This window comes from Stenotrophomonas sp. P5_A9 (assembly GCF_056400525.1).
Genome location: NZ_JBFULC010000027.1, coordinates 1 through 49,977, shown reverse-complemented (window position 1 = coordinate 49,977; position 49,977 = coordinate 1). Strand labels below are relative to the sequence as shown.

Annotated in this window: 54 protein-coding genes, 1 tRNA gene and 1 pseudogene; 39 read left to right on the top strand and 17 right to left on the bottom strand. The window is 67.3% G+C overall.

Translation table 11 applies throughout. The features are described from left to right. The 4 genes from AC1DR7_RS10695 to AC1DR7_RS10680 form a co-directional block, all read left to right on the top strand. On the top strand, positions 1-712 hold a 712-nt coding region (locus AC1DR7_RS10695), incomplete at its 5' end, for a DNA polymerase III subunit gamma/tau C-terminal domain-containing protein (RefSeq protein WP_478076478.1). Between the two features lie 6 nt (positions 713-718). Further along, positions 719-1,039 carry a YbaB/EbfC family nucleoid-associated protein gene (locus AC1DR7_RS10690; protein ID WP_256775659.1) on the top strand — a complete coding sequence of 107 codons (321 nt, stop codon included), beginning with the start codon at positions 719-721 and terminating at the stop codon, positions 1,037-1,039. 99 nt (positions 1,040-1,138) lie between these two features. Next, complete coding sequence (recR, locus tag AC1DR7_RS10685) at positions 1,139-1,738, top strand: recombination mediator RecR (RefSeq protein ID WP_256775660.1); 600 nt, start codon at positions 1,139-1,141, stop codon at positions 1,736-1,738. Positions 1,739-2,053: 315 nt separating this feature from the next. Further along, positions 2,054-2,413 (top strand): histidine triad nucleotide-binding protein, encoded by a 360-nt coding sequence (locus AC1DR7_RS10680; protein WP_457318077.1) that lies wholly within the window; start codon positions 2,054-2,056, stop codon positions 2,411-2,413. A gap of 167 nt (positions 2,414-2,580) precedes the next feature. On the opposite strand, the gene AC1DR7_RS10675 is transcribed toward AC1DR7_RS10680, so the two are convergent. The 4 genes from AC1DR7_RS10675 to AC1DR7_RS10660 are packed head-to-tail and all read right to left on the bottom strand — an operon-like array spanning position 2,581 to position 6,953. Next, complete coding sequence (locus AC1DR7_RS10675) at positions 2,581-3,108, bottom strand: Slp family lipoprotein (RefSeq protein WP_256775662.1); 528 nt, start codon at positions 3,106-3,108, stop codon at positions 2,581-2,583. After that, positions 3,105-5,057, bottom strand: coding sequence for a transglutaminase TgpA family protein (locus AC1DR7_RS10670; protein WP_457318076.1), 1,953 nt, complete (start codon positions 5,055-5,057; stop codon positions 3,105-3,107). Before AC1DR7_RS10670 ends, AC1DR7_RS10675 begins: the two co-directional genes overlap by 4 nt. Beyond that, the gene (locus AC1DR7_RS10665; RefSeq protein ID WP_457318087.1) at positions 5,050-5,988 is read right to left on the bottom strand and encodes a DUF58 domain-containing protein; all 939 of its coding nucleotides are present in this window, start codon (positions 5,986-5,988) and stop codon (positions 5,050-5,052) included. Before AC1DR7_RS10665 ends, AC1DR7_RS10670 begins: the two co-directional genes overlap by 8 nt. Before the next feature lie 38 nt (positions 5,989-6,026). Beyond that, a complete protein-coding gene (locus AC1DR7_RS10660; protein ID WP_457318075.1) occupies positions 6,027-6,953 on the bottom strand; it encodes an AAA family ATPase in 927 nt (308 codons plus the stop codon). A gap of 67 nt (positions 6,954-7,020) precedes the next feature. Between AC1DR7_RS10660 and AC1DR7_RS10655 the strand changes: the two genes are divergently transcribed. Then, complete coding sequence (locus AC1DR7_RS10655; protein ID WP_478051627.1) at positions 7,021-8,862, top strand: glycosyltransferase family 39 protein; 1,842 nt, start codon at positions 7,021-7,023, stop codon at positions 8,860-8,862. Between the two features lie 21 nt (positions 8,863-8,883). Here AC1DR7_RS10655 and AC1DR7_RS10650 read toward each other — a convergent pair whose 3' ends face one another. Beyond that, entirely contained in the window at positions 8,884-9,456 is a 573-nt protein-coding gene (locus AC1DR7_RS10650; protein WP_457318073.1) for a Maf family protein, read from the bottom strand. Positions 9,457-9,570: 114 nt separating this feature from the next. Here AC1DR7_RS10650 and AC1DR7_RS10645 point away from each other — a divergent pair, with 114 nt between their 5' ends. The 21 genes from AC1DR7_RS10645 to AC1DR7_RS10545 all read left to right on the top strand — a co-directional run bounded on the left by AC1DR7_RS10645 (position 9,571) and on the right by AC1DR7_RS10545 (position 27,478). Next, complete coding sequence (locus AC1DR7_RS10645) at positions 9,571-10,080, top strand: YceD family protein (protein WP_256775667.1); 510 nt, start codon at positions 9,571-9,573, stop codon at positions 10,078-10,080. A gap of 108 nt (positions 10,081-10,188) precedes the next feature. Continuing rightward, complete coding sequence (rpmF, locus tag AC1DR7_RS10640; RefSeq protein ID WP_017357626.1) at positions 10,189-10,386, top strand: 50S ribosomal protein L32; 198 nt, start codon at positions 10,189-10,191, stop codon at positions 10,384-10,386. A 90-nt stretch (positions 10,387-10,476) separates the two neighbouring features. Beyond that, the gene (locus AC1DR7_RS10635; RefSeq protein ID WP_256775668.1) at positions 10,477-11,454 is read left to right on the top strand and encodes a beta-ketoacyl-ACP synthase III; all 978 of its coding nucleotides are present in this window, start codon (positions 10,477-10,479) and stop codon (positions 11,452-11,454) included. 74 nt (positions 11,455-11,528) lie between these two features. Beyond that, complete coding sequence (locus AC1DR7_RS10630; protein ID WP_256775669.1) at positions 11,529-12,311, top strand: BUD32 family EKC/KEOPS complex subunit; 783 nt, start codon at positions 11,529-11,531, stop codon at positions 12,309-12,311. A 1,229-nt stretch (positions 12,312-13,540) separates the two neighbouring features. Beyond that, on the top strand, positions 13,541-14,485 hold the full coding sequence (gene fabD, locus AC1DR7_RS10625) for an ACP S-malonyltransferase (RefSeq protein WP_457319465.1): 945 nt from the start codon (positions 13,541-13,543) through the stop codon (positions 14,483-14,485). A gap of 72 nt (positions 14,486-14,557) precedes the next feature. Next, positions 14,558-15,301 (top strand): 3-oxoacyl-ACP reductase FabG, encoded by a 744-nt coding sequence (gene fabG / locus AC1DR7_RS10620; protein WP_256775671.1) that lies wholly within the window; start codon positions 14,558-14,560, stop codon positions 15,299-15,301. A 153-nt stretch (positions 15,302-15,454) separates the two neighbouring features. Next, positions 15,455-15,694 carry an acyl carrier protein gene (gene acpP / locus AC1DR7_RS10615; protein WP_017357544.1) on the top strand — a complete coding sequence of 80 codons (240 nt, stop codon included), beginning with the start codon at positions 15,455-15,457 and terminating at the stop codon, positions 15,692-15,694. A gap of 136 nt (positions 15,695-15,830) precedes the next feature. Further along, positions 15,831-17,093, top strand: a complete 1,263-nt coding sequence (fabF, locus tag AC1DR7_RS10610) for a beta-ketoacyl-ACP synthase II (RefSeq protein WP_256775672.1) — start codon at positions 15,831-15,833, stop codon at positions 17,091-17,093. A gap of 81 nt (positions 17,094-17,174) precedes the next feature. Next, positions 17,175-18,530, top strand: coding sequence for an aminodeoxychorismate synthase component I (locus AC1DR7_RS10605; RefSeq protein WP_457319466.1), 1,356 nt, complete (start codon positions 17,175-17,177; stop codon positions 18,528-18,530). Positions 18,531-18,596: 66 nt separating this feature from the next. After that, the gene (gene mltG / locus AC1DR7_RS10600) at positions 18,597-19,655 is read left to right on the top strand and encodes an endolytic transglycosylase MltG (RefSeq protein ID WP_457319467.1); all 1,059 of its coding nucleotides are present in this window, start codon (positions 18,597-18,599) and stop codon (positions 19,653-19,655) included. Then, positions 19,652-20,317 carry a dTMP kinase gene (gene tmk, locus AC1DR7_RS10595; protein ID WP_457319468.1) on the top strand — a complete coding sequence of 222 codons (666 nt, stop codon included), beginning with the start codon at positions 19,652-19,654 and terminating at the stop codon, positions 20,315-20,317. Before mltG ends, tmk begins: the two co-directional genes overlap by 4 nt. A gap of 1 nt (position 20,318) precedes the next feature. Further along, positions 20,319-21,278, top strand: coding sequence for a DNA polymerase III subunit delta' (locus AC1DR7_RS10590; protein ID WP_478052915.1), 960 nt, complete (start codon positions 20,319-20,321; stop codon positions 21,276-21,278). Beyond that, on the top strand, positions 21,275-21,628 hold the full coding sequence (locus AC1DR7_RS10585) for a PilZ domain-containing protein (protein ID WP_256775677.1): 354 nt from the start codon (positions 21,275-21,277) through the stop codon (positions 21,626-21,628). Before AC1DR7_RS10590 ends, AC1DR7_RS10585 begins: the two co-directional genes overlap by 4 nt. A 65-nt stretch (positions 21,629-21,693) precedes the next feature. Next, positions 21,694-21,768 (top strand) — tRNA-Val (locus tag AC1DR7_RS10580). Between the two features lie 445 nt (positions 21,769-22,213). Continuing rightward, positions 22,214-22,507: a DUF6393 family protein gene (locus tag AC1DR7_RS10575; RefSeq protein WP_457319507.1), complete on the top strand. Its 294-nt coding sequence runs from the start codon at positions 22,214-22,216 to the stop codon at positions 22,505-22,507. A gap of 16 nt (positions 22,508-22,523) precedes the next feature. Continuing rightward, positions 22,524-23,528 carry an XVIPCD domain-containing protein gene (locus tag AC1DR7_RS10570; RefSeq protein WP_457319506.1) on the top strand — a complete coding sequence of 335 codons (1,005 nt, stop codon included), beginning with the start codon at positions 22,524-22,526 and terminating at the stop codon, positions 23,526-23,528. Between the two features lie 301 nt (positions 23,529-23,829). Then, positions 23,830-24,126: a hypothetical protein gene (locus AC1DR7_RS10565; protein WP_256775680.1), complete on the top strand. Its 297-nt coding sequence runs from the start codon at positions 23,830-23,832 to the stop codon at positions 24,124-24,126. 67 nt (positions 24,127-24,193) lie between these two features. After that, on the top strand, positions 24,194-24,619 hold the full coding sequence (locus AC1DR7_RS10560; RefSeq protein ID WP_457319505.1) for a hypothetical protein: 426 nt from the start codon (positions 24,194-24,196) through the stop codon (positions 24,617-24,619). A 57-nt stretch (positions 24,620-24,676) separates the two neighbouring features. Further along, positions 24,677-25,060 carry a YbjQ family protein gene (locus AC1DR7_RS10555; protein ID WP_457319504.1) on the top strand — a complete coding sequence of 128 codons (384 nt, stop codon included), beginning with the start codon at positions 24,677-24,679 and terminating at the stop codon, positions 25,058-25,060. A gap of 71 nt (positions 25,061-25,131) precedes the next feature. Then, positions 25,132-26,520, top strand: coding sequence for a serine hydrolase domain-containing protein (locus tag AC1DR7_RS10550; protein WP_457319503.1), 1,389 nt, complete (start codon positions 25,132-25,134; stop codon positions 26,518-26,520). An 88-nt stretch (positions 26,521-26,608) separates the two neighbouring features. Continuing rightward, on the top strand, positions 26,609-27,478 hold the full coding sequence (locus AC1DR7_RS10545; protein WP_478052913.1) for an SDR family NAD(P)-dependent oxidoreductase: 870 nt from the start codon (positions 26,609-26,611) through the stop codon (positions 27,476-27,478). A gap of 148 nt (positions 27,479-27,626) precedes the next feature. Here the strand turns inward: AC1DR7_RS10545 and AC1DR7_RS10540 are convergent, their stop codons facing one another. The 4 genes from AC1DR7_RS10540 to AC1DR7_RS10525 all read right to left on the bottom strand — a co-directional run bounded on the left by AC1DR7_RS10540 (position 27,627) and on the right by AC1DR7_RS10525 (position 30,820). Next, positions 27,627-28,445 carry a sugar phosphate isomerase/epimerase family protein gene (locus tag AC1DR7_RS10540; protein ID WP_457319501.1) on the bottom strand — a complete coding sequence of 273 codons (819 nt, stop codon included), beginning with the start codon at positions 28,443-28,445 and terminating at the stop codon, positions 27,627-27,629. A 74-nt stretch (positions 28,446-28,519) separates the two neighbouring features. Then, positions 28,520-28,702, bottom strand: coding sequence for a hypothetical protein (locus AC1DR7_RS10535; protein WP_457319500.1), 183 nt, complete (start codon positions 28,700-28,702; stop codon positions 28,520-28,522). Then, on the bottom strand, positions 28,699-29,835 hold the full coding sequence (locus AC1DR7_RS10530; protein ID WP_478051950.1) for a PepSY-associated TM helix domain-containing protein: 1,137 nt from the start codon (positions 29,833-29,835) through the stop codon (positions 28,699-28,701). The genes AC1DR7_RS10535 and AC1DR7_RS10530 overlap by 4 nt, the downstream gene beginning before the upstream one ends. Positions 29,836-29,893: 58 nt before the next feature. After that, complete coding sequence (locus tag AC1DR7_RS10525) at positions 29,894-30,820, bottom strand: LysR family transcriptional regulator (RefSeq protein WP_457320271.1); 927 nt, start codon at positions 30,818-30,820, stop codon at positions 29,894-29,896. Positions 30,821-30,926: 106 nt separating this feature from the next. On the opposite strand from AC1DR7_RS10525, the gene AC1DR7_RS10520 reads away from it, so the two are divergent. Continuing rightward, a complete protein-coding gene (locus tag AC1DR7_RS10520; RefSeq protein WP_457320269.1) occupies positions 30,927-32,450 on the top strand; it encodes an MFS transporter in 1,524 nt (507 codons plus the stop codon). Between the two features lie 3 nt (positions 32,451-32,453). Here the strand turns inward: AC1DR7_RS10520 and AC1DR7_RS10515 are convergent, their stop codons facing one another. Next, complete coding sequence (locus AC1DR7_RS10515) at positions 32,454-32,981, bottom strand: sensor histidine kinase (protein WP_457320275.1); 528 nt, start codon at positions 32,979-32,981, stop codon at positions 32,454-32,456. Positions 32,982-33,215: 234 nt separating this feature from the next. Here AC1DR7_RS10515 and AC1DR7_RS10510 point away from each other — a divergent pair. After that, positions 33,216-33,417, top strand: a pseudogene (locus tag AC1DR7_RS10510) (efflux RND transporter permease subunit); the annotation flags it as partial. 275 nt (positions 33,418-33,692) lie between these two features. Here AC1DR7_RS10510 and AC1DR7_RS10505 read toward each other — a convergent pair. Then, complete coding sequence (locus AC1DR7_RS10505) at positions 33,693-34,103, bottom strand: GFA family protein (protein WP_256775690.1); 411 nt, start codon at positions 34,101-34,103, stop codon at positions 33,693-33,695. 162 nt (positions 34,104-34,265) lie between these two features. On the opposite strand from AC1DR7_RS10505, the gene AC1DR7_RS10500 reads away from it, so the two are divergent. Together AC1DR7_RS10500 and AC1DR7_RS10495 are read left to right on the top strand one after the other, a co-directional pair. Then, complete coding sequence (locus AC1DR7_RS10500; RefSeq protein ID WP_478052068.1) at positions 34,266-35,243, top strand: Lnb N-terminal periplasmic domain-containing protein; 978 nt, start codon at positions 34,266-34,268, stop codon at positions 35,241-35,243. Continuing rightward, positions 35,240-37,183, top strand: a complete 1,944-nt coding sequence (locus AC1DR7_RS10495; protein ID WP_478076477.1) for an esterase/lipase family protein — start codon at positions 35,240-35,242, stop codon at positions 37,181-37,183. Before AC1DR7_RS10500 ends, AC1DR7_RS10495 begins: the two co-directional genes overlap by 4 nt. A 22-nt stretch (positions 37,184-37,205) precedes the next feature. Here the strand turns inward: AC1DR7_RS10495 and AC1DR7_RS10490 are convergent, their stop codons facing one another. Then, on the bottom strand, positions 37,206-38,579 hold the full coding sequence (locus AC1DR7_RS10490; protein ID WP_478052356.1) for an MFS transporter: 1,374 nt from the start codon (positions 38,577-38,579) through the stop codon (positions 37,206-37,208). 90 nt (positions 38,580-38,669) lie between these two features. Here AC1DR7_RS10490 and soxR point away from each other — a divergent pair, with 90 nt between their 5' ends. Continuing rightward, on the top strand, positions 38,670-39,104 hold the full coding sequence (soxR, locus tag AC1DR7_RS10485; protein ID WP_457320245.1) for a redox-sensitive transcriptional activator SoxR: 435 nt from the start codon (positions 38,670-38,672) through the stop codon (positions 39,102-39,104). Positions 39,105-39,243: 139 nt separating this feature from the next. Here soxR and AC1DR7_RS10480 read toward each other — a convergent pair whose 3' ends face one another. After that, positions 39,244-39,846, bottom strand: coding sequence for a short chain dehydrogenase (locus AC1DR7_RS10480; RefSeq protein WP_457320243.1), 603 nt, complete (start codon positions 39,844-39,846; stop codon positions 39,244-39,246). A gap of 96 nt (positions 39,847-39,942) precedes the next feature. Between AC1DR7_RS10480 and AC1DR7_RS10475 the strand changes: the two genes are divergently transcribed. Beyond that, the gene (locus tag AC1DR7_RS10475; protein ID WP_478052911.1) at positions 39,943-40,827 is read left to right on the top strand and encodes a LysR family transcriptional regulator; all 885 of its coding nucleotides are present in this window, start codon (positions 39,943-39,945) and stop codon (positions 40,825-40,827) included. A 340-nt stretch (positions 40,828-41,167) separates the two neighbouring features. Here the strand turns inward: AC1DR7_RS10475 and proC are convergent, their stop codons facing one another. Both proC and AC1DR7_RS10465 read right to left on the bottom strand, forming a co-directional pair. Further along, positions 41,168-41,989, bottom strand: coding sequence for a pyrroline-5-carboxylate reductase (gene proC, locus AC1DR7_RS10470; protein ID WP_457320239.1), 822 nt, complete (start codon positions 41,987-41,989; stop codon positions 41,168-41,170). 32 nt (positions 41,990-42,021) lie between these two features. After that, positions 42,022-42,702, bottom strand: coding sequence for a YggS family pyridoxal phosphate-dependent enzyme (locus tag AC1DR7_RS10465; RefSeq protein ID WP_478076476.1), 681 nt, complete (start codon positions 42,700-42,702; stop codon positions 42,022-42,024). A gap of 86 nt (positions 42,703-42,788) precedes the next feature. Between AC1DR7_RS10465 and AC1DR7_RS10460 the strand changes: the two genes are divergently transcribed. From AC1DR7_RS10460 to AC1DR7_RS10445, 4 genes are all read left to right on the top strand, one after another. Further along, positions 42,789-43,826 (top strand): type IV pilus twitching motility protein PilT, encoded by a 1,038-nt coding sequence (locus AC1DR7_RS10460; protein WP_256775698.1) that lies wholly within the window; start codon positions 42,789-42,791, stop codon positions 43,824-43,826. A gap of 51 nt (positions 43,827-43,877) precedes the next feature. Next, positions 43,878-45,014: a PilT/PilU family type 4a pilus ATPase gene (locus AC1DR7_RS10455; RefSeq protein ID WP_256775699.1), complete on the top strand. Its 1,137-nt coding sequence runs from the start codon at positions 43,878-43,880 to the stop codon at positions 45,012-45,014. A gap of 230 nt (positions 45,015-45,244) precedes the next feature. After that, a complete protein-coding gene (locus AC1DR7_RS10450) occupies positions 45,245-45,805 on the top strand; it encodes a hypothetical protein (RefSeq protein ID WP_478051580.1) in 561 nt (186 codons plus the stop codon). A gap of 119 nt (positions 45,806-45,924) precedes the next feature. Next, positions 45,925-46,908 carry an aldo/keto reductase gene (locus AC1DR7_RS10445; RefSeq protein ID WP_457319178.1) on the top strand — a complete coding sequence of 328 codons (984 nt, stop codon included), beginning with the start codon at positions 45,925-45,927 and terminating at the stop codon, positions 46,906-46,908. Between the two features lie 128 nt (positions 46,909-47,036). Here AC1DR7_RS10445 and AC1DR7_RS10440 read toward each other — a convergent pair whose 3' ends face one another. Continuing rightward, on the bottom strand, positions 47,037-47,858 hold the full coding sequence (locus tag AC1DR7_RS10440) for an alpha/beta fold hydrolase (RefSeq protein ID WP_457319179.1): 822 nt from the start codon (positions 47,856-47,858) through the stop codon (positions 47,037-47,039). 170 nt (positions 47,859-48,028) lie between these two features. On the opposite strand from AC1DR7_RS10440, the gene AC1DR7_RS10435 reads away from it, so the two are divergent. Further along, positions 48,029-48,238 (top strand): DUF4287 domain-containing protein, encoded by a 210-nt coding sequence (locus tag AC1DR7_RS10435; protein WP_457319180.1) that lies wholly within the window; start codon positions 48,029-48,031, stop codon positions 48,236-48,238. 89 nt (positions 48,239-48,327) lie between these two features. Next, positions 48,328-49,035, top strand: a complete 708-nt coding sequence (locus AC1DR7_RS10430; protein ID WP_256775704.1) for a YitT family protein — start codon at positions 48,328-48,330, stop codon at positions 49,033-49,035. A 63-nt stretch (positions 49,036-49,098) separates the two neighbouring features. Here the strand turns inward: AC1DR7_RS10430 and AC1DR7_RS10425 are convergent, their stop codons facing one another. After that, positions 49,099-49,647, bottom strand: coding sequence for a DNA-3-methyladenine glycosylase I (locus AC1DR7_RS10425; RefSeq protein WP_457319186.1), 549 nt, complete (start codon positions 49,645-49,647; stop codon positions 49,099-49,101). A gap of 108 nt (positions 49,648-49,755) precedes the next feature. On the opposite strand from AC1DR7_RS10425, the gene AC1DR7_RS10420 reads away from it, so the two are divergent. Further along, a partial coding sequence (locus tag AC1DR7_RS10420) for a YqgE/AlgH family protein (protein WP_478076475.1) occupies positions 49,756-49,977 on the top strand: 222 nt, incomplete at its 3' end.

The following is a 49,977-nucleotide window of genomic DNA, read 5'->3' as shown; positions in this document are numbered from 1 at the left end:
GGTGGTGGCCGYGCCGCCCGTCGCCCCGCCGGTGGTCGTTTCCGAGGTCGCCCCGTCCAAGGCGGCTCCGCCGGCCGGACCGGCGCCCGAAGACGACCCGCCGCCGTGGCACCACGGCGGCGCGGAAGATCGCGATGAGGCGCTGGCGGCGGAAATGGCCAGCCCCGACGCGGCCATGGTCGCGCCCTGGGAAGCACCGGCGGCACGTCAGGCGGCGCCTGCGCCTGTGGCCGCCCCGTCGCCGACACCCCGCCCGCAGGGCATCGCCATCGCTCCGTCGGCCGCCCCGTCCCAGGCTGCTGCGGCAGGTGAACCTATCGCGCTGGCCTCGCCGGAAGCCTGGCTGGAACTGGTCGCCCAGAGCCAGCTCAACGGTCCGTCGCGGCAGCTGGCCGCGCACGCAGCGTTCATCAGTTTTCAGCAGGGTGTCTTGAAACTGGCGGTATCGCCCGGATTTGAGTACCTGTGTTCGGACCGTTCGCTGGCGGCGCTCACCGACGCGCTGTCCGGGCCGCTGGGCCAGACCCCGCGGATCGTGATCGAACATGGCAACGCCGAGGCCGAAACGCTGCACCAGCGTTCCGACCGCCAGCGTGGCGAGCGGCAACAGGCGGCCGAAGCCGCCTTCATGGCCGACCCGCAGGTGCAGCTGCTGATCCAGCAGCACGGCGCCCGGGTCGTGGCCGATTCCATCCGTCCTTTTGATGAGTAAAGAACCATGCGCGGCAACATCGCCCAATTGATGCAGCAGGCCCAGAAGATGCAGGAAAACCTGCAGAAGGCCCAGGAAGAACTCGCCAAGCTGGAAGTCACCGGCAGCGCCGGCGGCGGCATGGTCAGCGTGACCCTGACCGGTGCCAAGGAGTGCCGCAAGGTGCGTATCGATCCGTCGATCCTGGGCGATGCGGAAATGACTGAAGACCTGGTGGCGGCCGCGTTCAACGATGCCTCCAACAAGATCGATGCCGAGTCGAAGAACCGCATGGGTTCGGCCACGGCCGGCATGCAGTTGCCGCCGGGCATGAAGCTGCCGTTCTGAGCCAGTACCCGCGCCGGGCACTGCCCGGTGCCATGCTGGCGACCGCGACGCGAAGCCTTGTCGGCTTCGCGCGCTTGTTTCTGAGATGAGCACACCGCCATGAGCCTGCCCCTGCTCGAACAATTGATCGAGGCCTTCCGGGTGTTGCCGGGCGTGGGCCAGAAGACTGCCCAACGCATGGCCTACCACGTGCTCGAGCGCGAACGGGTGGGCGGCCAGAAGCTGGCCGAGGTGCTGGCCAAGGCGATCGAACGCATCGGCCATTGCGCGCAGTGCCGCGATTTCAGCGAGACCGAGATCTGCGCGGTGTGCGCCAACGGCAGTCGTGAGCGGCAGCAGCTGTGCGCGGTGGAGTCCCCGGCCGATCGCCTGGCGATCGAACACGCCACCGGATTCCGGGGCGTGTACTTCGTACTGCAGGGGCGTCTGTCGCCGCTGGACGGCGTGGGCCCGCGCGAACTGGGTCTGGATCAGCTGGAAGCACGCCTGCAGCAGGGTGAGGTGCAGGAGCTGATCATTGCCACCAGCGCCACGGTCGAAGGCGAAGCCACCGCGCATTACCTGGCGCAGCTGGCGCGCACGCACAAGGTGCGCCCGAGCCGATTGGCCCAGGGCCTGCCGCTGGGCGGCGAGCTGGAATACGTGGACCGTGGCACGCTCTCGCACGCCTTCGGTACGCGCACCGAAGTGCAGGAATGACGCCAGGCGACCGGTCGACAATGTCGAGCATCCACGCGTAAAGCCGACCCATGGCCGGCTGGCCACGTGATGCATCCACACGGTAGAGCCGACCCGTGGTCGGCTGCCCACGCGATGCATCCACACGGTAGAGCCGAGCCATGGTCGGCTGGCCATGCGATGCATCCACATGGTAGAGCCGACCCATGGCCGGCTGGCCACGCGATGCATCCACACGGTAGAGCCGAGCCATGGTCGGCTGCCCGCGCAAGGCGCGGCAATGATCCCGGCGATCATCCGCGCTAAGCTCCAGCCCCCTGTTCAAAACGGTGCCCCATGAGCCAAGACACCCTGTTCGGCAAGATCATCTGCCGCGAAATCCCGGCCAGCATCGTCTATGAAGACGACGAAGTGCTCGGCTTCAAGGACATCGCCCCGCAGGCGCCGGTGCATGTGCTGTTCATTCCCAAGAACGAGGCGATTCCGACCCTGGACGACGTGCAGCCGTCGCAGGCGCACCTGATCGGCAAGCTGGCCCTGGCCGCGGCCGACTACGCGCGTCAGGAAGGATTCGCGCAGGACGGCTACCGGATCGTCATGAACTGCCGCGAGCATGCCGGGCAGACCGTGTTCCACATCCACCTGCACCTGCTGGCCGGCGCGCCGCTGGGCCACTTCGGAACGCCCAACGCCTGACGCGCCAAGGGCGAGGGTGCCAGGTAGAGCCACCCCGCGGGTGGCTGCGCGACGCCTGATCGGAAGGGAGCCACCCATGGGGTGGCTCTACCGGGGAGCAAAGAAAAAACCGCCCTTCGGCGGCTTTTTCTTCAAGGCATACCGACCAACGGTCGGTACCTAGCCAGTTACCACCAGCCCCAGCCGCGGTAGCCCCAACCCGGGCCCCAGCCCGGACCGCCCCAAGGGCCGTACGGGTAGGCCGGCACCACATCGACCTGGCGCACTTCCGGCCACAGGTAGATGACGTCGGCATCCAGCTTGGGCAGGCGGTAGTCGTACTCGCCGATGCGGGTGTTCTCGTAGCCGGCGATCTTGCCGATGAAGGTCACATCGCGGCCCGGCTCGAACACGGCCGGATCGTAGAAGCCGGCGCGGCAGGCGATGAATCGGCCGTCGCTGGCGTCGGCCGAGGTGGTGCTCGGGCGGCCGCTGCCGTTGAGCGGGCGCGAGATCAACTGGAAGCAGGTCTGACCCTGCCCCGGATTTGTCTCGATGATGCGTCCGCCCCAGCGCACCGGGGTGCCAACCTGCTGGGTGGGCACCGCATCGCGCGGGCTGACCATGCTGAACTGGCCTTGCAGCGGTTTGGGCGCGGTCGCGCAGGCGGCCAGCGCCAGCGAAGCAGCGAGGGGAAGCAGAATCTGGATCTTCATGGGGATGCTCCGGAGGACGGGCGATGCCTGCGCAGGTCGCGCAATAATGAAGTGAGGTCGACGTCCGCGCCAGCGTAACGCGCGCGAACGAAACGGCTGCTGAGCGACAGCAGCGCCGGATCGGGGCGTTGCCGGTGGATGCGCTCGGCCCACTGGCTGGCAGGTTCGGCAGGGTCGCGGGCCAGGCCGAGTCTGGCGTAGCGGCGTCCCAGCCGGTGCCAGGCGCGCAGCAGCGGATCGCGTTCGCGTTCGCCACGGCCCAGCAGCCATGCCATCCACCCTAGCGCGGCCAGTGCGAAGAGGGTGAAAACGACGATCAGCTGCCCCGGCTCGAGCTTGTCGATGCCCAGCGGGCGCAGCAGTTGCTGCTGGCGCGACGCGTCGAAGGACAGCACCAGGTCGTTCCAGCCGCGTCGCAGCCAGTCGCTGGCCTGGCGCAACTGCATCCAGCGGCCTTCCAGGGTGCTTACGTCACCGCCAGCCTGCAGACGGTCTTCCAGGGTGTCGTAGATGCGTTCGGGCGCAACTGCGGCGGTCGGGTCCACGCGCACCCAGCCGCGTCCGGGCAACCACACTTCCGCCCAGGCGTGGGCATCCATGCGCCGCACCACCCAGTAGTCGCCGTAGCGGTTGCGGGTGCCACCGGCAAAGCCGGTCACTACCCGCGCGGGAATGCCGGCGTTGCGCATCAGCACCACGAAGGAGGAGCTGAAGTGCTGGCAGTAGCCGGCCTGCTGGTCGAACAGGAATGCATCCACGCCATCACGTCCCGGCAGGGGCGTGTCCAGGGTGTAGGCAAAGCGCGCGCGGATCCATCCCAGCGCACGGTTCACGATCGCGGCGTCGTCATTGCCGGCCTCGGCGCGCCACTGGTGGGCCAGCGTGGCGGTGCGCGGATTGAAGCCCGCCGGCAACTGCAGCGCCTGTTGCCGCTGGTAGCGCGACAGGTCATTGGCATAGGCGGTGGCCGGTGCTGACTGCATCCGCCAGCGGGTCAGTGCAGTGAGGCTGCTGCGGCTGCGCAGGCTGTGGTCGGCATCCAGGTCGCTGCCAGGCGGTGCCAGCAGCGGCAGGTCCAGCGCCACCAGCTGCCGGCGGTCGGTGGGTTCGTAGTCGATCTGGTAGTCCCAGCGTGGACCGCCCTGGGTGACCGCCGGTGGCGGCCGGCTCTGGCTGCCACGGTCGCGCTCCCAGACCCGGCCATCGAAGTGGGTCATCACCGGGCCACGCCAGTAACGCTGCTGCGGTGCCGGCACGGTGCCGTAGAACTGCACACGTAGCGCCGGGCTGTCGTCGGCCATCAGGTCCAGCCATTGGCTCGGGTCCATCCGGTCGGACAGCCCCGGTTTGCCGACCGCGCGTTCGGGGATGCCCCACAACGGTTCGGCCAGCCGCGGGAACAGCCAGAACCCGGCCAGCGCCAGCGGCAAACCGAGCGCGATCAGCCGCCCGACACTGCGCATCTGGCCGCCCAGGCGTGGGCTCGGGGCCTGGCCTTCGGCATGCGCCAGGCGCTGCAGCGCCAGCAAGACGGTCAGCGCAGCCAGTACCGCCAGGCCCATGGTGAGCGGGCCCTGGTCCAGCAGGAACGCGGCGAACGGTGCGAACAACGCGAAACCAAGCAGGCTGCGGGCATCGCGCAAGCTGCGCAGCTCGCTGGATTTGAGGGCCAGCATCGCCGCCAGCAGCGCGCAGCCGGTATCGCGGCCGGGGCGGGCGCCCATCTGCCAGTAAATGGCCGCGAGCATGCCCATGACCAGCAGCAGCCGCACCGGCGCGGGCAGCACACGCTGGCGCGATATCAGCGCGGTTGCCAGCGCCACCACGCCGATGATGGCCGCAAGCAGATTGGGCAGCTGCAGCAGCAGCGGGACCAGACCGAGCGCGGCGCTGGCCAGGGTCCAGTGACGTGCGCTGGCGCTCAACGCGGGGGAGGTCGGCTCAGCCATGCGGCATCAGCGCCAGTGCGCGCTGGCAGAGGTGGTGGTGGGCACTGCCGTTGCCCGGCCCCAGCACCGGTTGCCCGGGCAACTGCAGGGTGTAGCGGCGGCCGTCGCGTTCGGCCACGTCGACCCAGCGCGCCAGTCGCGCGATGCGCGCTTCGACCGGCAGCGATGACAGCTGCCGCCAGTCCAGCAGCACATCCACGCCGACCGCCTGTTCGTACTCGCGCACCAGCAGGGTGTCGCGTCGCGCCGAATGCTTCCAGGCGATGCTGCGTTGTGGGTCGCCCGCGCGGTACGGGCGCAACTGGTGCAGCTCATCGCCGTTGGCACGCACGCGGGTATGCAGGGGATCGCCGCCGCTCTCGGGCAGCGGCGGTGCCTGTGTCGCCGGTGCCGCATACACCAGCAGCGGTGCATCCGGCCACACCCACGACCACGCCCGTACCAGTCCCAGCGGCTGGGTGGTGGAAATCCGGATCCGCTCCAGGTCGAGCCAGCCGCGGCGTTCGGTGGGCAGCATCAGGTCCACTTCGATCTGCTCACTGTCGATCAGATGGCCGAACACGACGGCCTGCGCATGCGCCACTTCCAGTCCGCGACGCGCGCGTGCATCGCGGCGCGACAGGCTGATGCGCAGGCGCATCGGCTGCCCGGCGTGGACCGGCTCGGCCGAGACCGCATCGATCTGCAGGTCCGACAGCTGCAGGTGCGCGCTGATGGTGCTGGCAATGGCCACGGTGGCCAGCAGCAGGGCCAACAGCATCGCCGGGTTGTTGTTGTAGTTCAGCGCGCCCAGCAGCATCGCCGCCAGCAGCGCGGCCACGAACAGGCCGAAACGGGTGGGCAGCACGTAGATGCGGCGCCGGTCCAGCCGGCGTGGCAACGCCTCCGGCTGGCGCGGTCGCGTGTAGGGCCGGCCGTTGGCCGGCAACATCGCATGCTTCAAGCGGTCTCCCCAGCCGCGGCGCATGCTCAATCCACCGGCACGGTCTGGAGGATCGCGCGGGCCAGCGCCGGCCCGGTGTTGGCCTCGGCCTCGGGCACCAGGCGGTGGCCGGCGACGGCCACGAACAAGGTCTGCACGTCCTCGGGCACCACATGCGTGCGCCCCAGCAGCAGGGCATGCGCCTTGGCCGCGCGCAGCAGCGCCAGCCCGGCGCGCGGCGACAGCCCCACGCGCACGCCCGCATGCTGCCGGCTGCGGGTCAGCAGCGCCTGCACGTAATGCACCAGTGCCTCGCTGGCATGCACCTGGATGGCCGCCTCGCGCAGCGTGCGCACCTGCGCATCGTCCAGCCGCGGGGTGGCCTGGGCGATCAGATGGCGGCGGTCGATGCCGCGCAGCAGTTCGCGTTCGGATTCGGCATTGGGGTAGCCCAGCGCCAGCCGCAGCAGGAACCGATCCAGCTGCGAATCCGGCAGCGGGAACGTACCCGACAGATCCACCGGATTCTGGGTGGCGATCACGAAGAACGGATCGGGCAGCGGGTGGGTCACCCCGTCCAGCGTCACCTGCTGCTCGGCCATCGCTTCGAGCAGGGCGCTCTGGGTGCGTGGCGGCGCGCGGTTGATTTCATCGGCCAGCAGCACGTGGGTGAAGACCGGGCCCGGATGGAACTGGAACTGACGACTGGCCGCCTCGTAAACCGAGACGCCGAGCACATCGGCAGGCAGCAGGTCGGAGGTGAACTGCACGCGCTGGAAGCCCAGTCCCAGGCTGGAAGCCATCGCATGGGCCAGCGTGGTCTTGCCCAGGCCGGGCAGGTCTTCGATCAGCAGGTGGCCGCCGGACAGCAGCGCGACGAACGCCAGCCGCACTTCGTGCGCCTTGCCCAGGACCAGGCCATTGACCTGGTCCTGGGCGCTGCGAAGAGCCTGTCGCAGTACATCGGTTAGCATGGCTGGCACGTGGGGCGAATTTTCCATGTCCGTCTCGTGTCGATGTTCCTTTCGATTCTATAGAGCAATGCAGGGCGAACAACGCGCACGCACAATTTTTCTGCTGTTGTGGACGCTGATCACCGCAGTGAAGCTGGTGGTCGCCGCGCGTCTGCCGTTGTTCGTGGACGAGGCTTTCTACTGGCAGGAAGGCCAGCACCTGGCCGCGGCCTACTCCGATCTTCCCGGGCTGACGGCCTGGTTGTCGCGGCTCGGCGTGGAACTGGGCGGCACGCATGTACTGGCCCTGCGCCTGCCGTTCCTGGCCATCGGTGCGGCATTGCCGTGGCTGGTGTCCCGCATCGCTGCGCGCTGGTTCGGTGCGGTGGCCGGTTGGCAGGCCGGCAGCCTGACCGTTTTGATGCCGCTGTCGGGCACGCTGGGCATGCTGGCGGTGCCGGATGTGCCGATGGCGCTGGCCGCAGTGCTGTGCCTGGATGCCGGCGCACGCCTGCTGCGTACCGTCGATGCCGCCTCTGCGGTGAAGCTGGGGCTGGGCCTGACCATTGGCGCGCTCAGCCATTACCGTTTCATCGGCGTGATCGTGGTTGGCTTCATCGCGCTGCTGCTGTTGCCACAGGGCCGGCGCATGCTGCGCGATCCGCGGGTGTGGGTGGCGCTGGCGGTGGGTGTGCTGGCGTGGTTGCCGCTGCTGTCGTGGAATGCGGACAACCATGATGCCGGGCTGAAATTCCAGGTGGTCGAACGCCATCCGTGGGCATTCGAGTGGAGCGGTCTGTGGTTCCTGGTGATCCAGCCGATGCTGGTCACCCCGATCCTGTGCATGGCGATGTGGAAGGTGGCACTGGCCGGTACCCGCTCCGGCGGTGGGGCGCGCGCGCAGTGGCGTTACTTCGGCCTGGTCGGTGCGGTGTCGACGCTGTCGATCTTCGGCCTGGGCTTCTTCACCGACGTGGAGCGCATCAGCTTCCACTGGCCGTTGCCGGGCTACCTGGCGCTGCTGGTGGCGGTGCCGGTGGTGCTCAACGGATGGCCGCGCTGGTTGCGCCGCACCGGTTGGTGGCTGGCCGGAGGCGGGTTGGCGCTGGCGTTCGGCTACTACCTGATGGCGTCCACGCCGAGCCTGCGCGAGCAGTTGGCGGGGGACAAATACTATCCGCGCAACTTCGCCGGTTGGGAGCCACTGGCGGCGGCGGTGCGCGACGAGCTGAAGACCATGCCGCCCGGTACCCGCGTGCTCGCCGGCAACTTCAAGGTGGGCGCCGAGCTGGGCTTCCAGCTGCGGGATCCGTCGATCGACGTGCTGCGCCATCCGCTCAACGACAAGCACGGCCGCACCGCGCAGCTCGGGCTGTGGGGGCTGCTGCACGAGGGCCCGCGCAAAACACCGATGCTGCTGGTGCTGTCGCCCAGCGACCAGCGTTACCGCGACCTGCTGCAGCGTTATCACGAGGTCTGCGCACAGGTAGGGCCATTGCCGCCGCCGCGCGTGGTCAGCAACGACCATGGCTTCCAGCGGTTCCTGCTGTTCAAGCTGCCGGCCGGGCAGGCCTCCGGGCCCTGCGTGACCCCGGCGATGGCCTGGATCGACACGCCGCAACCCAACGCGCACGTCAACGGACTGCTCGACGTGCGTGGCTGGGCATTCAAGGACGGGGTGGGGCTGTCGCGGGTGGACGTGCTGGTCGATGGCAAGCCGGCTGCCGAGGCCACCTATGGCCGCGCCTACGACATCACCAGTTTCTGGACGATCTCCAACGACCCGCAGCATCCCAACGTGGGCTTCGACGCGCGCATCGATACGCGCGCGCTGGCCCCGGGCAAGCACTGGCTGGGCCTGCGGCTGCATGGCCGCGATGGCAGCGTCGAGACGTGGCAGGAACAGGCGCTGCAGGTGCCCGAGCGCTGAGTGCGGCGGGTGGATGCGGGCTCAGGGCAGGGTGTAGCCCGCCTGGCGCAGCAGTTGGCTCAGTGCGATCAGGGGCAGCCCGACCAGCGCGGTCGGGTCGCGGTTCTCGATTGCCTCGAACAGGCTGATGCCCAGGCCTTCACATTTGAAGCTGCCGGCGCAGTCCAACGGCTGCTCGACGGCCACGTAGCGCGCGATTTCAGCCGCATCCAGGACACGGAAGTGCACCCGGGTCAGGTCGCAGGCCTGCAGGACCTCGCCGTCGCGCATCAGGCTGATGGCGGTATGGAACTGGACCACCTGCCCGGACATCGCGGCCAGCTGCGCCTGCGCACGCTCGGCCGTGCCCGGCTTGCCCAGCGGGGCGCCGTTCAGTTCCGCCACCTGGTCCGAGCCGATCACCCAGCGGCCGGGATGGGCCCGGGCGACCGCCTCGGCCTTGGCCCGCGCCAGGCGCACCGCCATGACCCGCGGGGCTTCGTCCGGGTACGGGGTCTCATCCACGTCGGGGCGGGCGGTCTCCAAGGGCAGGCCGAGGCGCTCCAGCAATTGGCGGCGGTAGCGGGAGGTAGAGGCAAGCAGCAGCGGTGTCATGCGACAATACCGGTCACGGGAGGCCGGCAGTCTGGGCCCTTCCGGCGGGGATCGGCAACCTGACTGCGCAGGTATTTGACAGCGGCCCGGACGATCCTTAACATTCAGCGGCTTATGTCCGCAAACGTGCCCGAAATGCTGGATGCTTGGCGGATGGTTGCAGCGCGAAGGCGCTTCGACGGCCAGGTGAATCTAGCGCAATTGACTCGCCTGCAAGGCCTTGTCGCCGATACCGAAGGAACGTGCACCTATGCACTGGAATTCGCGCACGACGACATCCTGCGGGTATCCTATGTGGAACTGTCCATCGACACCGCGTTGCCGCTGATCTGTCAGCGCAGCCTGCAGCGATTCCTGTTGCCGGTTTCGATGGTGCAGCGTCTCGGCCTGATCCGCAGCGAAGAGGAAGAGTCCTCGCTGCCGGAAGGGTGGGAGCCGTGGCTCGTGCCGGAAGACGGCATGCTGCGACCGCTGGAACTGGTCGAGGACGAACTCGTTCTGGCCGTGCCCGTCGTGCCGTTGTCTCCCGATGGTGAGGCCGTGGACCAGGACTGGGCACCGACCGAAGAAGAAATCAGCAAGGCCAATCCGTTCGCGGCGTTGGCGGCACTGAAAAAACAATAGCAGCCGGATTGTCGTCGGCGGCTGCGGCGAAAGCGAAAACTGTGCTGGGCGCTGGCGTCCTGCGCGACGATACGACGAAGCAAAACGAACCGAGTTTGGAGCAATCCCATGGCTGTGCAGAAATCCCGTGTCACCCCGTCCCGCCGCGGTATGCGCCGTGCGCATGACGCCCTGAGCGCCAAGCAGCTGTCCACCGATCCGACCACCGGTGAAGTGCATCTGCGTCACCACATCACCGCTGACGGTTTCTACCGTGGCAAGAAGGTGATCACGACCAAGTCGAACTCGGCCGTCGAAGAAGATTGATTCGTGAGGGCCGCTGCCCGGTCGGGCAGCGGCCTTTACTCCTTTCTTCCCGGCTGTCACTGTTGACGGCCGTGTACAGCAGGACATGCAATGAGCAAGCGGATCTACTCGAGGATCGCGGGCACTGGTAGTTATTTGCCCGAAAAAGTGTTGACCAACCAGGATCTGGAGAAAATGGTCGACACCAGCGATGAGTGGATTCAATCGCGCACCGGTATTCGTGAACGGCACATCGCGGCCGAGAATGAGACCACCAGCGACCTCGGCTACCACGCCGCGGTACGTGCGCTTGAAGCGGCCGGTATCGACGCTTCGCAGCTCGACATGATCGTGGTGGGTACCACCACGCCTGATCTGATTTTCCCGTCCACCGCGTGCCTGATCCAGGCCAAGCTCGGTGCGACCGGCTGCCCCGCTTTCGACGTCAACGCGGCCTGTTCGGGCTTCGTGTTCGCGTTGAGCGTGGCCGACAAATTCATTCGCTCCGGTGATGCACGGCATGTGCTGGTCATCGGTGCGGAAACCCTGACCCGGATCGTTGACTGGACCGAGCGCACCACCTGCGTGCTGTTCGGCGATGGTGCCGGCGCGGTCGTGCTCAAGGCCGACGAAGAGACCGGCATCCTCAGTACCCACCTGCATTCGGACGGCAGCAAGAAAGAGCTGCTGTGGAATCCGGTCGGTGTGTCGGCCGGTTTCGGCGAGGGCGAAAACGCCCGTGGCGCGATCCTGATGAAGGGCAACGACGTGTTCAAGTACGCCGTCAAGGCGCTGGACTCGGTCGTGGATGAAACCCTGGAAGCCAATGCGCTGACCAAGGACGACCTGGACTGGCTGATTCCGCACCAGGCCAACCTGCGCATCATCGAAGCCACGGCCAAGCGCCTGGAGATGTCGATGGACCAGGTGGTGGTGACGGTGGACAAGCACGGCAACACCTCCTCGGCGTCGGTGCCGATGGCGCTGGACGTGGCGGTTCGCTCCGGTCGCGTCGAGCGCGGCCAGTTGCTGTTGCTGGAAGCGTTCGGCGGTGGCTTCACGTGGGGTTCGGCGCTGCTGCGCTATTGATAGTGCTGGTTACGACAGCGTGACGTTGTCGTTACGGCCCCTTTTGGGGCCGTCTGCATTTCAGGAGATCCGTCATGGTTGAGCCCATCGTCATTGAAGGGCAACGCGCCTGGCTGAAGCAGTACGGCGAAGGAAGCCGCGCAGTCGCCTTGGGCCTGCTCAATTTCGTTGCACACCGTTTCCAGCTGGATGCCTTGCGTCCGCCGCCGCACCGTGGCGGTGACGCGGCCAGGAAGACCGAAGCGCGTCGCCTGGCGGAGCTGTCTGCGCAGGGGGTGAACGTGCCGCACGTGATCGGCAGCGGTCACGCGGCGCTGGTGCTGGAGGACAACGGCAGTTCGTTCAATACCTGCCTGCGGCAGGCCGACGAGACCGGCCGTGACCGGCTGGTGTCGGCGGCGATGCAGGCGATCGCTGCTGCGCATGGCAAGGGCGCGTATTTCGGCCAGCCGTTGCCGCGCAATCTGACTTGGGACGGCACGCGGGTGGGGTTCATCGATTTCGAGGAAGACCCGCTGGAAGTGATGGCGCTGGACCAGGCGCAGGCGCGCGATTGGCTGATGTTCGGCTATGGGGTGGCCAAGTATTACGAGGACCGTCCGCAGCGGCTGCAGCAGCTGATGTCCGAGGCGATGGACGGGGTGCAGGCGCCGGTGCTGGCGCACGCGCACGCGGTCTCCGGGCGGTTGCAGGGTCTGGCGCGGGCGAGCATGAAGCTCGGCCGGTCGGCGCGGTCGCTGGCACACGCGATCCTGATCGTGCACGGGGCCACGACGCTGGGCATGCTGATGCTGGCGGTGATCTGCTTCGACTTCTTCTCCGACGGCGACTTGGACATTCTGCAGTTGCTGGTGTGATCGGGGTTTTCTTTTTCAGGGGCAAGGCTGTGGAGCTGGAGCCGAAGCTCAAGCCGAAGCCGAAGCCGAAGCCGAAGCCGAAGCCGAAGCCGAAGCCGAAGCCGAAGCCGAAGCGTCATTGCTCGTGGTCCCGTGTTCGGGCCGGTGTGGGTGGGTTGGCGGGACACGCTGCAAGTACGTCCCTGTAAGCTCGCGTGCGCCATCCATGGCGCCCGACGGTCCCGCCAACCCACCCACACCGACCCCCGACAGTGGGTCGGTGCTGGTGGGTGATCAACGGCACTTCGCCTCGGCTTCGCCGAATCTCAGCACGGCAGGCCTGCCCGTCATTTGGGGAGAGGGTAGTGCCGAGCCATGCTCGGCACCTCCAACCCGAAACGAAGGACGCTGCTTCACTCTGGATCTCGCCTGCGCACCGGCCATGACTGCAAGGGCCGGCGTGGGTGGGCGATCAACGGCACTTCGCCTCGGCTTCGCCGAATCTCAGCACGGCAGGCCTGCCCGTCATTTGGGGAGAGGGTAGTGCCGAGCCATGCTCGGCACCTCCAACCCGAAACGAAGGACGCTGCTCCACTCTGGATCTCGCCTGCGCACCGGCCAGGACTGCAAGGGCCGGCGTGGGTGGGTGATCAACGGCGCTTCGCCTCAGCCCCGCCGAGTCTCAGCAAGGCATGCCTGCCCGTCATTCTGGGCAGAGGGTAGTGCCGAGCCATGCTCGGCACCTCCAGCCCCAAACGAAGGCCGCTGCTCCACTCTGGATCTCGCCTGCACACCGGGCATGGCTGCAAGGGTCGGTGCTGGTGGGCGATCAATGTCACTTCGCCTCAGCGTTGCCGGGTCTCAGCAAGGCAGGCCTGCCCGTCATTTAAGAAGAGGGTAGTGCCGAGCCATGCTCGGCACCTCCAACCCAAACGAAGGCCGCTGCCCGGCGTTGGTCTTTCCAGGCGTGCCGACCATCCTCGGCAGGACAGGGCAGGGCTGGGGTGGGGGCCGCGGTGCGGGACCGTCATGCGCCATGGATGGCGCATGCGAGCCCCCAGGGATGGATTCTCGGCGTGTCCCGCACCCCGGTCCGCCCCAGCCCTCTCCCCGATGGTGCGGGCGCGTTTTTGACCTTCGCGCCCGCTTCAGCGCGGCCAATAACCCCTCGCCACATACGCGCCAGTACAGACGCAGGGCGGTGTTCGGCCTTATCATTCGCCGTTCGATTTTTGCAGGCGGATGACCGCGTGACCGATTCCAATCTCGCATTCGTATTCCCCGGCCAGGGGTCGCAGTCGCTGGGCATGCTCGCCGAACTGGCCGAGCTGCACCCGCAGGTCCGCGATGCCTTCACCGAGGCCTCCGACGGCGCCGGTGTCGACCTGTGGGCGCTGTCGCAGGGCGGTCCCGAGGAAATGCTCAACCGCACCGAATACACCCAGCCGGCCCTGCTGGCCGCCAGCATTGGCGTGTGGCGCGTCTGGAATGCGGTGGGGGGTGCCAAGCCCGCCGTCCTTGCCGGTCACAGCCTGGGCGAGTACACCGCCCTGGTCGCCGCTGGCGCCCTCACCCTGCACGACGGCGCCCATCTGGTGCGCCTGCGCGGGCAGCTGATGCAGGACGCTGCCCCGGCCGGTGTCGGCGCGATGGCCGCCGTGCTCGGCGCCGAGGACGCCCTGGTCCAGGAGGTCTGCGTGCAGGCCGCCGGCAGCCAGGTGGTGGTCCCGGCCAACTTCAACTCCCCCGGTCAGATCGTCATCGGTGGCGACGCCGCTGCGGTGGACCGCGCGCTGGCGTTGCTGGCCGAGAAGGGCGTGCGCAAGGCGGTCAAGCTGGCCGTCAGCGTGCCCTCGCACACCCCGTTGATGCGCGAAGCCGCCAACCGCCTGGCCGAAACCATGGCCGGGCTGGACTGGCGCGCCCCGGCGCTGCCGGTGGTGCAGAACGTCGATGCCCGCGTGCATGACGGCATCGACGCCATCCGCCAGGCGCTGGTCCAGCAGCTGTACCTGCCGGTCCAGTGGACCGGCTGCGTACAGGCGCTGGCCGCCCGTGGCGTCACCCGCGTTGCCGAGTGCGGCCCGGGCAAGGTGCTGAGCGGATTGATCAAGCGCATCGACAAATCGCTGGACGCGCGCACACTGTCCACGCCCGCCGATTTCGAGGCTGCCCGCGAAACCTGGGCTGCCTGATCCTTCGACCGCGTTCGCGTCGCCCTGCCTTCGGGCCGGGCGCGTGGATCGGTCCCGTTCGAGGAACTACAGATGAGCAAGCCCCTTCAGGGTGAAATCGCACTGGTGACCGGCGCCAGCCGTGGCATCGGCGCCGCCATTGCCGACGCACTGGCCGCGCAGGGCGCGACCGTCATCGGCACTGCCACCACCGACGCCGGCGCTGCTGCGATCGGCGAGCGCCTGGCCGCTGCCGGCGGCCATGGCCGCGCGCTGAACGTGACCGACGCTGCTGCGCTGGACGCGGTGCTGGACGGCATCGCCAAGGAGTTCGGCGCCATCACCATCCTGGTCAACAATGCCGGCATCACCCGCGACAACCTGCTGCTGCGCATGAAGGAAGAGGACTGGCAGGCCATCCTGGACACCAACCTGACCAGCGTGTTCCGCACCTCCAAGGCGGTCATCCGCGGCATGATGAAGGCACGCCGTGGCCGCATCATCAACATCGCTTCGGTGATCGGCGTGACCGGCAATGCCGGCCAGGCCAACTATGCCGCCGCCAAGGCCGGCATCATTGCGTTCTCCAAGTCGCTGGCCAAGGAAATCGGCTCGCGTGGCATCACCGTCAATGTGGTCGCCCCCGGCTTCATCGACACCGACATGACCAAGGCGTTGCCCGAAGAACAGCGCACCGGCCTGGTCAAGTCCATCGCCCTGGAACGCCTGGGCGAAGCCTCCGACATCGCCAATGCGGTGGCGTTCCTGGCCGGTCCCTCGGCCAGCTACATCACCGGCGAAACCCTCCATGTGAACGGCGGCATGTACATGCCGTAAGCATGTGGCGCACGGACCGCGCCGCAAGTGGTTGATCTGAAAGGTGTTTTGCAGCGATGTAAGGCATCACCGGTTTCCACTACACTATCCCACGGTCATCCATTACCGGATGGCGTCATTTTTGAACCACTACTCCATCTGGAGCGATATCCAATGAGCACCATCGAAGAACGCGTCAAGAAAATCGTCGTCGAACAGCTTGGCGTCAAGGAAGAAGAAGTCACCAACAGCGCATCGTTCGTCGATGACCTGGGCGCTGACTCGCTGGACACCGTTGAACTGGTGATGGCGCTGGAAGAAGAGTTCGAGTGCGAAATCCCGGACGAAGAAGCCGAGAAGATCAGCACCGTCCAGGCTGCAATCGACTACATCAACGCCCACGTCAAGGCTTGATGTCAGGCGGCTTGCGCGCGGCGGTGGCACCTGCCCCAGCCGCGCGCGGCAATCCCATGGGGCCGCGCTTGCGGCCCTGTGCATTTAAGCGTTACACCGCGTCATACCCGCAACATCCGGGTCAGGAGAATCTGCAATGAAGCGTCGCGTCGTCGTTACCGGCATGGGCATGGTCTCGCCGTTGGGCAATGATATGGCCACCAGTTGGAAGGGCATTACCGAAGGCCGTTCCGGCATCGGTCCGCTGACCAACGTTTCGCAATCCTACCTGGACCGTTTCACCACCAAGATTGCAGGTGAGGTCAGGGACTTCGACATCACCGCCGACAACGAACAGTTCGGCACGTTCCGGGTCAGTGGCAAGGATGCCAAGAAGATGGACCCGTTCATTCATTACGGCCTCGGTGCCGCCTTCATGGCCTTGAACGATTCGGGCCTGGAAATCACCGACGGCAACGCAGAGCGCGTGGGTGCCATCGTTGGCGCCGGCATCGGCGGCCTGCTGGGTATCGAAGAACAAACCATCGATTTCCACGAGGGCAAGAAGATCTCGCCCTTCTACGTGCCCAAGACCATCATCAACATGCTCCCGGGGCAGTTGAGCATCATCACCGGCCTGAAGGGCCCGTCGTTCTCGGCGGTGTCGGCCTGCGCCACCTCCAACCATTCCATCGGCACCGCCATGCGCATGATCCAGTACGGCGATGCGGACGTGATGGTCGTGGGCGGCGCCGAGCGCGGCTCCTCGCCGACCGCACTGGGCGGCTTCTGCGCCATGAAGGCCATGTCCACCCGCAACGACGCGCCGGCGGAAGCCTCGCGCCCGTGGGACAAGGACCGCGACGGCTTCGTGCTGGGCGACGGTGCCGGCATCCTGATCCTGGAAGAATACGAACACGCCAAGGCGCGTGGCGCGCGCATCTATGCCGAGCTGGCCGGTTTCGGCGCCAGCTCCGATGCGTACCACATGACCGCCCCGAGCGAGAACGGCGAAGGCGCGGCGCGCTGCATGACCATGGCCCTCAAGGACGCCGGCGTGACCCCGGACCAGGTGGGTTACCTCAATGCGCATGGCACGTCCACGCCGCTGGGTGACCTGGGCGAAACCATGGCGATGAAGACCGCGTTCGGCGACCACGCCCACAAAATGATGGTCAGCTCCACCAAGTCGATGACCGGCCACCTGCTCGGCGCGGCCGGCGGTGTGGAAGCCATCTTCTCGGTGCTGGCGCTGCGCGACAACGTGATTCCGCCGACCATCAACCTGCACCAGCCCGGCGAAGGCTGCGACCTGGATTACGTGCCCAACACCGCACGCGATGCCAAGGTCGACGTGGTCATGTCCAACGGCTTCGGCTTCGGCGGCACCAACGGCACGCTGGTGTTCAAGCGGGTCTGATCCACTGCCGCCGCACACGCACCGGGCCGCCATCTTGGCGGCCTTGGTGTATCTGGCCTTCGCTCCTTCCGGTTTCCCGCCATGCTCCTGATCCAGCCGTTGCCCGCCACCACCGACCTGCTCGCGCTGCAGCGCGTGGCACCGCAGCGCTATCCGCTGCTGATGGAATCCACTGCCTCGGGTACCGCGCAGGGGCGCTGGGACCTGCTGCTGATGGGCAACGGCGAGGCGCAGGCACTGCATGCCGACGGCGTCGTCCGCGATGCCGAAGGGCAAGCGCACTCCGGCCGCTTCCTTGATGTGCTGGATGCGCACTGGGCCGCCCTGCGGCTGCCCCGCGAAGAGACGCTGTTGCCGTTCCGCGGCGGCTGGGCGCTGATGCTGGATTACGAGCTGGCCGGGCAGATCGAGACCGTGCTGCAGCTGCCGGCGCGCGCCGACGGGCTGCCCTCGGCACTGGCCCTGCGTTGCCCGGCTGCGGTGCTGCACGACCGCGTGCTCGGCCAGTACCACGCGGTGTGCGAGCCTGACCACGACGCGTTGCTGCAGACGCTGCTGGCCGACCTGCAGGCGAGCGCCGCGCTGCCGTCATTGCCGGCCTGGCAGCCACCGGCAGACATGCATGAAGACGCGCCGACGCGCTTCACCGACGGCGTCGGCAAGGTGATCGATTACCTGCGTGCCGGCGACGTGTTCCAGGTCAACCTGTCGCGGCGCTGGCAGGCGCAGTTCAGCGACACGCTGTCGCCGCAGGCGCTGTACGCCCAGTTGCGGGTCGCCAACCCGGCACCGTTCGCCGGGCTGTTCATGGCGCAGGGCAGGGCGGTGGTCAGTTCCTCGCCGGAGCGGTTGGTGTCGGTGCATGGCGATGACGTGCAGACCCGTCCCATCGCAGGGACCCGCCCGCGCTTCGCCGGGGACGACGATGCCGCGCGTATCCGTGAGCTGGTCGGCCATCCCAAGGAGCGCGCCGAGCACGTGATGCTGATCGACCTGGAGCGCAACGACCTGGGCCGCATCTGCACACCGGGCAGCGTGGAAGTGGATGAGCTGATGACCGTGGAAAGCTACGCGCATGTGCACCACATCGTCAGCAACGTGCGCGGCCGCCTGCGCGAGGGCGTCAGCCCCGGCCAGGTGATCGCCGCCACCTTCCCCGGCGGCACCATCACCGGCTGCCCCAAGGTGCGCTGCATGCAGATCATCGCCGAGCTGGAACAGACCGCGCGTGGCGCCTATACCGGTGCGTTCGGCTGGCTGAACCGCGACGGCGACCTGGACCTGAACATCCTGATCCGCACCGCCGAGGTGAGCGCGGGCAGCGCCGCGTTCCGTACCGGCGCCGGCATCGTGGTCGATTCGGACCCGGACAAGGAACTGGACGAAACCCGCGCCAAGGCGCGCGGCCTGATGCGGGCGCTGGGCCGGCATGATTGAGCCGTTTGGCGGTGTGCAGCACCCGCGCGGTATGCTGCGCGGCGGCGAAATCGATTCGAGGTGACCATGGCGGGTGCGAAACGGGGTTGTCTGGCCGTGCTGGCGATGCTGCTGTTGGCAGCAGTGCTGCTGGCCGGTGCGGGGGCGTGGTTCTGGCACAGCCAGAGCGGCTTCGCCGATGCGCCGCTGACGCCCGACCAGCCCAGCATGGTGATCGCCCCCGGCGACGGCCTGAACACCGTCCTGGGCAAGCTGCGCGCGGTCGGCGTGGACGAGGGCAGCGACACCCAGTGGCAGCTGCTGGCGCGCCAGCTGGATGCGGCCGGCAAGCTCAAGGTGGGCGAGTACGCGCTGGATGCCAGCCTGACCCCGCGCGCGCTGCTGCTGCGCATGCGCCAGGGCCGGGTGCTGCAGCACCGGGTAACCATTGTCGAGGGCTGGAACATTCGTCAGCTGCGCGCCGCGCTCAAGCGCGCCGATCCGCTCGTGCACACCACCGACGGCCTGGACGATGCGGCGCTGATGAAGGCGCTGGGCTTCCCCGGCGAACATCCGGAAGGCCGCTTCCTTCCCGAGACCTATGTGTATCAGCGCGGCGACAGCGACGTGGACGTGCTCAAGCGCGCGCACGCCGCCATGGAAAAGGAACTGACCGCCGCCTGGGACAGCCGCAGCGACGACCTGCCGCTGAACTCGCCTTACGAACTGCTGACCCTGGCCTCGATCATCGAGAAGGAAACCGCGCTGCCCAGCGAGCGTCCGCAGATTGCCGGCGTGTTCGTGCGCCGGTTGAAGATCGGCATGCGCCTGCAGACCGATCCCACCGTGATCTACGGCATCGGTAGCAGCTACGACGGCAACATCCGCAAGCGCGACCTGACCACCGACACGCCCTACAACACCTACACCCGCGCCGGTCTCACCCCGACGCCGATCGCCATGCCCGGCCGCGACGCACTGCATGCCACCGCCCAGCCGGCTGCCGGCAATGCGCTCTACTTCGTTGCAGTGGGCGATGGCAGTGGCGCGCACGTGTTCTCGGCCAACTACGCCGACCATAACGCCGCCGTTGCCCGCTACCTGCAGCAGCTGCGCCAGCAGCGCAGCCAGGCGGCCCCGCAGTGACCGCCGCGCTGCTGCGCCACCCGCGCTTTGTCAGCCTGGAAGGTGGCGAGGGGGCCGGCAAGACCACCGCGATCAACGCGCTGCGCGATGCACTGCGCGCGCGCGGGCATGAGGTGCTGCTGACCCGGGAGCCGGGTGGCACGCCGCTGGCCGAGCGCATCCGCGCGCTGGTCCTCAAGCCGGACATCGAGATCGCCGCCGAGCCGCTGTCGGCCGAGGCCGAGCTGCTGCTGGTGTTCGCCGCGCGCGCCCAGCACGTACGCCAGGTGATCCAGCCGACGTTGCGCCGGGGGGCCTACGTGATCAGCGACCGCTTCACCGATTCCAGCTACGCCTACCAGGGCGGTGGACGTGGCCTGGATCCGGCCTGGATCGCCGACCTGGAGCGTCGCGCGGTCGGCCTGCTGCCCGGCCTGACCCTGCTGCTGGACGTGGACGTGGCAGTGGGGCGCGCCCGCGCCAACGGCCGCGACATGTGGCCGGACCGTATCGAGAGCGAACAGGACGACTTCTTCCAGCGGGTACGCGCGGTGTTCCGCCAGCGCGCTGGCGAGGATCCCGCCCGTTTCCGCCTGATCGACGCCAGCCAGGACCAGGCCGGCGTCGCCGCGGCGGTGGTGGCTGCCGTGGATGTGTGGCTGGCGCAGGCACCGGAGAGCTGAGATGAGCGAGACCTTTTCCCCCTGGCAGAAACGCGCGTATGACCAGACGGTGGCCGCGCTGGATGCCGACCGACTCGGCCATGGCCTGCTGATCTGCGGCCCGGCCGGGCTGGGCAAGCGCGCGGTGGCACTGCGCATGGCCCAGCACATCCTGTGCAGTGGCGAGCCCGCGGCGGCCAAGCGCAGCGCGCAGCTGATCGCCGCCGGTACCCACCCGGACCTGCAGCTGATCTCGTTCATTCCCAACAAGTCCGGCGACAAGCTGCGCACCGAGATCGTGATCGAGCAGGTCCGCGAGATCTCGCAGAAACTGGCGCTGACCCCGCAGTACGGCATCGCCCAGGTGGTGATCGTCGACCCGGCCGACGCGATCAATCGCGCCGCCTGCAACGCGCTGCTCAAGACGCTGGAAGAGCCGCAACCGGGCCGCTACCTGTGGCTGATCAGCAGCGACCCGGCGCGCCTGCCGGCGACCGTGCGCAGCCGCTGCCAGCGCCTGGAATTCAAGCTGCCGCCCCGCGAGGAAGCGCTGGCCTGGCTGCAGTCGCAGGGCCACACCGAGGCCACTGCCCGCGAGGCGTTGGACGCGGCGCGTGGCCACCCGGGGCTGGCCGATGAATGGCTGCGCGATGACGGCCTGGCGCTGCGCAAGCAGGTGGCCACCGATCTGGAGGCACTGGTGGCCGGCCGCACCGGGGCGGTCGAGCTGGCCCAGCGCTGGGCAGGGGACGACAACGCGGCCTTGCGCCTGCGCCACGCCGCCGACCTGGCGCTGGCCCAGGCCAGCGCGGGCGGCTTGACCGATCCGGATCGATTGCACAAGCTGGCGGCGTGGTTCGACGCCGCCAACCGTACCCGCGATCTGCTGCGCACCACCGTGCGCGCCGACCTTGCGGTGGTGGAATTGTTGTTGGCCTGGAACAAGGTCAACGAGCGGCAAGCAAAGGGGAATAGAGCATGAGTGCCACCAACGCCCGCCAGGGCATCCTGTCGCTGGCGGTCAAGGACAAGGCCGCGCTGTACAGCGCGTACATGCCGTTCGTGAAGAATGGCGGGGTCTTCGTGCCCACCCCCAAGCGCTACTTCCTGGGCGATGAGGTGTTTCTGCTGCTGACCCTGCCCGACTCCAGCGAGCGCCTGCCCGTGGCCGGCAAGGTGATCTGGGTGACCCCCGCCGGCGCCCAGGGCAACCGGGCGGCCGGCATCGGCGTGCAGCTGGCCGAAGGGGCGGAAGGGGAGAACGTGCGCCACCGGATCGAGACGCTGCTGGCCGGCATCCTCACCTCGGACAAGCCCACCCACACGATGTGAAGAAAATTCGGCAAAACCGTTGACGTCGAAATTTGCCGCCCTATAATGAGCGGCTCAGCAGCATCGGGCGGTTAGCTCAGCGGTAGAGCATTGCCTTCACACGGCAAGGGTCACAAGTTCGAACCTTGTACCGCCCACCACGCTGCAACATGAAGAAGCCGGCCCTTGGGTCGGCTTTTTTGTTGCCTGCGGGTTGGGGGGGGCGGCGCATCCTTGTACTCAGGCATCACCTTGCCCGCAGTCAGCAGGCGCTCGTCAGGGATGGCGCTGGCATGGATTCCGCATTGGATACAGTCGCGCGGGATGGACCCGACGTCCGGTGGTGAAGGATGGGGCCGCCACGCAACATGAACCGTTGGGGCGATATATTCTCTCCACCTCGGCCATTGAGGTTGGACCGAGGCTACGCGCATGCGACAAGCCAACGGACGACAGGAGACCATGATGCGATGCAGGTCGTTTCGCCGATGGGCGGCAATCATTACCCTCGCCGCTGTAGTACTTCCGCTGTCCGGTTGTGCCGCCGCAGGGGACGGAAAAGTCGTCCCGGCTCAGGGACAGACCACACTGACAGGAGTTCGACCCATGCTGGAATCCATCTATGCCTCGGCAACGCCGGTTCGCTTCGAGCAACTTGACGTCAGCGACCTTGTCGCCGAGCACTTTCCCGCCGGCACGGGCCGGGCCGTAGTCAAGGAGGCATTCCTTGCGTCGGCGTCGTCGAAGATCGTCGAGGAGACGCCGCAAAAGCTGGTGGTCCGGGACAACAAGGGTCAGGCGATGCTCGATCCGGATGCACGTTCGATCGTGATGACCTTTTCCTTCGACACCCAAGGGGCATTGATCGCCGTGAAGGCGATTCATCTCAAGTACCAGTAGTCATAAGGATCGGGCCATGGACGAGAAGATCGAGATCGGATATCGCAATATCGGATCGGTGCTGGGCAAGGAGTACCACCACAAGTTCATCCTCTACACCGACCGTAATGGCGAGCAACACACCATCAGCGGATGGACCGGCGATGCCCAGGTGGGATTGCCGTATGGACGGATACAGGTGGAGGCTAACCTCGTCTACGACGCCGCCAATCCAGACCATCCGAAAAATCCCAATGCCACTGGCCAGGCGCAATATCGCGAGCGGATTGCCAGCGGTGCCGACCTGTCCGGGACGTGGGCGCAGATGGTGGCCAACGCCCAGGGCAAGGACGACAAATACCCCTACGACCCGCAGCGGCAGAATTCCAACACCTTCGCCGACAGTGTGCTGCGCGATGCGCATCTCCGCGAGCCCACCCAAGATGGCGTCGGCGGACATTGGGCGCCCGCATCGGGTCGCCCGCTGGATCATTCTCTAAAGCCCGTGGTGCCGGGGCTGGGCACCTCGGGGAATACGTTCAGCGCCAACGATGCTGCCGCCGATCCGGGACGCGAGGTGCAATTGCGCGCCAACCCGCTCTATCGGCAGGCGCTCGCTGGGCTGGAGCAGCTCGGACCCGAGGTGCAATTGCGCGCCAACCCGCTCTATCGGCAGGCGCTCGCTGGGCTGGAGCAGCTCGGACCCGAGGTGGGTGTGTATGCAGATGTGCAGGACAAGGAACGTATCGCCGCTGCGCTCGCACTGCGGGCCCGTACGCATGTGCCTCCGATACCGGAGATCCATGAAGTCGTGCCCAGCGCGACCAACGGCAATGTGTTTGCGGTCTGGAAGAGCGCAGACAACGATCAGTTTGTGATGCGTGCTCACGTCGATCGGGGCGAAGCGACGCAGCAGCCTTTGATGCAGAATCTGCAGGCATTGGAAACAGCAGATGCGCAGCAGGTGCGCGCGCAGGCGCAGGCGCAGGAACAGAGCCAGAATCAGAACGAGGTCGGTCGAGCAACAATGCGAATGGGGTGAACGATGGCCGCTGAACGGGCACGAGCCGCGGCCTGCGCTGATTCACATGGCAATTCAACCGAACGTATTGTGCATGGCACAGCTCATGTCCACGAATCAGTTACTGACGCGGATGCAAAGTGCGACATGAAATGGCGTGAACCGAGGGACGTGTCGCTCAAGCAGCAGACCCGCTTCAATCCGCTCGGAAAACCGGTGCGGACAACGTTCACGTGGCTTTTCCTCGCCTTTGCGGCCGTGTTCGTCATGGGGAGCATAAGATGCCTCCGCCGCCTTCCCGCCACGTGACCTGGAGAGCCGCATGGAACCCGACGCAACCGATCCCGCCCTCGCCAGCCCGGCCGACTACAGTGATGTGTTGTACCCGGTGTATTTCGAGGTGGGCGAGTGGCAACACGTCGTGCGGGACGCGATGATCGCGTTCCTGGTTCAACGCAGCGATGGTCATCCAGCCTTCCACTTCGCGCCGGATGCGCTTCGCACCACTGCGCACGGCTATGAGGTGGACCTGCCGATGCAGTTGATCCCTGAAGTGGTGCGCGCGTTGGCCGAGCGGAACGTGGCGATCTATCAGGTGGTCAGGCGGCAGCCCCGATGAGCGTTCGTCTGTAGCAGGACGCATTCGGCCTGATGCATCATCGACACACTCGCAGGGAGCGCAGCAGATGAACAGTCGACGCAGTACCCGAACGCCGATGGCCTGCTGGCTGCTGCCCATCGCGCTGTGCGTTCCGCTACCGGCACTGGCCTCCGACCCGGTTGGCATGCTGACGGTGTTCTTCGGGCTGCCGGTCTTCATGACCGCCGTCGTGGTGTTGGGCACGCTGGTGATCTTCCGACGCCACCGCTGGGCGAGAGGGATCGGGTTGTTGCTTGGCATCCCCGTATCGTTGCTTGGCGCGTACCTCGCATATGTGGACACCTGGCGCTTCTGGCCCGACCGGAATGGCAGCGATGACGGCACGCAGATGCTGATTGTCGTTGGCTGGACGCTGCTGTGGTGGTGCGTGCTGTGGTTCACCTGGCTGTTCTGGCGCACGGGGAAGGTGTCCTCGTCGGCAACGGATGTCCTGCCCAAGCGGTATCCCTGATACTCCACCGGATGGCACGTCATATCGGCGCGCACGCAGCACAATCACGAGGCCGCAATGACCGATCCTTACAACAGCAGTCCGCGCGCCGGTTCGGCTACCCGGCTCGACGATTCGATGGTGACAACCGCCATGGAGCTGCCCGGCTATCGCATCGTGCGCAGCCTGGGCGTGGTGCGTGGCATCACCGTGCGTTCGCGTTCGATAGTGGGCAATTTCCTCGGCGGGTTGCAGACGATCTTCGGCGGCAACATCACCATCTATACCGAGCTGTGCGAGCAGGCCCGCGAGGAGACCTATCGGGACATGGCCAAGCATGCGCGCCTGCTGGGTGCCAACGCGATCATCGCCATGCGGTATGACGCCACCGATGTGATGACCGGACTGACGGAAGTGCTGTGCTATGGCACGGCGGTGGTGGTTGAACCCGCGCTTGGCTGACGCGCATTCGCTTTGCCCGGTAGTGGCCGGCGTTGAGGCCGCTTTCTCTTCCAAACGACAAGGTGAACTGCATGCGCCTGTTGAAATCACTGGTAGTTGCACTGCTGCTGTTCTCGATCACGGCCCACGCCGGAACGCCCTTGGTGACGGGTGAGGCCGAACACGCGCTGAGGGCGTGGCTGGCCGCATTCAACGACGGTGATCGCGATGCGCTGGCGGCCTTCCGGGAACAGTACAAGATGCGCGCTGACGCGAAGGGCGATCTTGAGTTCCGCGCAGAGACCGGGGAGCTGCGGGTGCTGGAGGTCGTCGCCAGCACGCCGGGGAAAGTGCAGATGCTGCTGCTGCCCAGCGCCAATGACCGTGTGATGCTGGTGACGGCGACGCTCGACCCGGACAAGCGGTCGGCCGCGTTCGCGTTCGAAGGCGCGCAGACCCCCGCGAAATACCAGCCCAGGCGCATGGCGATGGCTGACGTTCTGGACGCGGCCAAGACGCGTCTGGATGCGCTGCAGGCGACTGGCGACCTCGGGGGGGTGTTCCTGGTGGCCAGGCAGGGAGACGTCCAGATGGCGTGGCACGGCGGCCTTGCCGATCGTGAGCAGGGCCTGGCGGTGGCGCGCGCTACCCGATTCCGGTTGGCGTCGTTGAACAAGATGTTCACCGCTGTGTCCATTCTGCAGCTACAGGAAGCGGGCAAGCTGTCGCTGGACGATACRCTGGCCAAACACCTGCCGCGCTACCCGAACCCGTCGGTCGCAGGGTCGGTCACGCTGCGTCAGCTTCTGGACCACACCAGCGGACTGGGCGATATCTTTGGTGACAAGGCCACCAGCAACGCCGACAGTCTCAGGACGCTTCAGGACTACTGGGCGGTGTTTGGGGAGGAGCCAGTGGCGTTCACGCCGGGAAGCCGGGACCAGTATTCGAACTATGCATTCATTCTGCTGGGCAGCGTCATCGAGGCGGTCTCGGAACAGTCGTACTACGACTATGTCGACGAACACATCTATCGCGTAGCGGGCATGAGCGCGACCGGATCCGAGCCCGAGTCGATGCCGGTCGTCGGCAGGGCCAAGCCGTATACCAAGGTCGATGGCCGATGGACAGTGGAAACGGCATCGCTGCCGTGGCGCGCTACCTCGGCCGGTGGTGGCTACAGCACCGTCGACGACATGCTGAAGTTCGGTGAGGCGCTGCGTGCGGGCAAGCTGCTGTCGCCTACGTCATTGGCAGCGGCGACCTCCCCGCAGAATCATAAGGCCTGGTACGGCTATGGGTTCATGGTGCGTGGTGAGGGTCGTGATCGGCTGTACGGTCATGAAGGCGGCGCACCCGGCGCCAACGCCGTGTTCTATGCGATGCCCGCGCAGGGATATGTGCTGGTAGGACTGAGTAATGTCGATCCTGAAGCGATGGGCAATGTGGTCAATTTCGTGGCGAACCGGTTACCGCTCTAGCGGCATGCGCCCGTGATACTTCGCATGTATCGCAACAGCACGCCATCGGTATTGGTCACGGGTGCAGTGCAGGCCGCATGCTGCTTCGATGGATAACGAATCAATCTTCTCGTTTACCGGCCAGGTCGGCCTGGTCACCGGCGCGGCCGGTGGCCTTGGCCTGGCTTACAGCCGTTTGCTGGCACGGCGCGGTGCGCAGGTGGTGATGCACGATGTGGGGGCCGACCGTGACGGCACCGGGTTTGATCCGCAGCGGATTGAACGGGCGGTGGCCGAGCTGTGCGGGCAGGGCCTGGTGGTACATGCCGCGCACGGTGCGCTCGACAATCGCGCGGAGTGCCGGGCCCTGGTGGCCGATACCCTGCAGCGTTTCGGTCGCCTGGATTTCATCATCCACAACGCCGGGTGGGTCGAGTACCAGCCGATCGACACGCTGGAGGACGAGCGCTTCGACGCGATGATGGCGATTGCCGCGAAGGCGCCCCTGTGGCTGGCGCAGGCTGCATGGGCGTCGATGCAGGACGCGCGCTACGGACGCATCGTGCTGACTACTTCTGATCGCGCGCTGTATCCGCAGTACGTGCAGCACGGGCTGGCGGCCTACGCGGCGGCGAAGCTGGCTGCGGTGGGCATCGTCAACGTGCTGGCCGCGGAGGGCGCGCCGCACGGGATCGTGGTCAACGCGGTGTCGCCGGTGGCCAAGACGCGGATGTGGGGCGTGCAGGGTGAGCCGGATGAGTTGCATCCCGATGCGGTGGCACCGGGTGTTGCGTATCTGGCGTCGGCGGCGTGCGGCGAGGGTGGCTGGATCCTGCGCGCGAGCAATGGCCAGTTCCATGCCACGCGGAGCGTGGAGGCCGAGGATGTGGCGTATCCGCGCGACCTGCGTGCGGTGCGGGCGGAGAGCATCGAGGATGTCGCCGCGCAGTGGACGGCGATTGCGCGGCCGGCTGTTTGACGACCATGGTGCGGGACTCGCAGTGCCGTTGTGCGTGCATGCCGTCCCGCCGGCACCTGCGTTGCAGCAGTTCCTGCAGGCAGCGGATCTTGCATCGGTCTACACAGCAACGTGGTTGGGATAGATAGGCCCTCGTTCAACGACGGCTCTAGCGGGGCGCGCGCAATACCCGGTCCAGTGCCGCCATGGCGTCGCTGGCCACCGCGGCCGGGTCGCGCGCCTTCATCGCATCATTGAACACCTCCAGGCCAATCGGCCCGGTGTACCCCATGCGCGCAAGTCGCTGCACCAGCGCCGCCACTGGCCAGATGCCGCTGCCGGGCAGGCAGCGTGCGTGTCGGGCCTGCTGCTTCACGGCACCGGGCTGCGGTTGGGTGGTCACATCCGACAGTTGCACCAGCGCGATTCTGTCTGCCGGAATGCCTTGCAGGTCGTCGACGCCACGACCGGCGGCGAACAGATGGAAGGCATCGACCACCAGATCCCGATTGTCGGCATCCACTGCCTGGATCTGTTGCCATGCCGACGGCACGGTGGAATGCAGGTGGCTCCATGCCATGGCCTCGTAGGCGATGCGCAGACCGCGCGCGGAAGCTTGCCCGCAGAGCCAGCGGAGATCGGCAGTGACCTGGTGCGTCTGGCAGTCCGGCGTGGTGCAGGCGGGCACCAGCACCGTGCCGGCACCGACGGCGACGGCCATGTCCAGAAGCAACTGCGCTTCGTCGCGCTTGGCCTCGCGCGTGGCTGCCGGGGCACCGTCGAAATCGAGTAGCACCTGCAGGTCGGTCAGCTGCAGTCCGGTGCGTGCGAGTGCGTCACGTACGGCGTCCACCGAGGCGGCCTGCACGTCCTCGCGCCACAGTTCGACCTGCGCGAAGCCGGCCGCTGCGGCGGCCTGCAGTTTCTGATCGGTGCTGCCGCCGAGCAGTACGGTGTTGAGGAAGCGCGGGCCGGGCAGGAGCGACATGGGTGAGCCGGTGGGGGAGGTGACGCGCCCGATGCTAGCGATGCCACCATGCACTACACGTGCAGACACGCCGCTCAGCGCGTGCGCTTCACCCACGCACGCACCACCAGCGCGATGAGTACGGCGAACACCAGCCAGGAGACCACGTCGAACACGCCGTCGCCGATCAGGGCGCTGACCAGGCCGAGCACGCTAACCGCAGCGATCCAGGCCGGGGCGATGAACGGGCTGCGTGGTGCGGAACGGGGCCGGTTCACGCGGCGGCTCCGGTCCGTGCGGCGCGCTCGAGTTCGCTCACGCGCGCCTCGGTGCTGCCGCGCTTGAGCCACAGGTACAGGCCGGTGACCAGCACGGCGATGGTCAGCAGATCCAGCAGCGCCCACAGGATCTTCAGCGGCAGCTTGCCGTAATCGCCAAAGTGCAGCGGCTGGCTGAGCAGCAGCACGCTCATGTAGACCGGCAGCTGGGGCTGCGCAGTGAGCGTGCCGGTCTGTGCATCGACCAGGACCGGGCGATACAGGCGCTCGGTGAGTGCGCTGTTGCCCTGCATGAACACGCCATAGTGGTGATCGCCGCTATAGCCGGTGCCGGGAAAGCTGACGAAGGCCGGACGCATGCCTGGCTCGGCGGCGCGCGCGGTATCCACCGCAGCCTGCAGCGACGCCAGCGTGGCCGGGCGTGGCTGCCCTGCATAGCGCGCGGCGAATTCGCCCAACTGCTCGCCCTGCCATGCCTGTTCGAGTGGTTTGGCGACGGTGTTGATGGCGCCGGTGATACCCACCACCAGCGCCCAGCCGAGGGTGACGACGCCGAGTACGTTATGCAGGTCCAGCCACGCTAACCGGCGGCTGCGGCCGGTGCGCAGCGTGCCGAATGGCTGCTTGCGCATGAACGGGCCGTACAGCACCAGCCCGGAGACGATCGCCATGGCGAACAGCACCCCCATCGCGCCCATGAACAGCATGCCCGGCAGCCCAAGGAACAGGTCGGTGTGCAGGCGGTAGAGGAAGTACATCACCCCTTCGTTGAACTGCGCGGCCGGCAGTACCTCGCCGGTGATCGCATGCAGCAGCGCGGTGTGCATCTGCGGTGGCGGGGTATCCACGCGTGCACCGGTGTTGACGTAGACGGTGGGCGCATCCGGATCCCAGCCGACGAACAGCGGTACATCGCCGGGATAGCGTTGCAGCGCGGTGCGAACCTGCGCATCCAGATCGCGCGGCACCGCATCGGCTGCGGCGCTGGTGACCTCCGGCTCGCTGAGGTGGGCGATTTCCTCGCCGAAGACCAGCGGCAGCCCGGTGAGGCACAGCAGCAACAGGAACACGGTACAGACCAGGCTGGTCCACTTGTGCACGAGGAACCAGGCGTTGAGGGTGGATCGTTGCATTCGGCTGGCGCGGGGCTGGCGAGGTTGCCGGCGATGGTACGTGATGCGGCCGCGGCGGTCAGCGGTGGCCACGGCGCTGTGGCGGCGGGGGTGCAACGCCGGGAAACAGGTGTTCGGCCATGAAGTCGATGAACACACGCAGCCGCGCGTTGGGTTGGCGATTGCCAGGCCACAGCAGCGAGAACTGACCGGGCTGGCGCGGGTGGTCGGGCAGCAGTTCCTGCAGGCGGCCATCGGCCAGTGCCTCGGCGGCGAGAAAGTCGGGCATCCACGCCACGCCCATGCCGCCGATCGCCGCGGCCAGCAGCGCCTCCATGTTGTTGCAGGTCATCACCGTGACCAGCGCGTCGCCCGCGTCGTCGTCGTGGCCGGGCAGTGACCAGGCCTGCAGCTTGCCGGTGGTCGGGAACCGGAAGCGCACCGCAGGCTGGGTGGCCAGTTGCGTCAGCGTGGCCGGTTGACCGTGCGCATGCAGATGCGCAGGCGCTGCGCACAGGACGAAGTGGAACGGGCCGAGCCGGCGTGCCATCAGGCTGGAGTCGGCGAGCTCGCCGCTGCGGATCACCACGTCCAGCCCTTCGCTGACCACATCGACAAGGCGGTCGTTGAAATCCAGCTCCAGTTGCACGCCCGGGTAGCGCTGCCGGAACAGCGGCAGCAATGGCAACAGGAAACGGTAGCCGATCGTAGGCAGGCCCACCCGCAGCAAGCCGCTGGGCGACTGTTGGCGCTGGCTGAGGTCGGCGCGCGCTTCAGACAGCTCGTCCAGCGCGCGCTTGCAGCGCTGCAGCAGCACCTCGCCTTCTTCGGTGAGGCGCACGCGCCGGGTGGTGCGCTGGAACAGGCGCACGCCGAGGTCCTGTTCGAGCCGGGCCACGCGCTTGCCGACGGTGGAAGGCGACAAGCCAAGGCTGCGGGCGGCGCCCACGAAGCTGGAGGCCTCGGCAGTGCGGACGAAGGCTAGCAGGGCGGTGATCGAGTCCATGTCCGGATCATTACGGAAGAAGTGGCCGTAATCAAACGACTTTGGCGCCATTTATTGCAGATAGCCGCACCCTTATCGTCAATACCCGACTTCGCTGGAAGATCCCATGTCCCTGTTTTCCCTTGAGCCGTCCCGGCGCGATCCGCGCTGGGCCGTGCTGGCCGTATGCCTGGCGGCGCTGGCCTTGCCGCTCTCGTTTTCCGCCGGGGCGGTGGCGGTACCCGTGCTGGCCAGCCGCTTCCCGGGATCGCCCGCGGCGCTGGCCTGGGTCACCAATGCCTTCATGCTCAGCTTCGGCAGCCTGCTGCTGGCCGCCGGTGGTCTGGCCGACCGGCTCGGGCGCCGCCGCCTGTTCCTGTGCGGCACCGGCGGTTTCGTGTTGGCCACGCTGGCGGTGTGCCTGGCGCCGGATCTGCGCTGGTTGGATCTTGCGCGTGGCGCGCAGGGCGTGGCCGCCGCCGCCGCGCTGGCGTCGGGTGGGGCGGCGTTGGCGCAACGCTTCGATGGGCATGCGCGTACCCGGGTGTTTGCGCTGATGGGCACGATGTTTGGTGTCGGCCTGGCACTGGGACCGCTGCTGGCCGGGATGCTGCTGCAGGCGCTGGGCTGGCGCAGCGTGTTCGCCTCGGGCGGGGTGCTTGCGTTGGCGGCGTGGGCGCTGGCCCGGCGGCACCTGGACGAGAGCCGGGGCCAGCACGTGCGCCTGGATGTGGCCGGCATGATCAGCTTCAGCCTGATGCTGGCGGCGTTGACCGTCGCCTTGTTGTTGCTGGGCGAACACGGGCCGCGCTCGCCAGCCGTGGTGGGCGCGTTGCTGGCCACGGCGGTGTTGCTGGCCCTGTTCGTGCGGATCGAGCGCGGCCAGCGGCAACCGCTGCTGGACCTGTCGTTGTTCGCGCAACGCGGCTTCCTCGGCGTGCAGTTGCTGCCGGTGGCGACCTGCTTCGGTTACGTGGTGCTGCTGGTGGTCCTGCCGCTGCACCTGCTGGGCGTGCAGGCGCAGTCGCCGCTGCAGGTGGGCCTGCAGATGCTGGCGCTGTCCGCGCCGATGCTGGTGTTGCCCATGTTGGCCGCCGGCTGGGCGCGACGCTTCAGCGCGGCACGGCTGTGCACGCTGGGCCTGGCGGTGTGCGCGGTGGGCCTGTATCTGTTGTCGCAACGCGCGCTGCATGTGGCGCCCACGCAGTGGTGGCCGGCGATGCTGCTGATCGGTGCCGGCACTGCGCTGCCATGGGGCCTGATGGACGGGCTGTCGGTGAGCGTGGTGCCGGTGCAGCGCGCCGGCATGGCCGCCGGCATTTTCGGCACGGTGCGGGTGGCGGGTGAGGGGATCGCGCTTGCGGCGGTGACGGCCGTGCTGGCTGCGCTGGTGACACACCGTTTGGCGCCGGGTAGCGGTGTGCCGCTGGCGACCCTGGGCAAGGCCGGTGCTTACCTGGCCACCGGTTCGCTGGCGCAGGCGTCGGCCCTGCTGCCGGGGGTGCCGGTGGAGGTACTGCAGCAGGCCAGCCGCGACGCGCTGGTCTGGCTGCTGCGGGGGTTGGCCGCACTCACCGCCGGCAGTGCGTTGCTGGTCTACGCCTTGCTGGGGAGGGAACGGATGCCTGCGGCGGCCAGCGCCGATGGATGAGGCTCAAACCAGCGCATCGGCGATGCAACGGATGCTCAGCCACGCGCCGCCGTCGGGTGCCTCGCCGGTGCGCACGCGGAAGCCGTGCAGGCCGGCGATGGCGGCGACGATCGACAGGCCCAACCCGAAGCCGTCTCCCGGGCCGGTCTCGTCGGTGCCACGGAAGAAGCGCTGGTAGACCAACGCGCGGTCCTGCGGCGCAATGCCGGGGCCATTGTCGATGACATCGATGCGGGTGGCGCCGGCGTCCTCCACCGCGCGCAGCAGGACGCGGCCGTGTTCGGGGGTAAAGCGCAACGCATTGGACAGCAGGTTGGCCAGGGCTTCGAACAGCAGTTCGCGGTCGCCGCTGACCGGTGGCAATGGCGCGGCGATTTCCAACTGCAACACCTGCTGCTTCTCTTCGGCCAGCGGCAGGTAGAACTGGTGCAGCTCCCGCAGCAGCTCGGGCACATCCACCTCGACGAAGGCCGAACGGCGCTGATGGCTTTCCAGTTCGGACACGCGCAGCAGGGCGGTGAAGCGCGCCATCAGCAGATCGGCTTCGACCAGCGCCTTGTCGATCTGGTCGGTGTGCGGATCGTTTTCGCCCAGTTCGACGCGGGTGCGGTACAGGTGTGCGCGCAGCCGGGTGAGCGGTGTGCGCAGGTCGTGGGCGATGCTGTCGCACACGCCTTTGACTTCGGTCATCAACTGCTCGATGCGTTCGAGCATGGCGTTGACGATGCTCGACAGCCGGTCGATTTCATCCGGACGCCCGGAAAGCGGCCGATCGTGATGACCTCGCTGGCGTTCATCGCCGGCGTCATCCCCCTGACTGGCTACGGGCGCCGGTGCGGTGAGTCGGCGCGAGATCGGCATGAGCGTGATCGGCGGCATGCTCTCGGGCACGCTGCTGGCGATCGTGCTGGTGCCATTGTTCTTCGTGCTGGTGCGTGGGGTGGGCAAGGCGCGCACCGTGCAATGAGGACCGGCGGGTCGTCACACGATTGTCGTGCCGGCCTCACCTGGCCTATGCCAACGCGTCGGTAACGTCACCCGTCACCGTCCCCCACGGAGACCTGCCATGTGGTTGCTCGACCGACTCTGGCCTGCACGGCCGGCCACGCAGACACCGCCGCCTGCAAGCCCCGCGGACGCCGCGCAGCGTCGCCCCGTGTTCAAGCGCCCGCTGCGCGTGGGACGCCCCCGGATGGCGGCGCCCTGGCAGAAAGTGGCACCGCCGCCGCGGCGGCGCAGCCACTAGCCCGGTGTACGGTCGGAAGGGTGGTTCACCCCGTCGTTGACCGGCACGTCGCCCAGCGCGTACGGGTTGATCCCGTCCAGGCAGCCGAGGTTGTAACCGTACTCGTCCGGCGAGGAGCGGCGCTGGTGGTGGGTGTAGATGCCGCAGATGCTGCAGAACCAGTGCCGGGCCACGTGGGTGTTGAACTGGTACAGACGCAGCGTCTGGTCGCCCTGGATCACCTCCAGGTCGGCCAGCTTTACCGAGCCCACGATCGCCCCCTTGCGCCGGCACAGCGAACAGTCGCAGCGCCGCGGCGACAGCACGCCGTCGGGAAGATGCAGGCGCAGGACCACCGCGCCGCAGTGGCAGCGGGCCAGATGATGGCGCTGGATCGGCACGCCGCCGATGGAACGCAGACCCTGCATGCGACAACTCCTGAGGGGTGGACCGGGGCCTGCAAGTATGCCGCCGGCCCAAACTGAACACGCAGATATGTTCCCCACACCCCGGTTATGGCTAACTAGCGCCCCGAACCAACGACGGAACGACGCGTGAAGAAGGCAGGACGATGGGGATTGGCGCTGGTGATGCTGGTCGCAGCGCTGTGGATCACCGGCCTGCTGGCCTACCAGTTGCCCGGTCCGGGGTGGTTGCGCGGGATCGCGATCGCGGTGTGGCTGGGCTTCGCGCTGACCACGGCAGTGGCGGTCGGGCGCGCGCGCGCCGGGCGCTGGCCGGGCGCGCTGTACGTGGCCGCGCTGGTGGCCTCGGGGGTGTGGTGGCTGCTGCTCACCCCGCGCCAGGACCGGGTCTGGGCCGATGACGTGGCCCAACGGCTGAAGGTCGTTGCGTTCGACGGACAGCATGTCGTGCTGGACAACGTCCGCGACTTCACCTGGCGCAGCGAAGACGACCACGACGTGCGCTGGGTGCGGCGCAGCTATGACCTGGACCAGCTGCGCTCGGCCGACCTGGTGATGTCCTACTGGATGGGACCGATGATCGCCCACACGCTGGTGTCTTTCGGCTTCGCCGACGGTCGCTACCTGGTGTTCTCGCTGGAGATCCGCAAGGAGCGCGGTGAGTCGTTCTCGGCACTGGGCGGGTTCTTCCGCAAGTTCGAGATGACCCTGGTGGCCTCGGAGGAAACCGACATCATCCGCGTGCGCAGCAACGTGCGTGGCGAAGATGTCTACCTGTATCGGCTGCACGGCATGACGCGCGAACAGCTCAAGGGCCTGTTCGTGTCCTACCTGGGCGAGGCACGCAAGCTGGATGCCGCCCCGGCGTTCTACAACACGCTTACCAGCAACTGCACCACCATCGTGTACGAACTGGCCAAGCAGATCGCGCCGGGCCTGCCGCTGGATTACCGGCTGCTGGTGTCGGGCTATTTCGCCGAGTATGCACGCGACCTGAGCGTGCTGACGCCGGGCGTGGACTTTGCCACGTTGAAGGCGCGCGGCCGCATCACCGATCGCGCACGCGCCGCCGGCGACGATCCCGATTTTTCCCGACTGATCCGCCAGGGCATGCCCGGCGCCGAGCAAGGAAGCGTTCCATGAAACGGCTGTCCATGAGGTTCCCGCGCCGCACGCTGCCGTTGCTGGCGGTGGTGCTGTCGCTGCTGCTGTCCAGCGGCTGCGCGATGGTGACCATGAAACAGGTGGCCCCCACCGACTACCTGGCCAACAAGCGCGGCGACGTGCTCACCTCGGGCAAGCTCAGCGCCGCCTCGCAGGAGACGTTGAGCGTGATCGGGCTGGACGAGGATACGTGCGCCAAGGACGTGGCGACCTGCCAGAAGACCCTGGAAGACACCGACGTGCTGCCCGAGGAACAGCGGCTTTCCGCGCTGTCCGAGTTGTGGGTGAAGAACGCGTTGGGGTTGAGCCCCAAGCCCAAGGATCGCGACAAGCATCCGATGAGCGATGCGGCGCTGGATGCGTGGCTGGAAGCGGCGCGCTATGCCTACGCCTACCTGTTTTTCAGTGGGCGCACGCCATCGGACCGGGCCTTCGAGGATCGCCAGACCCAGGTCCGCGACTATTACAACTACGCCGCCGAGCAGACCGCCGCGGTGGTATTCAAGCGCGCCCGCGAGAGCGCGCTGGAAGGGGAGGACTACAACGCACCGGTGGCCGGCGAGCGCTGGACGCTGACCTCGGACTTCGACGAGCTGCGCATGCCCAGCATTCCCACCGGCATGGTCTCGGCCTCGTCGCTGAGCTTTGCCGGCCTGCGCAGCACCTATCGCCGCGATGGCTTCGGCGCCGAACTGGTGGTGGTGATGGACCCGCCCAAGCTGATCGCCGCGGCGGACGGGCAGAAGGCCGAGATTCCCCAGTACAGTGAAATGTCGGCGATCAACGCCACCGCGCTGCTGCGCTTCAAGGGCGACACCCTCAAGCAGGTGCTGGACACCACCCAGGTGTTGTTCGATGTGTACTCACCGGAGTCCACCGAGAGCGTCAACTTGCACGGCGAGAAAGTGCCGCTGGCCGGCAACTTCACTGCGGCCTACGGCATGTGGCTGGCGCAGTCCGGCTTTGCCACGCAGTCGCTGCGCACCCTGTTCGGGCTCAGCGAAGGCATCGGCGAACCGCATATGTACCTGATGCAGCCATGGGACCCCAACCGCCGCATCATCTTCATGCTGCACGGTCTGGGCAGCAGCCCGGAGGCGTGGGTGAACGTGGCCAACGAGGTGATGGGCGACCCCGAACTGCGCAAGCACTTCCAGGTGTGGYAGGTGTATTACCCGACCAACGCGCCGATCGCATTGAACCGCTATGAGATCAACCAGGCGTTCAACAACACGCTCAAGCACTTCGATCCCGACGGCAGCACGCCGGCGTCCAAGGACATGGTGTTCATCGGCCACAGCATGGGCGGCGTGCTGGCGCGGTTGCTGGTCACCTCTTCGGGCGATGTGCTGTGGGACCAGCTGCTGGCCAACTATGACCTCAAGGGGGAACGCCTCAAGCGCGTGGAAGCCAAGCTCGGTCCGCTGCTGCACTTCACCGCCGAACCGAACGTGGAGCGCGCCATTTTCATTGCCGCCCCGCACAAGGGCACCGACATCGCCGGCAACCGTGTCGGGCGTCTGATCGGCCGGCTGGTGCGCCTGCCGATCACCCTGYTGGGCAAGTTCGAGGATGTGTTCCAGACATTGCAGCAGGCCGAAACGCAGTCCGCACAGCAGACCAAACTGCAGATCCCCAACAGCATCGACAACCTCAAGGCCAGCGATCCGTTCGTCAAGGCCGCCGGCGCGCTGCCGATCGAGCCGGGCCTGAAGTACCACTCGATCATCGCCCAGCGCAAACCGGACGTGCCGCTGCAGCAGTCCGACGATGGCCTGGTGCCGTACTGGAGCGCGCATCTGGACGGGGCGGTATCGGAGAAGGTGATCATCTCCGGGCACAGCGTGCAGGAAACCCCGCAGGCCGTGCTGGAGATCCGCCGCATCCTGCGCGAGGACCTCAAGGACGTCGGGCACTGAGGCAGCACCGTCGCGTCGGCGATCAGATCCGCCGCGCGACCAGCACGCCCAGCACCGCCAGCATCAGCATGATTACGTACGTGAGCAGGTAGCCGACCACCACGTTGCCCTGCAGGAACAGCGCGAACAGCGAGCCGGACACCGCCAGCGTGGTGGCCACGGCCAGGGCCTCGCTCAACTGCAGGGCCGAGGTGTTGGCGCCCTGCTGCGCGGGCGGTGACAACGACAGGGTCAGCACCGACAGGCTCGGGTAGATCATGCCCATGCCCAGCCCGGTGATGCTCCACCCGGCCAGCGCGCACCACAGCGGCACCGCCGGTTGCAGGGCCAGCGCGGTGACCACGATGCCCACGCTCATCAGCAGTGCGCCGCCGGTCAGCAGTTGGCGGCGCGACCAGCCGCGGCGTTGATGACCCTGCATCCACGACCCGCTGAACCAGCCCAGCGCGCCCAGGCTCAACGCCACCCCTGCAAACAAGGGACTCAGCCCGCGTTCGCGCTGCAGCAACAACGGCAGGAACGCCTCGCAGCCGAAGAAGGCCGACGCGGCGATGCCACGCAGTGCGATCACGCTGGGCAGGCCACGGCGCAGCCGCAGCGTGCCGGCCGGCAGCAGCTTCCAACTGCACAACGCCAGCAACGCGATCGCTGGCAGCAGCATCGACACCGCTGCCCAGCCGCGCTGCTGGCCGCCGACGTACAGCAGCAGCGCGCCGGCCGAGGCACCGATCGCCCAGCGCACCACCGTGCGGTTGCCCTTTGCCGCCCCGGCCGGGGCGAGGTTGCGCAGGGCAGGGCGCAGCAGCAGGGCGGCGGGAATGGCCAGCAGCGGCACGATCAGGAACACCCAGCGCCAGCCCAGGTGCTGCACGATCAGCCCGCTGATGCCCGGGCCGATCAGCGAGGGCACCACCCAGCCGGCTGAAAACGCGGCGAACACGCGCGGCCGCATCGGCTCGGGGAAGGTCCGCCCGACCAGCACATACAGCGCCACCGAGATCGCCCCTGCGCCCAGCCCCTGCAGCAACCTTCCCAGCACCAGCACCGGCATGTGCTGGGCCAGCCCGGCCACCAGCAGGCCGGCGATGAAGCTGGCCAGGCCCAGCCACAACGGTCGCGCCGGCCCCTGCTGATCGCTCCAGCGCCCGGCCAGGGTCATGCCGATCACGCTGGTGGCCAGGGTGCCGCCGAACGCCAGGGCATACAGCGGCAGTCCGTCCAGCGCCTGGGCAACGGTCGGCATCGCCGCGGCCACTGCCAGCGCCTCGAAAGCGTGCAGCGACACCAGCGCGACCGTGCCGATGGTGGTGGCGCGATAGGCCGGCGACAGAATCGAGGGGATCGGGGTCTCCACCGCCGGGAGGGCGACGGGTGGGGGTGCGGCATCAACGGACATGCGGATTCCAGACATCGGGGGAAGGACCGGACTTGTAGTGCATCCCGGCGGCGCGCAGGATGCCACCTGAACCAAGGTTGAGGTCAAGCAGTGATCGCGCAGGAACTGAGTGTAGGGGAAGTGGCCAAACGGAGCGGCGTGGCCGTCTCGGCGTTGCATTTCTATGAGCGCAAAGGGCTTATCCGCAGCCTGCGCACGGCCGGCAACCAGCGCCGTTTCGCGCGCGACGTGTTGCGCCGGCTGGCGGTGATCCGCGTCGCCCAGCGCGTTGGCATGCCGTTGGAGGCGGTGGCGACCGCGTTTGCGGCGCTGCCGGAGAACAAGACCCCGACCAAGGCCGAGTGGGCCCGGATGTCGGCGTTGTGGCGCAGCGAACTGGACCAGCGCATCGCGCAACTGCTGCTGCTGCGCGACCAGCTCACCGATTGCATCGGCTGCGGCTGCCTGTCGTTGAAACGCTGTCGCCTGACCAATCCCGAGGACGCACTGGGCGATCAGGGCGACGGCCCCCGCCGCTGGGAGTAGTGCCGGCCGTTGGCCGGCTCTCGTAGTGCCCTCCGTCGTCAGGAGCCGGCCAGCGGCCGGCACTACCGGTCCCGGTATGGCAGGGCATCGAGGTACCCGGCATGTGGGAGGTAGTGCCGGCCGCTGGCCGGCACCGCCCTCACCACACGGTGAACACCTGCCCGCTCTGCACGCCTTCCACGCTGCGCTGGTAGGCCAGCGACGCGCGATGGGCGGTCACCGGTTCGAAGCCGGGGAAGTAGGCGCCGTAATCGTCCATCGATTCGACCAGCACGTTCGGGCTTACCACGTTGATGCGCAGCCCACGCGGCAGCAGTTCGCAGGCCGCGCCGCGCACGAAACCCTCCAGCGCCGCATTGACCGAGGTGGCATTGGCGCCGTCGCGGATCGGCTGCGCGCTGACGATGCCGCTGGTCAGGGTGATTGAACCGCCCGGGTTCAGATGGTGCTGGGCGACCAGGCTCAGCCGGACCTGGCCGAGCAGCTTGTCCTGCAGGCCCAGGTTGAACTGCGTCGGGCTCATCCCGGCCAGCGGGCCGAAATGCAGGCGTCCGGTGGTGGCGATCACCGCATCGACGTTCCCGATCTGCTGGAACAGCGCCTGCACGCTGGCATCGTCGGTCAGGTCGACCTGCGCATCGCCCCCGTGACGGCCGGCGCGGATCAGCTGGTGATGATGGCCCAGCGTGGCGGCTACGGCCTGGCCAAGGGTGCCGCTGGCGCCAACGAGAAGGATCTTCATGGGAGGGGCTTCCGAAAGGTGTGCAGGCAGTCTGCGCCTGGATCGCCGGTTAGGTAACGGGCGTATGCTTTGTAGATTGCAAACCCGTGGTTACCAATGGACACCTTGCGCTGCATGCAGGCCTTTGTCGCCGTGGTCGAACACGGCAGCTTCAATGCCGCCGCCGCGCACATGGCGGTGTCCTCGGTGATGGTCGGCAAGTACATCCAGCAGCTGGAAGCCCACCTCGGGGTGCGCCTGCTGCAGCGGAACACCCGCCGCCAAAGCCTCACCGATGCCGGCCGTAACTATCTGGCCGGCTGCCGCACCGTGCTGGAACAGGTGCAGCAGGCCGAGGCCAGCGTCGAAGGGCTGCAGGCGCAGCCGCAGGGCGTGCTGCGGATCAGCGCACCGGTCACCTGGGGCAGCTGCGTGCTGGCCCCGCTGGTGGCGCAGTACCTGGCCGCCTACCCGCAGGTGACCGTGGGGCTGGACTTGAGCAACCGGCGCGTGGACCTGATCGAAGAACAGTTCGATGCGGTGGTGCGCATGGGCCAGATCGGCTCGGCCGAATGGGTGGCGCGACCGTTACCGCCGTATGCCATGCAGATCTGCGCGGCGCCGTCCTACCTGCAGCGCAAGGGCCTTCCCCAACACCCGGCGGACCTGCGCGATCATGATTGCCTGACCCACCTGGCCTGGCGTGGTGGCCATGGTTGGCGCCTGCGCGGGCATCCCGAGCAGGACTGGTCGGCGCAGTCGCGCCTGCTCTGCAACGACGGCGACGGCCTGCGCCGCGCCGCCCTGGCCGGTGCGGGATTGATCCTGCAACCGGCAGTGTTGCTTGCCGAGGACATCGCCGCCGGGCGCCTGCAACCGGTGCTGGCCGACTACCTGCCCGAGCCGCGCCCGCTGCACCTGGTGTACCTGCCTGATCGCCGGCCAAGACCGAAGCTGTCCAGCTTCGTGGACTTCCTGCTGGCCAACGTCCCGCCACGGTAGAGCCACGCCATGCGTGGCTGCGCTTCGTTCCGGCACCGCGCCAGCCACCCATGGGGTGGCTCTACCCCCGGTCGGGGGGCGGCCAGGTAGAGCCACGCCAWGCGTGGCTGCTTTTCGTTCCGGCACCGCGCCAGCCACCCATGGGGTGGCTCTACCCCGGTCSGGGGKCTGCCAGGTAGAGCCACGCCAWGCGTGGCTGCTTTTCGTTCCGGCACCGCGCCAGCCACCCATGGGGTGGCTCTACCCCGGTCGGGGGYCTGCCAGGTAGAGCCACGCCATGCGTGGCTGCTTTTCGTTCCGGCACCGCGCCAGCCACCCATGGGGTGGCTCTACCGGGGGCTCAGTCGTTCGCGGCCGACAACGCTTGCCCGCGCCGGGTGGCGGCGTCGATCGCGCGTGCCACGATCGCTTCGAAGTCATCGCCCTGGAAGCTCTCGATCGCCGCCTGGGTGGTGCCGTTGGGCGAGGTCACGCGGCGGCGCAGTTCGGTGGGGGCCTCGCCGGATTCGTCCAGCATGCGGCTGGCGCCGAGCAGGGTCTGCACCACCAGCGTGCGCGCCGCATCAGCCGGCAGTCCCTGGGCCACGGCGGCCGCTTCCATCGCTTCGGCAAGCAGGAACACATAGGCCGGGCCGCTGCCGGACACCGCGGTCACCGCGTCCATGCGCGCCTCATCGTCGATCCACACCGTGCGCCCCGCGCTGGCCAGCACCGTGTCGGCCTGCGCGCGCTGGGCGGCACTGACGCCGGCGGTGGCGTACAGGCCGGTCACCCCGGCGCCGAGCAGGGCCGGCGTGTTGGGCATCGCCCGCACCACGGCCGGGTTGCCGCCCAGCCAGCGTTCCAGCTGCGCGCTGGTGATGCCTGCGGCAATCGACAGCACCAGCGGCTGCTTCGCATGCGCCAGGTCCGACAGCGCGGCGCACACATCGCGCAGCACCTGCGGTTTCACCGCCAGCACCCACACCGTGCCTTGGGCGGCGGCCTCGGTGGCGCTGGCGTAGGTCTTCACGCCGAAGTCGGCGGTGAGCTGTTCGCGAAGCCCGGTGACGGGCTCGGCGACATGGATCTGCGCCGGCGCCACGCCTTGTCGGATCAGCCCGGCGATCAGGCTGCGGGCCATGTTGCCGCCGCCGATGAAAGTAAGCGGGGAAGCGCTCATGCGATCTCCTTGGGAATGGGGTTGATGAAGCATCAGGCCGCGCGCGGGCGCGTGCCGAACAGGGCGGTGCCGATCCGCACCATGGTCGCGCCATGGGCGATCGCGTCGGGATAATCCCCGCTCATGCCCATCGACAGCGTATCCACCTGCGGATACGTCGCCGACAGCGATTGGAACAGGTCGCGCATGCGCTCGAAGGCCTGCTGGCGGCGCGCGGCATCGGGCCACGGCGCGGGGATGGCCATGAGCCCACGCAACCGCAGCTGTGGCGCGGCGCTGATCGCTGCCGCCAACGCCGGCACCGCCTCGGGATCGCAGCCGTGCTTGCTGTCCTCGTCGTCGATGTTGACCYGGATCAGCACGTTCAGCGGGGCGAGGGCGGCGGGCCGATGCGCGGCCAGCGCCGTCACCAGTTTGGGCCGGTCCACGCTCTGCACCCAGTCGAAGTGCCGGGCGGCCAGCTCGGCCTTGTTCGATTGCAGGTGGCCGATCAGATGCCATTCCAGGCCCAAAGCGGCCAGCGCCTCGATCTTGCCCAGCGCTTCCTGCACGTAGTTCTCGCCGAACGCGCGCTGGCCCTGGGCGGCCAGTGCCGCCACCGCCTCGGCCGGTTGGGTCTTGGACACGGCCAGCAGGGCAGGGTCTGGCCGTCCGGCGGCGGCGGCTGCGTTGTGCAGGTTCAGCAAAATCGTCGGCAGGGGCAGCGCGGACACGGGCGTTTTCCGGTAGATCAGGAACGCTATACTGCCGCCCGGGGAAAGAACCTTCCAGTCGCAGCAGTCATGGGGAGTAGCAGCGCATGGATATCGCCGAACTGTTGGCGTTTTCCGTAAAGAACAAAGCGTCGGATCTTCATCTGTCGGCAGGCCTGCCGCCGATGATCCGCGTCGACGGCGATGTCCGTCGCATCAATATTCCGGCATTGGACCACAAGCAGGTACACGCGCTGGTCTACGACATCATGTCGGACAAGCAGCGTCGCGATTACGAGGAATTCCTCGAGGTCGACTTCTCGTTCGAGATTCCGTCGCTGGCACGTTTCCGCGTCAACGCCTTCAACCAGAACCGCGGCGCCGGTGCGGTATTCCGTACCATTCCGTCCGAAGTGCTGACGCTGGAAGACCTGAACACGCCGCCGATTTTCCGCGAGCTGATCGACCAGCCGCAGGGCCTGATCCTGGTCACCGGCCCGACCGGTTCGGGCAAGTCGACCACGCTGGCGGCGATGATCGACTACATCAACAAGAACGAATACGGCCACATCCTCACCGTCGAGGATCCGATCGAATTCGTGCACACCTCGCAGAAGTGCCTGATCAACCAGCGCGAAGTGCATCGCGACACGCACGGCTTCAACGAAGCGCTGCGCTCGGCCCTGCGTGAAGATCCCGACATCATCCTGGTCGGCGAATTGCGCGATCTGGAAACCATCCGCCTGGCGTTGACCGCCGCGGAAACCGGCCACCTGGTGTTCGGCACGCTGCACACCAGTTCGGCGGCCAAGACCATCGACCGCATCATCGACGTGTTCCCCGCCGGCGAAAAGCCGATGGTGCGCTCGATGCTGTCCGAGTCGCTGCGCGCGGTGATCTCCCAGGCCCTGTTGAAGAAGGTCGGTGGCGGGCGTACCGCCGCGTGGGAAATCATGGTGGGCACTCCGGCCATCCGCAACCTCATCCGCGAGGACAAGGTGGCGCAGATGTACTCGGCGATCCAGACCGGCCAGCAGATGGGCATGATGACCCTGGACCAGCACCTGCAGGACCTGGTCAAGCGCAGCCTGATCACCCGCAACCAGGCGCGCGAGTACGCCAAGGACAAGCGGATTTTCGAATAGTGGTAGTGCCGGCCGCTGGCCGGCTCCTGGAAACCTTCGGAGTACACCGCGATGAGCACCACCACCATCGACTTCACCTCGTTCCTCAAACTGATGGCGCATCAGAAGGCGTCGGACCTGTTCATCACCGCGGGCATGCCGCCGGCGATCAAGGTCAACGGCAAGATCTCGCCGATCACCCAGACCCCGCTGACGCCGCAGCAGAGCCGCGACATGGTGCTCAACGTGATGACGCCGGCGCAGCGCGAAGAGTTCGAAAAGACCCACGAATGCAACTTCGCCATCGGCCTGTCCGGTGTCGGTCGCTTCCGCGTGAGCTGCTTCTACCAGCGCAACCAGGTCGGCATGGTGCTGCGCCGGATCGAAACGCGCATCCCTACGGTTGAAGAGCTGAACCTGCCGCCGATCATCAAGACGCTGGCGATGACCAAGCGCGGCATCATCCTGTTCGTGGGCGCTACCGGTACCGGTAAATCCACCTCGCTGGCGGCAATGATCGGCTACCGCAACCACAACTCGACCGGGCACATCATCACCATCGAAGACCCGATCGAATTCGTGCACAAGCACGAAGGTTGCATCATCACCCAGCGTGAAGTGGGCATCGATACCGACAGCTGGGAAGCGGCGCTGAAGAACACCCTGCGCCAGGCGCCGGACGTGATCATGATCGGCGAAGTGCGTACCCGTGAGGGCATGGACCACGCCATCGCGTTTGCCGAAACCGGTCACCTGGTGCTGTGCACGCTGCACGCCAACAACGCCAACCAGGCGATGGATCGCATCATCAACTTCTTCCCCGAAGACCGCCGCAACCAGCTGTTGATGGATCTGTCGCTGAACCTCAAGGGCGTGGTCGCCCAGCAGCTGGTGCCCTCGCCGGATGGCAAGTCGCGCAAGGTCGCGATGGAGATCATGCTCGGCACGCCGCTGGTGCAGGACTACATCCGCGATGGCGAAATCCACAAGCTCAAGGAAGTGATGAAGGAGTCGGTGCAGCTGGGCATGCGTACCTTCGACCAGAGCCTGTTCGAGCTGTACCAGGCCGGCGAGATCAGCTACGAGGACGCCCTGCGTTACGCCGACTCGCAGAACGAAGTGCGCCTGCGCATCAAGCTGTCCCAGGGCGGTGATGCGCGCACGTTGTCGCAGGGCCTGGACGGGGTGGAGATCTCCGAAATGCGCTGAGGCCTCGGCCGCGTTCCCACGGCCAGCGGCAGGCGCGCGATCCTGCCCGTGGCCGACGCRTGCCCACCCGCTGGCGGACGTAATTCTTCTCTGGCATAGTCGCGCCGCCCCCCGATCGGGGGCGCGGTACCGGCGGCCGCCGGCCCACAACCTGCCAGGCAAGACTGCATATGGACATGCACAACCCCTACAGCCCGCCGCGCCAGACGTTACCCTCGTCTGGTCAGCCGATGTCCGCGCCTCTGCCGCCGGACCAGCGTGCGGGGCTGCTGCAGGCGACCGACAAGCCCATGTACTTCGCTCCCGGCACGTTCAAGCTTGCCGCGATGTCGTTGGCGACGTTCGGCCTGTACACGATGTACTGGTTCTGGCGTAACTGGCAGGCCATCCAGCGCGAAAGCGGCCAAGACCTGTGGCCGTGGGCACGTGCAGTGTTCTGCCCGCTGTGGTGCTTCTCCTGCTTTGCCCAGCTCGCCGATCTGGTGCGCGGCCGCCGCCGCGAACTGGCCTTTCCAGTGGCGCTGCTGGGCATTGTGTTCCTGGTCCTCAACCTGGTCGGCCGGCTGGACAACGCCGCCTCCCTGCTGGCGTTCCTGAGCTTCGTTCCGTTGTTGCCGGTCAACGCGCTACTGCGCCAGTACCATCGCGACGAGCGCATCGACAGCACGCGACTGGACCGCCTGACGATCTGGCACGTCCTGATCCTCCTGGCAGGCGGCATGTTGTTGTTGATGCTCCTGGCGGTGATCATCCTGGGCGAAGTAAGCATCACCCTGCCTGAGGCACGCTGAGCTGGATTGATGATCTGGGTTCATGACCGACTGCACCTGGACACCTTCAATCCCGCTCCGGGAGGTCTGTATGGTGGCAGGCCATCCACCGCGCGCCTGACGGGCGCAGGAGAACTCCCATGCAATCACGAGAACTGGGCAACAGCGGCCTGCGCGTTTCAGCGCTCGGCCTGGGATGCATGGGCCTGAGCTTCGGCTACGGCCCGGCCACCGAAACCCGCGCGGCCACCGCGCTGCTGCACGCGGCGGTCGAACAGGGCGTCACCTTCTTCGATACCGCCGAGGTCTACGGCCCGTTCCGCAACGAGGAACTGCTTGGCCAGGCGCTGGCGCCGTACCGCGACCAGCTGGTGATCGCCACCAAGTTCGGGTTCAAGGACGGGCATGCCGATGCCGGCCTGGACAGTCGTCCCGAGCGTATCCGCGCGGTGGCCGAGGCCAGCCTGTCGCGGTTGAAGACCGACCGCATCGATCTGTTCTACCAGCACCGGGTCGATCCCCATGTGCCGATGGAAGACGTCGCCGGCACGGTCCGGGATCTGATCGCCGAGGGCAAGGTGAAGCACTTCGGTTTGTCCGAAGCCGGCGTGGACAGCATCCGTCGCGCGCATGCGGTGCAGCCGGTGGCCGCACTCCAGAGCGAGTACTCGTTGTGGTGGCGCGAACCCGAGCAGAGCGTGCTGCCGGTGTTGGAGGAACTCGGGATCGGCTTCGTCCCGTTCAGTCCCCTCGGCAAGGGTTTTTTGACTGGCGCGATCAACGTCGATACGCAGTTCGCCGCCGATGACTTCCGCAACAGCGTGCCGCGTTTTGCCGCTGATGCGCGCCAGGCCAACCAGGCCCTGGTCGACCGCATCAGTGCCATTGCCACGGCCAAGGGCGCCACGCCGGCACAGGTCGCCCTGGCCTGGCTGCTGTCGCGCAAGCCGTGGATCGTGCCGATTCCCGGCACTACCCAACTGCATCGCCTGGCGGAAAACCTGGGCGCGGTATCGCTGCAGCTCGATGCCGCCGACCTGCAGCAGATTGGCGATGCGCTGGACAGCATCGCCATCGTCGGCGACCGCTACAACGCCGCGCGACAGGCGCTGGTCGCGCGCTGAGCTGGCATTCGTCTGCCCGGACGCACGACCAACGGTCGTGCGTTACCGGTGCATGGCGTAGCGACGTCGGCCATCACGCCACGCACCGGACATCCCGGTAGGTACCGACCATGGGTCGGCACGCCTCCTCAGCCCCGGATGAACGCCAACAGGTCCGTATTGATCACGTCCGCGTGCGTCGTGCACATGCCATGCGGGTAGCCCTTGTAGACCTTCAACGTGCCGTGTTTCAGCAGCGTGATCGACAGCTCGGCCGAGTCGGCGATCGGCACGATCTGATCGTCGTCGCCGTGCAGCACCAACACCGGCACGTCGATCTTCTTCAGGTCCTCGGTGAAGTCGGTTTCTGAAAACGCCTGGATGCAGTCGTAGTGCGCGTTGATCGCGCCGGCCATGCCCTGCCGCCACCAGTTGTCGACCACGCCCTGCTGCACCGGCGCACCCTCGCGGTTGAAGCCGTAGAAGGGAATGGGCACCTCGCGGTAGAAATTGGCGCGGCCGGCGAGCAGTTGCGCGCGGAAGCCGTCGAACACGTCCTTGGGCGTGCCGCCGGGATTGGCCGCGCTCTTGATCATGACCGGCGGCACCGCACCGACCAGCACCGCCTTGGCCACGCGGCCGGGTTTGGCCTGGGCCACGTAATGGGCCACCTCGCCACCGCCGGTGGAGTGGCCGACATGGACCGCATCGCGCAGGTCCAGGTGGTCGACCAGTGCGTTGACGTCGGCCACGTAGGTGTCCATGTCATGGCCCCCGCTGGTCTGCGAGGAACGGCCGTGGCCGCGCCGGTCATGGGCGATCACCCGATAGCCCTGCAACAGGAAGAACTGCAGTTGGGTATCCCAGTCGTCGGCGCTGAGCGGCCAGCCATGGTGGAACACGATGGGCTGGCCGTGGCCCCAGTCTTTGTAAAAAATCTCGGTCTTGTCGGGCGTGGTGACAAAAGGCATGACGCGGACTCCGGGGGAGGGAAGGGCGGGGCGGGAAGTGCCTTGGCATGCTGCGCAGCAGCGCGTTCAGCCGGCATGAAAGACCGATGTCGATTTCCCCCGCCCTGGTGCGTCGTAGGAGCAGAACCGTCCATTCCGGCGCGGTCGCACCCCCCCAGCGAGGCAACGTCATGCGCGATACCCCCAAGGTCAATGGCCCGGCGTCGTATTTCCCGTCCATCGAGAAGACCTACGGCCAGCCGGTCGGGCACTGGCTGGCGCTGCTGGCAGCCCAGGGCGGGGGCAGGCACATGGAACTGGTGGCCTTCCTCAAGACCGAGCACGGGCTCGGCCATGGGCATGCCAATGCGCTGGTGGCGCACCATCTCAGGAGCGGCTGACCCCGCAGAGGGGCGGCTGAATCGCGTTCACCTGCAACTGTCACGCCGATCGTGTCTAATACCGCTCCCCACGTTCACCCCCCACCCCCATGTCCCTTGATTCCCATGGCCCCGCGCCGTGCGACGACGCTGACGGCCACCTGGTCACCGCCGGCCCGCTGACCCCGCCGCCGGACAGTGCCGGTACCGTCGCCGACGAAACAGCGCTGCGCCATTCGGTGGCCGAGGACGTGCAGGGCATGGTCCTGGCCACGTTGGTGGCCTCGCTGGGGCTGGCCATCTTCGCCAAGGGTGGGCTGATGATCGGCGGCATGGCCGGGCTGGCGTTCCTGGCCCACTACGCCTTCGGCTGGAATTTCGGCCTGGTGTTCGTGCTGGTCAATCTGCCGTTCTACTGGGTGGCCGTGCGCCGGATGGGCTGGGAGTTCACCCTGAAGACCTTTGCCGCGGTCACCGCCTGCGGCGTGCTCACCGACCTGCTGCCGCGCTGGGCCGACTTTGCCCACATCGCCCCGCTGTACTCGGCGCTGGTGGGCGGCGCGCTGGCCGGGCTGGGCATCCTGTTCTACATCCGCCACCGCGCCAGCCTCGGCGGCATCGGCATCCTCGCGGTGTACCTGCAGCGCACCCGTGGCTGGAGCGCAGGCAAGGTGCAGATGTCCTTCGACACGCTGCTGATGTGCGTGGCTTTCTTCGTGCTGTCCCCGTCCCAGGTGATGTACTCGGCCATCGGCGCGGTGGTGCTCAGCCTGGTGCTGATGTTCAACCACCGGCCGGGCCGGTACATGGGCGTCTAACCGGTAGGTGCCGACCGCTGTCGGTGCGCGATCCCCGCCACGGTCAACACCAACGGTAGCCGTCTACCGACCGGCCGACGCGGGCCGCGGGTCGGCACGCAGTTTCTGCAGCCGCGCGTACACCGGGCAGTCCGGGCTGTGCGCGCCGGGCAGGTAGCCCAGGCTCATCAGGAACTCGCCGGTGATCTCACCGCCGGTGAAGCGGAACGTCTTCTTGAACAGCTTCACCCACCCCGCCTTGTCCTGCGGGTGGTGCGCGTCCAGCCACGCCGCAAAGCTGCCATGGCTGGCCCGCAGCTGCTGGATCACTTGCGCGTTGTGGACCGCCGCATGCACCTTGAGCCGGTTGCGGATGATCCGCGCATCGCCCAGCAGGCGCTCGATGTCGCGTTCGCCATACGCGGCCACCGTGTCCACGTCGAAGCCGTCGTAAGCCGCCCGGAAGCCCTCGCGCTTCTTCAGGATGGTTTCCCAGCTGAGCCCGGCCTGGTTGATTTCCAGCAGCAGGCGCTCGAACAGCTCGCGCTCCTCGCGTTGCGGGAAGCCGTACTCGTGGTCATGGTAGTGGCCGTGGACGGGATGGCCGGGGGCGATGAGGCAGTAGCCGGACACGTACAGCTCCTTGGAATGGCGGGTCAACCGCGCAGGCCGGGGCACGCGCAGGTCTGCATTATGTCAGCGCGAAAGCGCACATCGCGGCCAGCGGCTAGAATGGCCCCCATGTCCGAGCTTTCCACCTCCCTCGCCCATCACCTGCTGGTCGCGCTGCCGTCGCTGACCGATCCCACCTTCGCGCGCAGTGTCGCGCTGATCTGCCAGCACGACGACAACGGTGCGATGGGGGTGCTGGTCAACCAGCCTTCCGAGTACACGCTGGGCGAAGTGCTGGCGCAGATGGATATCGACACCGACGACAGCGCCCTGCGCGGGCAGGTCGTGCTC

Bases quoted from the DNA above. Each gene is read 5' to 3' on its own strand.
- AC1DR7_RS10690 (WP_256775659.1), top strand. From the start codon at position 719: ATGCGCGGCAACATCGCCCAATTGATGCAGCAGGCCCAGAAGATGCAG.
- recR (WP_256775660.1), top strand. From the start codon at position 1,139: ATGAGCCTGCCCCTGCTCGAACAATTGATCGAGGCCTTCCGGGTGTTG.
- AC1DR7_RS10680 (WP_457318077.1), top strand. From the start codon at position 2,054: ATGAGCCAAGACACCCTGTTCGGCAAGATCATCTGCCGCGAAATCCCG.
- AC1DR7_RS10675 (WP_256775662.1), bottom strand. From the start codon at position 3,108: ATGAAGATCCAGATTCTGCTTCCCCTCGCTGCTTCGCTGGCGCTGGCC.
- AC1DR7_RS10670 (WP_457318076.1), bottom strand. From the start codon at position 5,057: ATGGCTGAGCCGACCTCCCCCGCGTTGAGCGCCAGCGCACGTCACTGG.
- AC1DR7_RS10665 (WP_457318087.1), bottom strand. From the start codon at position 5,988: ATGTTGCCGGCCAACGGCCGGCCCTACACGCGACCGCGCCAGCCGGAG.
- AC1DR7_RS10660 (WP_457318075.1), bottom strand. From the start codon at position 6,953: ATGCTAACCGATGTACTGCGACAGGCTCTTCGCAGCGCCCAGGACCAG.
- AC1DR7_RS10655 (WP_478051627.1), top strand. From the start codon at position 7,021: ATGCAGGGCGAACAACGCGCACGCACAATTTTTCTGCTGTTGTGGACG.
- AC1DR7_RS10650 (WP_457318073.1), bottom strand. From the start codon at position 9,456: ATGACACCGCTGCTGCTTGCCTCTACCTCCCGCTACCGCCGCCAATTG.
- AC1DR7_RS10645 (WP_256775667.1), top strand. From the start codon at position 9,571: ATGTCCGCAAACGTGCCCGAAATGCTGGATGCTTGGCGGATGGTTGCA.
- rpmF (WP_017357626.1), top strand. From the start codon at position 10,189: ATGGCTGTGCAGAAATCCCGTGTCACCCCGTCCCGCCGCGGTATGCGC.
- AC1DR7_RS10635 (WP_256775668.1), top strand. From the start codon at position 10,477: ATGAGCAAGCGGATCTACTCGAGGATCGCGGGCACTGGTAGTTATTTG.
- AC1DR7_RS10630 (WP_256775669.1), top strand. From the start codon at position 11,529: ATGGTTGAGCCCATCGTCATTGAAGGGCAACGCGCCTGGCTGAAGCAG.
- fabG (WP_256775671.1), top strand. From the start codon at position 14,558: ATGAGCAAGCCCCTTCAGGGTGAAATCGCACTGGTGACCGGCGCCAGC.
- acpP (WP_017357544.1), top strand. From the start codon at position 15,455: ATGAGCACCATCGAAGAACGCGTCAAGAAAATCGTCGTCGAACAGCTT.
- fabF (WP_256775672.1), top strand. From the start codon at position 15,831: ATGAAGCGTCGCGTCGTCGTTACCGGCATGGGCATGGTCTCGCCGTTG.
- AC1DR7_RS10605 (WP_457319466.1), top strand. From the start codon at position 17,175: ATGCTCCTGATCCAGCCGTTGCCCGCCACCACCGACCTGCTCGCGCTG.
- mltG (WP_457319467.1), top strand. From the start codon at position 18,597: ATGGCGGGTGCGAAACGGGGTTGTCTGGCCGTGCTGGCGATGCTGCTG.
- AC1DR7_RS10590 (WP_478052915.1), top strand. From the start codon at position 20,319: ATGAGCGAGACCTTTTCCCCCTGGCAGAAACGCGCGTATGACCAGACG.
- AC1DR7_RS10585 (WP_256775677.1), top strand. From the start codon at position 21,275: ATGAGTGCCACCAACGCCCGCCAGGGCATCCTGTCGCTGGCGGTCAAG.
- AC1DR7_RS10575 (WP_457319507.1), top strand. From the start codon at position 22,214: ATGCTGGAATCCATCTATGCCTCGGCAACGCCGGTTCGCTTCGAGCAA.
- AC1DR7_RS10570 (WP_457319506.1), top strand. From the start codon at position 22,524: ATGGACGAGAAGATCGAGATCGGATATCGCAATATCGGATCGGTGCTG.
- AC1DR7_RS10565 (WP_256775680.1), top strand. From the start codon at position 23,830: ATGGAACCCGACGCAACCGATCCCGCCCTCGCCAGCCCGGCCGACTAC.
- AC1DR7_RS10560 (WP_457319505.1), top strand. From the start codon at position 24,194: ATGAACAGTCGACGCAGTACCCGAACGCCGATGGCCTGCTGGCTGCTG.
- AC1DR7_RS10555 (WP_457319504.1), top strand. From the start codon at position 24,677: ATGACCGATCCTTACAACAGCAGTCCGCGCGCCGGTTCGGCTACCCGG.
- AC1DR7_RS10545 (WP_478052913.1), top strand. From the start codon at position 26,609: ATGGATAACGAATCAATCTTCTCGTTTACCGGCCAGGTCGGCCTGGTC.
- AC1DR7_RS10540 (WP_457319501.1), bottom strand. From the start codon at position 28,445: ATGTCGCTCCTGCCCGGCCCGCGCTTCCTCAACACCGTACTGCTCGGC.
- AC1DR7_RS10530 (WP_478051950.1), bottom strand. From the start codon at position 29,835: ATGCAACGATCCACCCTCAACGCCTGGTTCCTCGTGCACAAGTGGACC.
- AC1DR7_RS10525 (WP_457320271.1), bottom strand. From the start codon at position 30,820: ATGGACTCGATCACCGCCCTGCTAGCCTTCGTCCGCACTGCCGAGGCC.
- AC1DR7_RS10520 (WP_457320269.1), top strand. From the start codon at position 30,927: ATGTCCCTGTTTTCCCTTGAGCCGTCCCGGCGCGATCCGCGCTGGGCC.
- AC1DR7_RS10515 (WP_457320275.1), bottom strand. From the start codon at position 32,981: ATGGCGCGCTTCACCGCCCTGCTGCGCGTGTCCGAACTGGAAAGCCAT.
- AC1DR7_RS10505 (WP_256775690.1), bottom strand. From the start codon at position 34,103: ATGCAGGGTCTGCGTTCCATCGGCGGCGTGCCGATCCAGCGCCATCAT.
- AC1DR7_RS10500 (WP_478052068.1), top strand. From the start codon at position 34,266: ATGCTGGTCGCAGCGCTGTGGATCACCGGCCTGCTGGCCTACCAGTTG.
- AC1DR7_RS10490 (WP_478052356.1), bottom strand. From the start codon at position 38,579: ATGTCCGTTGATGCCGCACCCCCACCCGTCGCCCTCCCGGCGGTGGAG.
- AC1DR7_RS10480 (WP_457320243.1), bottom strand. From the start codon at position 39,846: ATGAAGATCCTTCTCGTTGGCGCCAGCGGCACCCTTGGCCAGGCCGTA.
- AC1DR7_RS10475 (WP_478052911.1), top strand. From the start codon at position 39,943: ATGGACACCTTGCGCTGCATGCAGGCCTTTGTCGCCGTGGTCGAACAC.
- proC (WP_457320239.1), bottom strand. From the start codon at position 41,989: ATGAGCGCTTCCCCGCTTACTTTCATCGGCGGCGGCAACATGGCCCGC.
- AC1DR7_RS10460 (WP_256775698.1), top strand. From the start codon at position 42,789: ATGGATATCGCCGAACTGTTGGCGTTTTCCGTAAAGAACAAAGCGTCG.
- AC1DR7_RS10455 (WP_256775699.1), top strand. From the start codon at position 43,878: ATGAGCACCACCACCATCGACTTCACCTCGTTCCTCAAACTGATGGCG.
- AC1DR7_RS10450 (WP_478051580.1), top strand. From the start codon at position 45,245: ATGTCCGCGCCTCTGCCGCCGGACCAGCGTGCGGGGCTGCTGCAGGCG.
- AC1DR7_RS10445 (WP_457319178.1), top strand. From the start codon at position 45,925: ATGCAATCACGAGAACTGGGCAACAGCGGCCTGCGCGTTTCAGCGCTC.
- AC1DR7_RS10440 (WP_457319179.1), bottom strand. From the start codon at position 47,858: ATGCCTTTTGTCACCACGCCCGACAAGACCGAGATTTTTTACAAAGAC.
- AC1DR7_RS10435 (WP_457319180.1), top strand. From the start codon at position 48,029: ATGCGCGATACCCCCAAGGTCAATGGCCCGGCGTCGTATTTCCCGTCC.
- AC1DR7_RS10430 (WP_256775704.1), top strand. From the start codon at position 48,328: ATGTCCCTTGATTCCCATGGCCCCGCGCCGTGCGACGACGCTGACGGC.